This window comes from Longimicrobium terrae (assembly GCF_014202995.1).
GTDB lineage: Bacteria > Gemmatimonadota > Gemmatimonadetes > Longimicrobiales > Longimicrobiaceae > Longimicrobium > Longimicrobium terrae.
The window spans coordinates 99118-156788 of record NZ_JACHIA010000012.1 but is presented as its reverse complement, the minus strand read 5'-3'; the positions used below and the strand labels follow the sequence as shown (position 1 = coordinate 156788).

Genomic DNA, 57671 nt, shown 5'->3' with positions numbered 1-57671 from the left:
TGGCCGACAGCGGGTTCGGCGTTCCCGCGCCCGTGATGGGCGAGCAGTTGGCGTTCACCGGGCGGCCCTGGTACGAACCGCCCGTCTGGCTGGCGGCCAAAAAGAAGTACGCGCCCGGCTGCAGCACCGGCGCCGCGCGGATCGCGTTCACCACGCCGATGAGCATGGCGCCCTGCGGGTTGGCGAAGACGATGGAGTCCACCAGCGTGTTCAGCTGCGACTGGAACTTGGAAAGCGGCGTCAGCGCGCTGTCCGCGCCCGCCGACAGCGGGCCCAGAATGCCGCCCACGCTGGCTTCCAGCGCGTCGTTGTTGCCGATCCACACCGACACGAAGGTGGGGTGCGCGTCGATCATGTGGCGAACCTGCGTGCGCTCGCCCAGCAGCAGCGTGTGCAGGCGGGGCACGTCGCCGGCCACCGGAAAGCGCAGCAGGTCAAGCAGGCGCTCGCCCGGAACCGCCACGTTCTGAATCACCGCGGGCGCGTTGGAGCGCACGCACGTGTCGGCCGTGCCAATGCGGCCGGTGGCGCCCAGCGGCGCCGCGAACGGGCGCGGGCAGCCGGGAAAGCGCACCAGCGGCGAGGTGAACGTCGCGTTCGCCTTGTTGGCCAGCAGCACCGGGTAGGCCCGGAGCTGAATCGTGTCGTTCACGCCGCCGGACTGGTAGCCGGCGGTGATGGAGTTGCCCATCGACACGTAGCGCTGGAACAGGGCGCCGCCGGTCGCCGGCTCCACCGGGGCCAGCAGCTCGTCCGCGTCACCCACGCACGCGCCCAGCAGCACCGCGCCGGCGAGCGCCGCCGCGCGCAGCGCGGTCCGCGATCTCTTCTTCATGCGATCTCCTTGAAGCATTGCCGTTCAGTCGTGGATGCGTGTCAGGGCTGCCGCATGCCGCCGAAGCGGTACGCAAGCGTGAAGTTGAACACCATGCCGTCCGCCTCGTAGATCCCGGCGCGCGGGCCCTCGGGGATCACGGCGCCGGCACGGTCCGGCTGCTTGATGTACTGCCCGGACGCGTCAAAGCTCAGGGCGTTGCTCAGCTTGTAGCCCAGGCCCAGGCTCCAGTAGTTGCGCTCGCCCTCGGGCAGGAACGGCGTGGCGCGCGGCGAGGCGGCCTCGTTCCAGCGGAAGCCGGCGCGCACCATCAGCTCGTTGGTGGCCTGGTACTCGGCGCCGAAGCGCAGGGTGTTGGCGTCGCTGTAGCCCAGCGTAAGGGTGTCGGGCGTCGACGTTTCGAAGTTCACCGGGAACGCGTCGAAGCTGCTCCAGTAGGTGCGCTGGTAGTCCAGCGCCAGGCCCAGGCGCGACGTGGGGCGGTGGCTGACGCCCACCACCAGCATGGCCGGGAAGTCGATCTGCGTGCTCACGCCCTGGTCGGCCGGGAACTGCGCGCCGATGGCGCCGTCCACCAGCGGATTGTTGGTCAGCACCTGCGTGAAGTCGGCGTCGCCGTCCATCTCGATGTTGGCCTGGCCCAGGTAGCGGGCGGCCAGCCAGGTCTTGGGCTCCAGGCGCAGCATGGCGCCCACGTGGTACGTCCACCCGGTGCCGTCGCCGGCCAGGTTCACGTCCGCGATCTCGGTGTTGCCCAGGCCCAGCGCCGCCGGGCCGAACTGGCGGCGGTTCACCTCGATGCTCCCCATCACGTAGTCCACGCCCGCGCCCACCAGGAAGCGGTCGGGCACCACCTGGAAGGCCACGGTGGGCTGGATGTACAGGCCCTTGAACTGGTTGTCGTAGCCGGTGAAGCGGCCTTCGAAGTTGGGGCCGTCGCAGCGCGGCTCGTCGGCCGGGCACACGTCCCACTTGAGGCCCAGGCCGTACGGCGCCAGCGCCGCGATGCCCACGGCGGTGCGGTCGTTCAGGCGGTAGTTGAGGTACGCCTGCGGAACCAGCTTGATTTCCGGGTCGCGGTCAAACGACGTTTCGCCGCTGGCGGGGATCATCCCGGGGTCGTAGCGGAACGTGTTGCTGCTGCGCACCACCGCCAGGCCCACGTTCACCGCGGACGGGGACATCGCCATGGCGGCCGGGCTGAAGAACACCGCCGAGCCGTCGTCGCAGGGCAGCGCCACGCCGGCGCTCACGCGGCCGCTCATGCAGGCGCTCTGCTGGTCTACGCTGGAGCCCTGCGCGTGCAGGGGGGTGCCGACGGCCACGCACGCGGCGACGGCGGCGCTGGCGATGGCCAGACTTCGTCTCATACGAGTCTCCTGGGGGTGGTGGCAGCGAGTTCCGACGGGCCGCGCCCGGGCCGGTTGCGGTTCGCTTATTTGGGCTTGATACGCGGGAAGGTGTGCGCGACGGGGGACGATAGCCTGTATCCGGTGCGCTCGTCAAGCAAATATGTCCGCGCCGGTGACGAAATACACTGAGCGCGGCTCATCTTTCAGCCGCCGCGGGCGCCCAGCGCGACGGCCAGGGTGCCCAGCGCGTTGGCCACCGCCACGGCGTTGGCGGCAATGAAGATGCGGTTGCGCATCCGCACGCTGTACACCAGGAACAGGGTGCTGGCCAGCGACTGCAGCCCGAAGAACAGCGGGTCGATCCCCGCGGGCCCGCGGGTGAGCGCGCGGACAAAGGTGTAGGTGAGCGAGGCCGCCAGGATCAGGCAGGCCGCCCACCCCACGAACTTTACCCAGCCCTGGTCTGAAGCGCGTCGCTGCGGCATGAGTACGGGGTCGCCGGTCTGGTTGGGTGCACGGTCGGGGCGGGCACCCTTGCAGGGCGCGCGCCGCTGGAACCGTTCCTGCGATCCCCCGTTCCGCACTGTTTCAACTCCCGTATCCGACGATCGACGATGCAGCAGGTTACTCTGGGACGCACCGGGCGGCGCGTGGCGCGCGTGGGCCTGGGCGGAATGCCGCTTTCCATTTCCGGACGGCCGGAGCGCGCGCAGGGGCTGGAGGTCGTCCGCCGCGCGGTGGAACTGGGCGTCACGCTCATCGACACGGCGGACGTGTACTGCCTGGACGAGAGCGACGTGGGGCACAACGAGGCGCTGGTTGCCGAGGCGCTGGCCGCCGTTCCGCACCGCGACGACGTGGTGGTGGCCACCAAGGGCGGCCTGGTGCGCCCCGGCGGCCGGTGGGAGTCCGATGCCCGCCCCGGGCAGCTGCGCCGCGCCTGCGAGCACTCGCTGCGCATGCTGGGCACGGACCGCATCGACCTGTACCAGCTGCACCGTCCCGATCCCGCGGTGCCGTTTGCGGACAGCGTGGGGGAGATCGCGCGGCTTCGGGACGAGGGCAAGGTGCGGGCGGTTGGGCTCAGCAACGTGTCGCTCATGCAGTTGCGCACGGCGGAGGGAATTGTTCCCATCACCTCGGTGCAGAACCGCTACAACCCGTGGGACCGCTCATCGGAGCTGGAGGGGCTGATCCGGTACTGCGACCAGCACGCGGTCACCTTTCTGCCCTACAGCCCCGTGGGCGGCGGCCGGCGGGTGAAGCTGCTGCGCGAAAGCGAGGAGCTGCGGCGCATCGGCGGGGAGCACGGGGCCACGCCCGAAGAGCTGGTTCTGGCGTGGATCCTGGGCGTTTCGCCGTCCATCGTCATCATTCCCGGGGCGAGCCGCACGGCCAGCATCGAGAGCAGCGTCCGCGCGGAGGCGCTGCGGCTGGACGAGCGGACGCGGCGGGAACTGGAAGACGCCTTCCGCGCGCTGCCGGAGTAGGGGGACGTCGCCGCCGCGGCATTGCCAGCGCGGCGGCGCTCCCGCTACCATAGCCGTGATCTCCGTTCGGCCCGGCCGCGCCGGGCTCCCTCCTTTCGCGAGCCCTCCCATGAAGAGCTTTCTTGCCGCGGCCCTGGCCGCCGTCCTCGCCGCCGCGGCGCCCGCGAGCGCGCAGGACCCCACCGGCCGCGCCCTGGTGACGGCCAAGCTGGACACGGTCACCGCCGCGCTGGCCCCGTCGGGCTTCGCTCCCGCGGGCGCGCCCACCCTCATCAGCATCGCCGCCGACAACTCCACCGAGGTGCAGATGCAGGTGCAGGCCGGCAAGGGGTACGTGATCGTGGGGATCTGCGACGAGAACTGCGGCGATCTGGATCTGCTGGTGCTCAAGGCGGATGGCACCACGGTGGGCCAGGACGTGGCGGAAGACAACGCGCCGCTGGTGACGTACGTGGCCACCGAGAACACCACGCTGCGGGTGCGGGTGAGCATGGCGGGATGCACGGCCGCCTCCTGCCTCGCGGGCGCCGCGCTGTACACGGGCGATCCGGCAGCCCTCCAGTAGAGATTCCGGTCGATGGAAGAAGGGGCGCGGCTTCGGCCTCGCGTCTTTTCGGCTGTCTGGGACGAAAGGCCCCGCATCATGTCCCGATGCGGGGCCTTCGCGTGTGCCGCCGCCGCCCGGCGCTGATACCGGGAGCCGCTTTACATCATTCGATAATAGTCTTAAAATGAAATGCGTTCTGCGGGCCGGCTCCAACCCTGGGGCCGAATCAGTTCGCGGCCAAGGTGCCTGTCTTCAATCGTGAGGATTACAGGATGCGTGGAGCAATGAAGATCGCTGGAACGATGGCGTTCGCGCTGGTGCTGGGGGTTGCCGGCGGATGCTCGGATGGTCCGCTCACTCCGTCCTCGTCGGCGGAGGCCACGGGAGCCACGCCGCGGGCGACGGCGCTGAGCGCGTACATCACCGGTCCCACGTCGGTCGTGGCGGACGGCAATTACACGTGGTACGCCAATCCCTCCGGCGGCAACGGTGTGTACACGTACCAGTGGCAGTACCAGGTGGCGGGCAGCTTCGGGTGGACCAACGTGGGCACGGCAACGAGCTACACGCGTCGCGTAGGGCACAACGCGCCGACGTTCCATCTCCGCTTGGTGGCGACTTCCGAAGGCACGAGCGTCACGCCGACCATTCAGGTGGTGGTGACGGGCGGCTGTGACCCGGCCACCTGCTGAGACATCGGGAAGGCAGGGTCGGACGGCGGGACGGCGTCTGCTGTCTGGATGCGGACGCGAGGCGGATAATCATCCCCAGCGGAAACATCGCCCGCGCCGCGTCGCGGGAAATAAGAAAGGGGCCGCCGGATGACCGGCGGCCCCTTTTTCGTTTCTACGGATTGCCTCAGTCCGCGGCCACCGCGGCGGCGGATTCGCGCCAGGCACGCAGGCGCGGCGCCAGCGTAGTGCGCGCGGGTGAGGGCCGGTAGGCGGAGAGCGACACCAGCGACGGCGGAGTGAACGAGCGCCAGCGGCGCGTTCCCACCTGGTCGCCCAGGTCGCGGGCCAGCGTGTGCAGGCGGCTCTGAGCGTGGTCGCGCTGCGGCGCGTCGCCGCAGTCCAGCGCGATGAGAAGGGCCTCGCGCGCGGCGTCGGCGTCGCCCGCGGCCAGCGCGGTGCCGGCGAGTTCGTGGCAGGCGCGGGCGCGGTCCACCGCGTCGGTGTAGCGCGCGGCGGCCACGGCCAGGTCGCGCCCGGCGCCGCGGCGGTTTCCGCGGGCGCGGCGCAGCTTGGCGCGCTCTTCCAGCCCCACCGCGGCGGATTCCGCGTCGCCCGCCCGCAGCGCGAGGCGGATCGCGTTCCCCAGCTTCTCCTCCGCGTTCTCGGAAACGACCGCTTCGCCCACGGCGGCCAGGCGGGCGATCTGCCCGTCGCCGCCCTCCAGGTCGCGCGCGGCGCAGTACAGCGCCAGCGCACGCTCGCGCTCGCCCAGCTTGCGGGCCAGACGGGCCGCGTGCAGGGCGGTGGCGCCGCTGGCGTGGTCCATTGCAAAGGCGAGCGACACGGCGGCGTCCGCTTCGGGGAGGCGGCGGGTGCGCTCCAGTTCGCAGGCGTAGCTCACCAGCGCCGGCGCGGTGCGGCCCACCGGCGCGCCGTCCCGCAGCACGCGGATGATGCGCAGCAGAATCGTCTTTTCCGGGCTTTTCTGCAGCCCGGTGACGTCGGCTTCCGCGCGGCGCAGGGAGAACTCGTCGGCCGTGCCGCCCAGCGCCTGCTCCACCACGCGGAGTACGAGCGCGCCCGCCCCGGCGCGACGGGCGCGTTCGCCGCGTTCCGTCTCGCTGATGCGCTGAAGAGTGCCGGTGGCCGCGAGGGCCGTCTGCGAAACCTGGATCATCTCACTCCTGCGATTGAGAACCGTTCTCAATGTAGCTCAATCCGGAAGCGCTGTCCAGACAATGAACTGCCGTTTCACACGGAGGTCACGGAGGATGCACGGAGGGCACGGAGGAAGGGCAACAGAAGGGCCTCACACAGAGACACAGAGCCGCAGAGGAAGAACGGAGGGAAGGATGACAAGTTCTCATCTCGCTCCTGCTTCTGTCTCTCTGTGCCTCTGCGGCTCTGTGTGATGTTCTTTTCTGCTGTTTACTCGGTGACCTCCGTGCCTCCTCCGTGACCTCCGTGTGAAACGGCAGTTTGCCACACTCGGAGACGCAAAAACAGACGAGGCCCCCCGCGGGAGGCCTCGTCCATCATCCATCGAAAAAAGAAGCGATCAGGCGAACTGGGCCTGCTCGGTGCTCCCCTCGAGCGCGCCGGTGCTCGCCTCGCCGCCGGTGACGGTCATCAGCACCTTGTCGAAGTACCCGGCGCCCACCTCGCGCTGGTGCTTGGTGGCGGTGTAGCCCGCCGGCTCCAGCGCAAACTCGCGGTCCTGCAGGGCTACGTAGGCGGGCATGTGGTCCCGCGCATAGGCCTGCGCCAGTTCAAAGGTGTGCAGGTTGATCAGGTGCCAGCCGGCCAGCGTGATGAACTGGAACTTGTACCCCATCGCGTTCAGCTCCGTCTGGAACTTGGCGATGGTGTGCGCGTCCAGCCGCTTGCTCCAGTTGAACGAGGGCGAGCAGTTGTACGCCAGCATCTTGCCCGGGAAATCCGCGTGCACCGCCTCGGCAAAGCGGCGCGCCTCGTCCAGGTCCGGGGTGCTGGTTTCGCACCACAGCAGGTCTGCGTACGGCGCGTACGCCTTGCCGCGGGCGATGGCGGCGTCCAGCCCGGCGTTCACGCGATAGTAGCCCTCCACCGTGCGGTCGCCGGTGATGAACTCGTGGTCGCGCGGGTCCGCGTCGCTCGTCAGCAGGTTGGCGCTGTCCGCGTCCGTCCGCGCGATGATGACGGAGGGCACGTCCAGCACGTCCGCCGCCAGCCGCGCCGCCACCAGCGTACGGATGAACTGCGACGTGGGGATGAGCACCTTGCCGCCCAGGTGGCCGCACTTCTTTTCCGCCGCCAGCTGGTCTTCGAAGTGCACGCCCGCCGCACCCGCCTCGATCATGCTGCGCATCAGCTCGAAGCCGTGCAGCGGCCCGCCGAAGCCCGCCTCGGCATCCGCCACGATGGGCACGAACCAGTCGCGCTGCGCCTCGCCGTTCTCGCTCCACTCCACCTGGTCCGCGCGGGCCAGCGCGTTGTTCAGCCGGCGGACCACGGCGGGAACGCTGTTGGACGGGTACAGGCTCTGGTCGGGGTACGTCTGGCCGGAAAGGTTGGCGTCGCCCGCCACCTGCCAGCCGGAAAGGTAGATGGCCTGCAGCCCGCCCTTTACCATCTGCACCGCCTGCGCACCCGTCAGCGCGCCGAACGAGCGCACCGCCTCGGGCTGGTGCAGCTGCCGCCACAGGCGCTCCGCGCCGCGCCGGGCCAGCGTCTGCTCAATCACCACCGAGCCGCGCAGCCGCACCACTTCTTCGGCGGAATACGGGCGGGTGATCCCTTCCCAGCGCGCTTCCGTCTCCCACCTGATCTGCAACTCGGCCGCCTGCTGCCCCTGGTTCTGCGCCATCGGTCGTTCTCTCTGGTCTGTGTGTCGGTACCGCGTCCGGGATCAGTCCAGGAGCGCGTACGCGGGAAGGGTCAGGAAGGCGGTGAACTCGGCGTTCAGCACCAGGTCGTCCAGCAGCCTGCAGGCGGCTTCCAGGTGGCGCGCGTCCTCGCGGCCGGCGCGCAGGGCATCCACCTCGGCGTCGCGGATGCGCGTGTAGTCGTCGGGCGTAAAGAACCCGTCGCCGTCGCCGTCGTTCAGAATCGGCGTGCGGTGGCGGATCCACTGCCACAGCTGCGCGCGGCTGATCTCGGCCGTGGCGGCGTCTTCCATCAGGTTGTGAATGCCGACGGCGCCGTTGCCCTGCAGCCACGCCTCAATGTACTGCAAAGCCACGTTCACGTTCAGGCGCGCGCCCTCTTCCGTCACCTGTCCGCCCACGATCCCCGTTTCCAGCAGCGCCGAAGCGGCCACGTTCACCTCTTCGAGCGGCTTGTCCGTCTGGTTGGGCCGGTCGCCCAGCACCTTGTCGAACTCCGCCCTGGCCACGGCCACCAGGTCCGGGTGCGCCACCCAGGTGCCGTCGAAGCCCTGTCCGGCCTCGCGGCTCTTGTCCTCGCGCACCTTGGCCAGGGCGCGCTCGTTGACCTCCGCGTCGCGCCGGCTGGGAATGAAGGCCGCCATGCCGCCCATGGCGTGCGCGCCGCGGCGGTGGCAGGTGCGCACCAGCAGCTCGGCGTAGCACTTCATGAAGGGCACGGTCATCGTCACCTGCACCCGGTCCGGGAGGACGAAGTCGCCCCGGTTCCGGAACTTCTTGATGATGCTGAAGATGTAGTCCCACCGTCCGGCGTTGAGACCGGCGGAATGGTCGCGCAGTTCGTACAGGATCTCGTCCATCTCGAACGCGGCCAGGATCGTTTCGATGAGCACGGTGGCGCGGATCGTCCCCCGCGGAATGCCCAGCGCGTCCTGCGCGGCGTTGAAGACATCGTTCCACAGCCGCGCTTCCCGATGGCTTTCCAGCTTGGGCAGGTAGAAGTACGGCCCGGTGCCGCGGTCCACCAGCTCGCGCGCGTTGTGAAAGAAGTACAGACCGAAGTCAAAGAGCGACGCGCTGACGGGCGTTCCGTCCACCATCACGTGGCGCTCCGTCAGGTGCCATCCGCGCGGCCGCACCATGAGCACGGCCGTCTGTTCGTTGAGCCGGTACTGCTTGCCGCCGGCGTCCAGTGAAAGGGTGCGGCGCACGGCGTCCATCAGGTTGGCCTGGCCCTGAAGCACGTTGGTCCACGTGGGCGAAAGCGCGTCCTCGAAGTCGGCCATGAAGCAGCTGGCGCCCGAGTTCAGGGCGTTGATCACCATCTTGGCGTCCGTGGGACCCGTGATCTCCACCCGCCGGTCCTGCAGGTCCGGCGGGCACGGGGCGACCTTCCAGCCGCCCTCGCGGACGTGGGCCGTCTCTTCCAGGAAGCCGGGGTCGCCGTCCTCGTCCAGCCAGGCCTGCCGCCGGTCGCGCTCGGAAAGCAGCTCCATGCGCACGGGGTTGAAGCGCCGGTGAAGGTCCGCGACAAACTGCAGCGCCTGCGGGGTGAGCACGTGCGCACCGATGCCGTTTCCATCCGCCAGCACCTGTACGCCCTGGGCCTGCTCCTGCTCCTGCTCGCCTGCGAGTTCCGTCCCTGCCGCCATTGCGGATCCTCTGTCTGGGGGTGGTGCGTGTTCGTTCTGCAGCGCGCTGGATCGCCGCGAAGCGTGCGGCGACGCGGTTGGCAACACTGTCCGCAACAGTGGTTCCATGAGCACTGCTCATCCACGCTCGATCGTGACCCGGCCGCTTCTTGTACGGTAGCGTAACAAAGTCCGCCCGGTGTGCGCCACCTACCCGATCGGGGAGGGGCTGTAAGGAAAGTTCCTTTTGGCAGAATCTCCGCCGATTTCCGCCGGTCTCGTACGGCGCGCGGGGCCTCGGCCGGTGTCGCCTGAAACGGACACTCGGGACGGGTCTGGGCTGATGGGCGGTCTGGTGCGGTGCGTCCGTTTGTTGCACCCGCGGCGGCTTAGGAAAGCCCTGTTTCACGGATCCCCGCATTCCGCCTCGCACCAGAGAGTCTTGGAATCATTTCCCTTGCCTGTTTGCCGAATCTATGACAGCTTCTGGTCAGTCCTTACACTGCGCCGGCGCGGTGCCCTGACGGAATACTTGGACAGACAGGGTTCGGGAACCAGAGTGAAGGAGGGGATCATGATCAATGGAGGATCGGCAGGTGTGTCGCCGGAGGCCGTGCGGCGGTTCATCGCTTCGGTTGCCGAGGAAGGTGCATCGGCACCGGCTGGCGCTGGCGTACCGCTAGCAGGCGGCACGCGGCCGAGCGCGCGGGGCATAGGACGCGGGCTGCTCGGGCCGACTGAGGAGTTCCTGCGGGAGAAGCACGAGGAGATTGAGGAGGAAGAGCGCAGATGGCTGCTCTCCCATCCAGCATCGGTCGTTGCGGATGGACCATCATCCGGTAACGGCGAGGCCGACCGGGTGGGAGAACCTGTGAATACGGAGGTGATGATGATTCGCCGAGAAGCCGCGGTTCAGGCAACCGAAGCACCGCAGCCGGCGCAGAACGCGGCCGAGGCTGCCGAGCCACGGAAGCGGGGCGATGCGTTCGGGAAATTCCGTGGCATGCTCAGCTCCACGGAGGAGTTCCTGCGCCGCAAGCATGAAGAGATCGAGGAGGAAGAACGGAGGGGACTTTGATCTACGTTCTCGATTCTTCCGCGATGATCGCATACCTGAACAAAGAGAGTGGTGGTGAGATCGTAAGAGGTATCATTCAGGACCCCGGAGCCACATGCCTGGCCCACGCGCTCAACCTCTGTGAAGTCTACTACGATGCACACCGTCAGTCGGGTGAAGCCATGGCGGAGAGCATGTTGGCGGAACTGGCCGCGGACGGGGTGATCGAGCGCAGCGATCTGGATTCTGATTTCTGGCGGAACGTGGGGCAGATGAAGAGCCGCTTGCGGCGGATCTCTCTGGCTGATGCATGCGGGGTGGCACTCACGCAGCGCGCGGCGGGGCACTTCGTAACGTCGGATCACCACGAACTCGACCGGGTCGCGTCGGCGGGGGCGTGTTCGATCCTGTTCATCCGATGAAGGGAGACGCTGGCGCAGTGAAGCAGACGCGTGCTAGCGGCGCATCCAGTCTCCGGACGCGATCAGCTTCAGTCCGTCCACCGGGCGGGCGTACCAGTAGACCCATGATGCCGCGTCACCGCCATCGTCCAACCGGACGGTGACGGTGGAACGGACGTAGAGCGAGGCCGCCGGATCGGCGGGGCTGAAGCCTTCGTACGCGTCCAGCGCGGCGAGCAGGGGCGCGGCGGGCGGGTTCAGCGCGAGCAGTTCGCCGCGGATGCGGCCGGCGGCGGACGGGACGGCGGCGGGATAGGGGCCCACGTCGTACAGCGCACCAGCCGCCGTGGCCGGGCCGACGCGCCGGGCCGCGTAGGCCAGCAGGCGGTGCATGGGGCCGTCTGCGTCCGGGCGCAGCGTTCCGTACACGAACAGGTGCGCGGGTGATTCGCTTCCGTTCTCCGGGGGGAAGTGCACGCTGGTTCGCCGCGGTACGGGGTGTGCTTGAGGGGGGCGCGCCGGGCCGGCGCGGACGCGCCACGAGGCAGGGTTCAGACCGCTTTTCGGAGGCGACGATGAGCAACACGGATCGCAGCGCGCATACCACGACCGACCACGACTTCATCCGCCGCTGGGTGGAGGAGCGGGGCGGAACGCCCTCGCACGTCAAGCGCACGGGCGACAAGGAAGATCCCGGAATTCTCCGCATCGATTTTCCCGGATACTCCGGCAAGGACTCGCTGGAGGAGATCTCCTGGGAGGAGTTCTTTGAGAAGTTCGAGGAGAACGGCCTTGCCCTGCTGCATCGCGACATGAAGGGCGACGACGGCGAGCTTGACCGCTTCAACAAGCTGATCAGCCGCAAGGGCACCGAAGAAGCCCACGAAGGCGGCGAGTAAGCCGGTCCTTCTGCGGATCGAGCGCGGGGTGGACCGGTCCTGGTCCACCCCGCGCTTCACATCCACGCGCGTCAGAAGCCCGGATTCTCCCCTGTGGAAAAAGTCCACAGCGCATCGATCCGGCCGTTCCGCACCCGGTAGACTGCTACTCCGGTGAGGGACGCATATCCCGGAAAGCCCGTGATTCGCTCCGTGGTGACGACGATGGATCCCGACACCATCTCGTCCAGGATCTCGAACCGCGTGTCTGGCATGTCCTTGAAAACCTGCCCGTACCCGGACCGCAGTTCGTGGTGCAGCACCACGTTCACGCTGTCGCGGACGGGGCCGGTTTTCTGAATGTGGTACTCGACGGTATCCGCGAACGTCGCAAGAAAGCGGTCGAGATCGTGCGCACTCTGCGCCGCCACGTTCTCGCGCACGACGCTGAGCGGGTCGGTTGTGAGCGGTGCCGCCCCCGACTGGGCGTGTGCGGCAGTAGAGCAGAGGAGCACGAGCGCCAGGAGCGAGATACGCATCTTCGGCCGGTCGGAGTTGAGGTTCGCCGTCAGGTGTCGGGGGCGGAGACCGGGCGGTCCAGACCGACTTCCCGCCACTCGCGGCGCAGCAGGCCGAACAGCACGGTGTCCTGGATCTCGCCGTTCACGTGGTAGCGCTCGCGCTGGTAGCCCTCGCGCATGAAGCCGGCGCGCTCCAGCGCGCGGATGCTGGCCAGGTTGCGGGGATCCACGTCCGCCTCCAGCCGCCGCAGGTTCAGTTCATCAAAGGCGAACCGCACCAGCCGCGGCAGCGCCTCGCCCGCGTAGCCGCGGCCCCAGTGCGCGCGGGCCAGCGCGTAGCCCACGGACGCTCGATGGTGCGGTTCATCCAGCCCGGCCAGCGTGCACGTGCCGATCACCTCGTCGCTTTCCCGCAGTGCGATTCCCCACTGAAACAGCGAGCGCTGGGTGAAGAGCGAGACAATCTGGTCGCGGAGGCCGGCGGCCTCGGCCACGTCCAGCATCGCGGGGCGGCTCCAGTAGCGGCACACCTCCGGGTCTCCGAACACCGCGAAGAGGGCGGGTAGGTCGTCCGGGGTGAGCCAGCGCAGCCGCAGTCGTTCGCACTCCAGCGTGGGCAGGGTGATGGCGTCGGGGAGCATGCGGCCGTCAGTACAGGGCGAGGAGCCGCGCGGGACCGCCGGACCCGCCGCGGTGCGCCGGCCCGCCCACCACGAGCACCGCGCCGGAGGGCGGAACACGGTCCAGGCTGGCCACGTTCTCCAGCCCGTAGCGCCCGGCGCCCAGCAGAACGAGGTGCGCGTCGTACGTCTGCGACGGGCCGAAGTCCAGGCTGAGCGTGTCCGTGGCCGCGGCGGCCACGTCGCGCTCGTGCACCAGCCACTCCGCCGCTTCGCGGCTGAAGCCGGGCGCGTGCATCGTCCCGGACGCGTCGGCGTTCAGAAAGCGTCCGGGCTCCGCCAGCCGCGACTCCCATCCGCTGTGCAGGGCCACCACGGCGCGCGGCGGAATGCGGCCGTGGCGCCGCTCGTACGCCAGCAGGTCATCCACCGACAGCAGCGTGTCCTCGTCCCGCGCGGCGCGGTCGGCAATGGACACCACGGCCAGCGGGGCAATCAGGTCCGCGACGGAAACGCTGTCCGTGCCGCCGCCGTCCGCGTAGAAGTGCGCTGGAGCATCGAGGTGCGTTCCCGTGTGCTCCGCGAAGCAGAGTTCCTGCGCGTAGAAGCCGTCCCGCGCGACACCGAACAGCGGCGTGGCCCGGAACGGTTTGTACGCGGGGAAGACGGGAAAGTCCGGCGTAAGCGGATGCGTGAGGTCGCACACGCCGCGCAGCCGGGCCAGCGCGCCGGGCGCGATGGAGAGCGCACCCTGCGCGGGGCCGCGCGGGGGCGCCGGATCGGACGGGATGGAGCGGACCAGCTCGGGGCAGCACATGCGCGGTTCGTCGGCGTGGGGAACGAGGGCCGGGGAGCCCCGAATCTCGCCCCGGCGGGCCCGCGCTTCAAGCCCGGGCGCGGATCTCCTCCCAGACGCGCTCCGCCTGGTCCAGGTGCCGGTGCTGGTGCGCGGGCTGGATGGCGAACGCCGCAAAGGTGTTGTAGCGCACCCGGTCGCTGAACGGCGAGCCGACCTTGACGCGGTGCAGCGGCAGCCCGTCCGCCTCGCGCAGCAGGGCGATCTGCTCCGCCTGCAGCCGGTCGAAGCGCGACACGATCTCCTGCGCCAGCGCGTCCGCTGACGGCACAAAGGCGGCTGAGGTCTTGATCCGCGTCCTGGATCCCGGGCCCGCCATCCGGTGGATCAGCCACCCCATCAGGCCCAGCCGGAACGTTGCGGGCGCGCCGCCGCCCGTTCCGCGCGCCCGGTCCAGCGCGCCGCGCAGCAAGGGGAGGTACGCTTCCGCCGTCAGGTTCAGGTGCGCGATGCACTCCGCCACGCTCCACCCGCCGGCTGCGGGGCGCTCCGCCCACCGGTTCGGCGGAATTCCTTCGCGCAGCCGGTGCAGGCGTTCGGACGCGCTCTGAAAGTCATCGGCCAGGGATTGAAGCTGCGCGTGCATGGGCGGCCGGGGTGCGGGGAAGGGACGCAGGGGGATGATGCAGATTCGTCGCGCGACGCGGGTGGCGCCATGGGGATGACGAGGACGGCGCGCCGGAGATTTCCCGACATGGAACGACAACGGGCCGGCCGTGCGGCCGGCCCGTTGTCGCGGGATGATCAGCTGGGGAAGAGATTGGTTTCCGCGATCCGCAGCGCCACGTCGGGGTCCGGCTCGGACCTGGGCTTGGCGTTCTCGGCGGACTGCTGGTTGGCGAGCGCCGCGGCGGCCATGATCCCCGCGTGCCCCATGGAATCCACGATGGTGCTGGGCACCACCATCATCCCGCCCTTCTGCTTGAGCCCTTCGTACAGGATGTTCATCTGCCGAAGCTGCAGCGCCGTGGGGTTGCCCTGGTAGCTTTCGGCCGCCTTTTCAAAGAGCTTGGCGATTTCCACCTCGGCCTCGCCCAGGATGATGCGCGCCTGCTTTTCCCGCGCGGCCTGCGCCTGGCGGGACATGGCGTCCTGCAGCGAGGCGGGAATCACCACATCGCGCATCTCCACCGAATGGACGGAGACGCCCCACGGATTGGTGCGCCGGTCAATGAGCGCCTGCAGCTCCTGCTCGATCTTTTCGCGCCCGGCCAGCAGCTCCGAAAGCGAGGTGCGGCCGATGATGTCGCGGAGCGCGGTCTGCGCGGCCCAGCTTACGGCCTGCTGGTAGTCCTGCACCTCCAGCGCGGCTTTCTGCGCGTCGAACACCGTCCAGAAGAGCACGGCATCCACGTTCACCGGCACGGCGTCCATGGTGAGCGTCTGCTCCGCGGCGAACGAGGTGGCGACGGTGCGGTGGTCGATCCAGGCGGCAACCGTGTGCATTCCGGGGATCACCCAGAACACGCCGGGGCCGCGCACGCCGTCGTACCGCCCCCACTTGAGGACCACGGCGCGCTCCCACTGCGACGCGATCTTGGGCGAGAACATGGCGATGAGCCCCACCGCCGCGCCCGCCACCATCGCCAGCGGCTCGGCGACGGCCACAGCCATGGCGCCGCCGATGGCCGTGGGGATGATGAGCGACAGCGTGCCCAGGATGTTGCCGCGCGGCGGCCGGGCCTGCACGACGGGCGTGTTGTTGGAGGTGAACGGGGTTACGTCGGTGCCCGCCATCTTCGGCTCCTCACCGGGTTCGCCGGCTGTCCAGGTGAATGATCACGTCGTCGAGCGAAAAGCCCAGCGCCGCGGCCTCCCGAAGAAGGGTGTCTTCCAGCGCGCTCAGTTCCGCCACCAGGTCGGCGCGCTGCATGTCGTCGGGCGACGCCCGCACTACGATGCCCACCCCGGACCGGGTTTCGAGCACCTGCTGCCGTTCCAGTTCCGCGTAGCCGCGCGCCACGGCGTTCACCCCCACGCGCAGATCCACGGAAAGCTGCCGCGTGGTGGGCAGAACGTCGCCGGGTGAAAGCAGCCCGGCGCCGATGGCGCTGCGCACCGTGCGTACGAGCTGTGCCTCCACCGGGGTGGGATCGGTCGGGTCGATGTGGAACATGGATGGATCAGCGGGTCGCGGTGGCCGGTCCTCTGTATCATGCGGCGCCGTGGGGCGGAAGGCCAGTGCGGCGCGGGATTCGCGCCGAGGGCGAGGTGGATGGGTTGGGGGATGGATCGGGGATGGATCGGTGTGTTCGGCCGGATTGGGGGCGGCGGCGGGGTGTGGCCCTCACCCCGCGTGCTGCGCACGACGACCCTCTCCCACGAACGGATGTGGGAGAGGGAGCACACCCCAGTTTGGTGCCGATCGGATAGTTTGGCGCGGAGGTGGCTGTCCGGCACGAGATTCATCCGGGGAGCGATCTTCGACGCAGTTGAAGCCCCGAACCTGGACGCGTCAGCGGCCAGGTGTCGGGGGTTCCCGCTGTAGAGCGGCGGATTCATTCGCTCAGGAGAGTCGGGGATCGGCTGAGACTCGGGGATCGCGGCAGACTCGGGGATCGGCAGTGACTCGGGGATCGGGGCAGACTTGGCGATCCGCTGAGACTCGCGGATCGGCGCCGAAATCTGCCGTTGCTCCGCGGATCGTCATCATCACGAGCATTGTCTCCGAAACCTTGGAATCCCGAGTCTCGTCTGGATGCCTACCGCGCGTTCGCCTATCCAGCCGTAACTCCTTGATCGCGGCTGGATGCGTGCCGGTTCTGGCGCGGCGGCTCCTGCGTGGAATCGGAAGAAACAGAGTTGCTGGATGAGCGGCGTTCAGTCGGGAACTGGCGGAGCGGGGGCGGGGGCGACAGACTTAACGCATGTTGAATTCCAGATCATCGATGGGCAGTCCGGGTCCGGACCACGAGTGGGAACGCCTTCGCGCCGTGCAGCGCGGCGAACGCCCCGTTCCGCCGCGCGTTCCCGCGCCGCTGGACTGGAGCGCGGCGGGGCAGGAGCGGCGCCTCGCCTTTCTGCGCGGCCGCGGCGTGGACGTGCCTCACCTGGCCGGCCGCGGCGGGCCGGTGGACGCCGCGGCGTACCGCGGCAACATCGAGCACTTCATCGGGATGGCGCAGGTGCCGGTGGGGCTCATCGGGCCGCTGCGCATCAACGGAATGCACGTCCGCGACGACGTGTACGTGCCGCTCGCCACGTCCGAAGGCGCGCTGGTGGCCAGCTACGACCGCGGCGCGCGCCTCCTTTCCCGCGCGGGCGGCGTGTCGTGCGTGATGACGGACCAGCAGGTGCAGCGCGCGCCGGCCTTCGCGTTCGCCACGCTGGCGCAGGCCGCCGGATTCGCCGCGTGGGCGGCGGAGCAGGGCGATGCGTTCCGCGCGGTGGCGGCTCGCGGCTCCCGCTTCGCGCGGCTCACGGACATGCGCGCCTACGTGGAGGCCAACCGCGTCTACCTGCTGCTCGGCTTCACCACGGGCGACGCGGCGGGGCAGAACATGGTGACGTTCGCCGCCGCCGCCATCTGCGCCGACATCCTGGAGCGCACGCCGGTGGCGCCGGAGTACTGGTTCGTGGAATCCAACCTCAGCGGCGACAAGAAGGCCACCAGCGCCGGGTTCCTGCGCACCCGCGGCCGCCGCGTGACCGCGGAGGCGCTCCTGCCGCGCGCGCTGGTGATGCGCGGCCTGCGTACCACGCCCGAGCGCATGTGCGACTGCTGGCGGATGGGGATGATCGGCGGGGTGCAGGCGGGCGCCACGGGCGCCAGCAGCCATGTTGCCAACGCGCTCGCCGCGCTGTTCCTGGCCTGCGGGCAGGACGTGGCGTGCGTGGGTGAGGCCAGCGTGGGCGTACTGCGGATGGAAGTGCGTGACGGCGGATTGTACGTCGCGCTCACGCTGCCCAACCTGATCGTGGGCACGGTGGGCGGCGGCACGCGCCTGCCGACGGCGCGCGAGTGCCTGTCGATTCTGGACTGCGTGGGCGAGGGCCGCGCGGACCGGTTCGCCGAGATCTGCGCCGCCGTGGCACTCGCCGGTGAGATCAGCATCGTGGGCGCGCTGGCCGCGGGGGAGTTCGCCGCCGCGCACCTCCGCCTGGGCCGGGGACGGTAGACGCGGCAGAATGTACCGGACGAAGGGCCGGCACCCGTCGCGGGTGCCGGCCCTCTCTTCATCCGCGGGTTCATCATCGTAGACGCGCCCATTCTGCGTCCGGGATCAGGATGACCGGCCGGCAATCACCCGTCCGCGGGCCAGGTCATCTCGCGTTTGAAGCGGTTCCACTGCTGCACGGCGAAGGCACGGAACGATGGCGGAGCCGCGTTGAACGATGGATCGATCGTCATCCTGCTGGTGCCGAACTGCGCGCCGATCTCTGTCATCAGATCGCTGGATCCGCGGAGGGCGTACTTGGTGGCGCCCTCGTGCATGATCAGCTTCATCTCCAGTTGCGATACATCGCTGCGGCAGCCCCGCGCGTACATGAACGAGGTTTCCGCCGTGCCGTCCGCATCCAGGTCGGTGACGGCCACGGAGCGGGGATTGAACTTGAGTTCCAGGTCGAACTCGCAGCCGCGCACGAAGTCCGTCGCCGACCAGAGCAGTGCGTAGGTGTTTCCGCGCTGAACGTAGTGGTAGGCGTACAGTTCGCGGTCGATGCACCGGTCGGAGCCGTCGCAGCGCGCGCGGCTCGTCGCTTCCGGCGTGCGCGACAGCACGAGGAAATTCCGTCCTCCCCGATCCGTCCATTCGCGCGCCAGCACCAGGTTGCCGCGGATCGCGGCTTGGCGGGGAAGTGCGCCGCGCTGCACGGGACGGCTCTGGATCTGCCGCGCGTCCACCTCCGGCGCGGCGGCCAGCAGGCCCGCGACAAGCAGCAGGGCGAGTTTCGTCATGATCTTCTCTGTCTCGGTCTGGATTGCGCAGGAACGGCGTCGCGTGTGGGACTGCATCTCCGTGGCCCGCTCCGCACCAGCAGCGATCGGGGTCCTCGGGGTCCACTTTGCGCAAACCGTGCTAACTGCATCTCACGCGGAGGTCGCGGCGGTCGCGGAGGTCGCGGGGACAGCACGGGAACCAGAGGTTACGCAGGGAGGGGCGGGAGGGAGATCGGACAGGGGTATGTTCGATCGCGATTCATCGAATGTGATCTCCTGCTTCTGCCCTGCCGTTTGTTTCTGTTTCCTCCGCGACCCCCGTGCACCCCCGCGGCCTCCGCGTGAGATGCAGTTGCGGATCATGGAAAACGCAAAAGGCCGCCTCACTCGCGAGGCGGCCTTTTCGTCCATCAAGAAGCGGATCAGGGCTCGGTGGATGACTTGGCCTTGGACGCCACTTCCATCGGGGCCGCGGCTCCGGCGGGCTGAGCGTCCACGGCGGGAACCGTGTCGGCGGGCGCAGACTCGCGGCGGGCGTGGGCTTCGCGCATCTGCGGCGAGCGCGTCGCCAGGTCGCCCATCTCCCCGCCCCACACGCGCTGCGCGACGACGCTCGTCTGGCCCGCGCGCACGGTCACGGTGCCGACGTCGATCCACCGCGTCTCGCCGTCGTCGCCCATCACCTCGATGCGCACATCATGCTCGCCCGGGTGAAGCGAGATCCGCGCGACGGAGACGCGGTCCGGAAGCAGCGACCAGCTTCGCGTATCCGCCCGCTCCAGCCGGTTGCCCGCGAAGTTGGCCAGGCGCCCCGCCAGCCATCCCACCTCTTCGCCGCCCTCCTTTTCCGCCTTGCGTTCGATGGCGCGCGTGGCCAGGTACTTGGCCGTACCGCGCAGCATCATCCGCCCCAGCGCCGAGGCGCGCGTGCCCTCCCAGCGGGCGAGCACGGCGGAGGACAGGTCGCCCGCCACCGGCGCGTTCACCGTGTCACCGCCAATCACCACGCGGACGTCCTGCGCCGAGCACGACTCCAGCCGGTAGACGGGCCATGCCAGCTTCATGATGTAGGCGCCGTCCAGCGCATCCGCCACCTGCTGCACGGGATGCTCTTCCCACGATTCGCCCCACTGCGCCTGTTCCACCAGGTTTTCCGCCGTGTGCAGCAGCAGATCCACCAGCGCCGCGGGATCCCCGTTCGACAGGCCGTCCGCCTGCGCGGCAAAGATGGGAACGTGCAGGTCGGCGTTGGAGCGGTGCGCCACCCATCCATGCTGCACCATCACCACGACCTCGCCCGCGGCGGTGTCGGCCGGAGCGGCGGAAAGGCGGTACCGGCGCGCGGCGGAATCCGCCACGGCCGCTACGCCCGTCCGCCGCGCGGCCGCGTACAGCCGCGCGCCCAGGTCCGCCGGCGCGCCCGCGCCCGGGCAGTCGTCGAACGCGCGCTCCGCCTGGCGAAAGGAGACCAGCGCGTCCTGCGCCGCGCCCGCCTGCCCGAAGCTGATGCCGGCCAGGTACTCCACCAGCCCCTCGCCCACGCAGGGCTGGCGCCCGTCCGCGTCGCGAAGCTGCGTGAAGTACGCCCCCGCGCGGCGCCCCTCCACCGCGGCCGACTCCGCCTCGCCCAGCGCCAGGTCGTTCAGCATGCGGTAGTACGGCAGCATGGCGCGCTCGGCCGGCGGCGGCACGTAGGCGATGGAGGCGTCGTTCACCAGCAGCGCCCCCGCGCCCTGCGAAATGCTGCGCGTGTAGCGGCGTTCCGTTTCCGCCTCGGCCCAGTCCAGCGCCTCGTTGCTTTCCCGCCACCGCCCGGCCTCGTGCAGCACCACGGCAAGCTGCAGCCGCCGCACCAGTTCGTCGCGCGGCCCGGCGCCGCCCCGCAGCAGGATGACGGCGCTGTCCGCCTGGCCCGTCATCATGTAGTGCCGCAGCCACGCGTCCCACGGCGCCAGCGTCTGGCTGGCCAGCGGCGACCCGGGCGGCAGCGTTTCCGGCGCGGGCATGGAGGGCAGCCCGTGGCCGGGCGCGCACGCCCCCAGCGCCGCCGCGAGCGCGGCGGCGGCGAGCACGGGACGGGTGCGCCGCGCGATGTTCATCGACCGCGTTCCAGCACGATCAGCCGCTCGCGCGCCTCCACGATGGCGGCGCCCAGGTGGGCGTACGCTTCGCCCTGCGCGCGGATCGTTTCCAGGTTCATCTGGTGCAGGAACAGCTGATAGCGGATCTCGGCCTCGCGCGGGCGCAGCAGCTTGTCGAGCGCGCGGGCGATGCGGATGGTGGTTTCCGGGTTGTCGATGTCGACCACGTCCGCGCGGTCGTACCGGTCCAGCGCGGCGGTGAAGCGGCCGGCCAGCGCCAGTTCGTCGCCGTCGCGCAGCAGGGCGGCGGCGCGCGCCCGGGCCGTGCCCCGCGCGCCCGCATCCGCGGGCGAGGCGACCAGGCGCAGGCCCTGCGGCTCGCGGTAGGCGTAGCTGCGCACGCGGCCGTCTTCCAGCGTCACCATCGCCACGGGAGCCACGGCGTCGCCCACGCGCACGCCGTCCAGCGCGGACAGCGTCGTCATCCGCCCGCCCGCGCGCTCTTCCCACGCCGCCGGGGTGGTGCCGGTGGCGGCGAATACCTGGTCGCGGGTCATCCCCACCGCCAGTTCGCCGCGGGTGAGGGCGTCGCAGGTGGCGGCGGTGCACTGCGCCAGCGCGGCTTCGGCGCTGGCGTCCGCCTGGACCCGCGCGTCGCGGCGGCGGGCCTCGCCATCCAGCCGGGCGTCGTCCACCGTGGCGTCGCTGGTGCGCGGAACCACCTGGCCGTTGCGGTAGATGGGGCGCACGGGCTCCATGCGCGGTGCGCAGGCCGCGGCGGCCACCAGCAGGGCGGCCAGAGAGAGGGGCTTGATCATGATCGCTCCGTGCGGTTAGAAGCGGAGGCGGGGACGCTCCACCATCTTCTTGATGCGGTGCTGCCCGGTCCAGACCTTTTCGTTGGTCTCGATGTCCACCAGCGTGGCGTCCACCTGGTAGTAGAGCACGCGGCGGCCGGCTTCGCGGTCCTCGATGGACTGGATGTCGCCCTGCAGCATGAACTGCGCACCGCGCTCGCGGGCCAGCCGGGCGCGGGTGTCGGCGGTGGCGTTTTCCTGCTGGTCCTCACGCTCGGCGCGCACTTCGCCGCGCTCTTCGCTGCTGGCCACCACCTGCACCTGCCCGCTGTTCAGGTACGCGCGCTCGATCTCGCGCACGAAGGTGCCGACGGAAATGTGCTCCATGCTGCCGTTGCGGACGGAGCCCACGATGACGGTGGGACGGCGGCCGCCGTGCGCCTCCATGTAGCGCGCGGCCCAGTCGCCGCCGCTTTCCGCGTCGAAGCTTTCGCTGATGAGCGCATCGGCCACCAGGCGGCTGTCGGTGTCGTTCCACCGGCCGCTGAGGTCGATCTGCTGGTCGGGGTTCACGCGGGTGACCTGCGTGGCGCATCCCGCCGAAACCACCAGGGTTCCTGCGACGAGCAGCGCGGCGCGGCGGATGCTGCGGGCACGAGTAGTCATGTGGATCTCCGCTTCTTCTACTTGGATCGGGTACGGACGGACGGCGGGGAGGACTGCCGGGGCGGTGCAGGGCATTCGGCGTACCGGGCACAATCTAAACGCCAACTTGTTTTCGCGGAATGACTTGGTTGATGAGGGGCAGTCGGCTGCATCGTAATCGTGTCCACATTCTCGGACACGCTTCGCGGAACAGTGGACGATCTGCGGCGGATTCGGGAGCAGATCGAATGATCCTCGAGTCCTCTTGGGCTCCGGAAGAATGAGGGGCCGCCGATCTTCGCTTGACGCCGGGCTGGGAGGCCCCTCCCCCGGCCCCTCCCCGTGCAAACTGCCCGCACGGAGAGGGGGGAACGGCAACTTCATCTCGCCCCGGATCGTGCCGATGCGCGGAGAGGCCCCCTCTCCCCGGCCCTCTCCCCCGCTCCGCGGGAGAAAGGGAGACCTCAGCGCGGCGGCGGATTGCGGCTCCGGTCGCGCGGTTCGGAGCGGCGGAGTGGGTTCGTCACACGGACAGGCACGCTGCGGGGCGTCGATTACCAGCAGCGCTGGGGGGCACTTCATCGTTGCCAGATGTTTAAACACTGATTATGTTCATCTAACACCGTAGCAGGCTCCGTATCGCTGGGTCAGCATGCGCGCGTCCCCCGCGCCGTCGCCGATCGGCCGCTCGATCTCCGCAGGACCCGGCGCTCCACGTGCCGACTGCCACGCCCGCTCGGCCTTCTGTCCATCTCCGCACCACCACAACGCACAACCGCACTACCCTCCCATGAACATCGCCCGGATCACAGTCACGGCCGCCGCGGCCGTGCTCTTTGCCGCCGCCCCCGTGTTGGCGCAAAGGCAGACGTATGACTATCGCATGGCGGATTCCGTAGCGCTGGCCGCGCCGGCAAACGCGGCTTCGGTGGAGGAGATCGCCGCCAAGGTGACCCGCGGGCTGCATTCCGACCGCGACAAGGCACGCGCCATCTACCGCTGGATCACGCACAACATCGAGTACGACGCGTCCGCGTTCTTCGGCAGCCGGTTCATGGTGCCGGTGCAGACGCCGCCCGCGGTGCTGCGCCGCAAGCGCGCGGTGTGTGACGGATTTTCGCTGCTCTTCATGGCGATGTCGCACGCGGCCGGGCTGGAGGTGGGCGAGGTGTCCGGCTACGCCAAGGCGTACTCGGGCGATCCCCGCAATCCCGTTTCGCGCCAGCGGCATGCGTGGAACGTGGTGCGGGTCGATGGCGCATGGCAGCTGGTGGATGCCAGCTGGGGCGCCGGCGACATCATCGGGCGGGACTTCGTGCGGCGCTTTCGCGACTTCTACTTTTTTCCGGACCCGGAGAAGTTCATCTACTCGCACATGGCGGAAGACCCGGCGATGCAGCTGCTGGCCCACCCCGTGAGCGTGAGCCAGTTCGACCGCATGCCGGCGCTGCAGCGCGACTTCTGGGAACTGGGCTTCTCCCCCGCGGACGTACGGAACGCGTCAGCGGCGGGGCGGGAGTTCGTGGGCGTGTTTCCCGTCGCGCAGCACCCCATCCGGGTGACCGCGGCCCCGCTGGCGGCGCGGCTGGTTCCCGGCGCGATGCACCGGTTCCGCATTGAGGCTCCCGGCGCAACGGAGGTGTTCGCGGTCAGCGGAACGCAGTGGCAGCCACTGGCGCCCGCGGGCGAGACTGCGGCGGGCGGCGCGGCGCAGGCGTCCGCGCCGGGCACGGCGTTCACGGGGGATGCGGCGCTCACCGGGCCGGAACTGGTACTGCTGGTGCGCTACCCGGAGGCGCCCGCCGGCATCGTGGTTCTGCGCTACGGGAGCGCGGCCGCAACCGCGCGCCGCGGCCGCCGCGGGGAGTAGCGGCGCGGCGAACCCGACACGGGCGACTGAAGTCGCGGCAACAACGGCGCGAAGTCCGCCTTCGCGGACTGTGGCCGCGGTCCCCGTTGGTTTCGATCAGCCTCGGCGCGGCCGCCAGCCAGGAACGAATGGATTCGCCGCTGGAAAAGCACCAAGTCCGCCGTCGCGGACTGCATCCTCTGCATCAGCGTTCAGCGGTTCATCAACCCGGAACGCGAATCGGCCCCGCCCCAGAACTCCGGGGCGGGGCCGATCTGCAGGCAGTGGCGATGGTTAGAACCAGTCGCGGCCGCCATTGAAGCCGCGCACGTCGCGGTCGTAGCCGCCGCGGTTCATGCGGTTGGGCTCGTCGCGATCAAAGCGGTCGCGCACGTTGTTCCACCCCTGCCGCGCGCCGCTGGTCATGCGGTCCGCCGCGCCGTGCATGCGGTCGCGCATGTCCACGTCGCCGTCGTGGTCATAGTCGCGGCCCATGCCGCCGCCCATCATCCCGCCGCGCATGCCGCCCTGCATGGTGCGGCCGGTGTCGTAGCGGTCGTCGAAGCCGCCGTTGACCATGCGGATGGGCGTGTGCGCCTGCCGGTCTCCGAACGGGTCGCCCGCGTCCGTCTGCTGGCGGGTCTTGTACCCGTGCCCGCCGTCGCGGTGGTCGAAGTCGTTGTCATACGACATTCGGCCGCGCATGGGGGCGCCGCCGTAGCCGCCCGTCATTCCGCGGCCCTGCATGTCGCGGTCGTACCCGCCGCGGCCCTGCATGTCACGGTCGTACGAGCCGCGGCCCATGGGACGCGCGCCGTACGCGAGGGTGCGGTCGTCGTCCCCGTCAAAGCGGTCCTCTACCTGGTCCCACCCGCGGCGCACGGCGTTCTGCGCCCGCGAAAGGAAGCCGCCGCCCTGCTGGTTCTGCATGCCGCCCTGGCCCTGCATCCCGCCCGGGCCCTGCATGCCGCCGCGGTTGCCGCCGCCCCAGTTGTGGCCCCACTCGTCGGAGCCGGTGCCCAGGTTCCATCCGCGGCCGTTGCGGTCCAGGCCGTTGTTGTTCATCCCCGAGGCATAGCCGCCCTCGGAACCGCCCGCCCGGTACGACCCGTCGTGGAAGGGGCTGGTGTCGCGCCCGCGGTTGCCGCCAAGGTCGGTGTCGCGGTCCAGCCGGTCGGCGGCGTCGGCCGTGTAGGCGCCGTCCGCCCAGGAGTTGTTGCGCATCCCCTGGTTCATTCCGCCCTGGCCGCGGTAGCCGCTGTCGTAGCGGCTGCTCTCCACGTCGTGCGGAGTGTGGCCGCTGAACGGGCCCTGATCCGGGCGGACCGGACCGCCCATGCCTTCGCGGCCGCGTCCGAAGTTGTTGTCGTTTCGGTTCCAGATCGCCATGTGGATCTCCCTTGGTTTCAGGAATTCCGGCCCCTGGTGGGCCGCCGACAGGGCGTGCCGGGGGTGCAAAGGCCGTTCCATCCCACGGTTCCCGCCACGGGCCGTCCGCGCCCTTCCTCGCTTGTTTACGGGCGCGGGGCGCTGTACGTTCGCCGGCCTTCCGGGCGGACCCGGAAGGACCGTGATGGACGAAATCCACGCCGGCCCGGCCGGCTGCCGCGGGTAGGGGATGATGACCGATTCCGTGTACGACGTGCTGCGCGCCCACCCGGAGCTGCGCGCCCTGGACGACGACGAGATGCGGCTGCTGGCCGCCTCGGCCGAGACGCGCACCGTGCCCACCGGGGGCTACGTGTTCCGCGAAAGCCAGCCGCGCCGCGCCTTCGGCATTCTGCTGGACGGCCGGGTGCAGATCGTAAAGGGCGCGCGGGGCGTTCCCAGCGTGCTGCACGTGCTGGGCGCCGGCGAATCGTACGGCGAGGGAAGCCTGCTGGACGACTATCCGCACTCCACCAGCGGCGTGGTGACCGACGAGGCACGCGTGGTGGAGGTGCCCCGCTCCGCCATGGCCGGGCTGGCCGAGCGCGAGCCGCGGCTGTACGGAAAGCTGGTGTCCATTGCCGCGCGGGTGATTTCGTCGCGGCTGCGCTACGCCAACACGCTGCTGTCCGGCCGCGGCACCGGCTACCTGTCCGGCGAGATGCGCACCGAGCACGACCTGCTGGGCGAGCGCCAGCTTTCCGTCGATCTCTACTACGGCGTGCAGACGCTGCGCGCGACGGAGAACTTTCCCATTACGGGAATCCCCATCTCCCAGTACCGCTACCTGATCAACGCCCTTGCCGCCATCAAGGAAGCGGCGGCGCTGGCCAACCAGGAGCTGGGGATTCTGCCGGCGGAGGTGGCCGACGCCATCGTGCGGGCCTGCCGCGAAATCCGCGACGGCAAGCTGCACGAGCAGTTCGTGGTGGATGTGGTGCAGGGCGGGGCGGGAACCAGCACCAACATGAACGCCAACGAGGTCATCGCCAACCGCGCGCTGGAGCTGCTGGGCCGGCGCAAGGGCGAGTACGACGTGGTTCATCCCAACAACCACGTCAACCTGAGCCAGAGCACCAACGACGTGTATCCCACCGCGCTCAAGCTGGCGGGAAGCTGGGCGCTGGCGGATCTGGTGCACGCGCTGGGCGACCTGGCCGACGCGTTCCGCGGCAAGGGCGCGGAGTTCAGCCAGGTGCTCAAGATGGGCCGCACGCAGCTGCAGGACGCGGTGCCCATGACGCTGGGGCAGGAGTTCACCGCCTTTGCCGTCACCATCGGCGAGGACATGGACCGGCTTCGCGAGGCGGCGCAGCTGATCCGCGAAACCAACATGGGCGCCACGGCCATCGGCACGGGGATCAACACCGATCCGCGCTACGCCGCGCTGGTCTGCCAGAAGCTGTGCGAGGTCACGGGGCTGGAGCTGATCACCGCGCCGGACCTGATCGAGGCCACGGCCGATACCGGCGCCTTCGTGCAGGTGTCCGGCGTGCTGAAGCGCGTGGCGGTCAAGCTGAGCAAGATCTGCAACGACCTTCGCCTGCTCAGCTCCGGGCCGCGCGCGGGGCTGGGGGAGATCAACCTGCCGCCCATGCAGCCGGGTTCGTCCATCATGCCGGGAAAGGTGAATCCCGTCATCCCCGAAGTGGTGAACATGGTGTGCTACCAGGTGGTGGGCAACGACCTCACCATCACCATGGCGGCGGAGGCCGGGCAGCTGCAGCTGAACGTGTTCGAGCCGGTGATCGGCTTCAACCTGTTCCAGTCGGTGGACATGCTGATCCGCGGGGCGGTGGTGCTGCGCGAGCGGTGCGTGCTGGGGATCACCGCCAACGTGGAGCGCATGCGGTGGATGGTGGAAAACAGCATCGGCCTGGTGACGGCGCTGGTGCCGTACATCGGCTACGAGCGCAGCAGCGAACTGGCGCTGGAGGCGCTGGCGAGTGGCCGCGGCGTGTACGAGCTGGTACAGGAAAAGGCGTGGCTCTCGCAGGAGCGCCTGGACGAGATCCTGTCGCCCGAGGGGATGACGCACCCGCGGGCGATGCCGGCGCAGGTTGAGGAGTAGAGGGAATGGGGAATAGGGAATAGGGAATAGGACAGAGCGGGGCCGGATCTGGTGATCCGGCCCCGCTCTGTTGGGCGGCGTCCCGCGCCGGAGGCCCGCGCCGGTGAGGGTGCGCGGGAGCCGCCCTGTGCTATCCGCGCTTCAGCACGCGCAGGGCGACGACACGCAGAACGACCTGCCGCACTCCGTGTCGGCGCAGGTGTTGGGGAAGGAGACCATCACCTCGTTGCCCGGCACCGTCCCGCGCTGCTCCGGCACCGGCACTGCCTCGAACGTCTCTACCTTGAGCGATTCCATGCTCAGCTTCAGCTTGTTCACGGGCCCCTCTCTTTCAATGGCACGGCGTATAAGGCGCGGTACTCCGGGCGTGCGAAATTACAGGCTTGTGATTTGCGGCGGAGGCACGGTTCAGGACTGTAATCCCGTACCCGGCCGGCGCTCCGTCCCAATCGCAAGATGCGGCGCTTTAGGTGCGGCGTCCAGAGTCTTGTTGTCAGGGTGCGGTCTGGTTCCGGGCTGGAGGGCGGCGTGCCCGGGTATGTAGCAGCGGCGGGTGAAAACCTGCTGGTGTGCCCGGTGGCGCGTAGCTTGCAGTCCGCGTGCGCAGCGCAAACTCATGCACGAGGCACACTTAGAATGGCAGTACGGAATTTCGGCGCCCCGGATGGCTCCGAGTGGAATGTGTGGGAAGTGGTTCCCGAAGAGATGACGGACCCGCGCGGGTCCGGCTCGCACCTCCCCCAGGAGATGGTGGACGGCTGGCTGTGCTTTGCCACCGATGGCGAAAAAAGACGCCTGTATCCCCGCCCGCCCATGTGGCACGAGGAAACGGACGAGCAGCTGTGGCGTCTGTGCGAGACCGCGGTCCCCGTGGTGCCGCGCACGGAGAAGTCCGCCGCGGATGAGCTCCCGGATTCCACGGGCGTGTAGCGGGCGTTGCGCGGGCGCCCGCTCCGCGCTGATCTTGCCGCGTTCCCCACTACGGCGGCCGAGGCGGATTGCGCGAAGAGCGGGCGGGATTTGTGGATGACCTTCATGGCGCGGCGGCGGGCACGGAGCCCGTTTCCGCGCGATTCGACGCGCCCGGCGGCCCCGGCGCGGCACGCTCGTTCCGCTTTCGCGGGCTGCTGACCGTTCTTCGCGCGGACACGCTCGCGGACGTGGTGCCCGTGCTGGCCGCCGTGCAGCGCGCCGCGCGCGATGGCCTGCATGCGGCGGGATACGTGGCGTACGAGGCCGCGCCCGCCTTCGACCCCGCCCTCGCCACCCGCCCGCCCGACCCGCGCCTTCCCCTCGCATGGTTCGCCATCTTCCAGACGCGCGAGGAGGTTGCACCGTCGTTCGAGGACGGCGCGGCGGCGGAACTCGGCGCGTGGCGCATGCGCATCGGCGAGGCGGAGTATCGCGGCCGGATCGAGCAGATCCGCGCCCTGATCGCCGCGGGCGACAGCTACCAGGTGAACTTCACCACGCGGCTGGGTGCCACCTTCCGCGGCGACGCGGACGCACTGTACGCGCGGCTGTGCCTGGCGCAGTGCTCGGGCTACTGCGCGCACCTGCGGCTGGGCCCCGTCTCCATCCTGTCCGCGTCCCCCGAACTCTTTTTTCGCGCCAGCGGCGGTGAGCTGGAGCTTCGGCCCATGAAGGGCACGCGCCCCCGCGGCCGCTTTCCCGCGGAGGACGCCGCCCTGGCCGCGGAGCTGGCCGCATCCGCCAAGGACCGCGCCGAAAACCTGATGATCGTGGACCTGCTGCGGAACGATGCCGGCCGTGTCAGCGAGTTCGGCAGCGTGCGGGTGGAGCGGATGTTCGCGGCGGAGCGATACGAGACCGTCCATCAACTTACGTCGACGATCCGTTCGCGCCTGCGCCCGGATGTGGGGCTGGTGGAGATTTTTCGCGCGCTCTTTCCCTGCGGGTCGGTAACGGGCGCGCCCAAGGTGCGGACGATGGAGATCATCGCCGGGGCGGAGGACGAGCCGCGCGGCGTGTACTGCGGCGCCATCGGCTTCGTGTCGCCAAACGAGGCGGTGTTCAGCGTCGCCATCCGCACGCTGCTTCTGGATCATGGCGCGGGGACGGCGGAGCTGGGCGTGGGCAGCGGCGTCACCTACGACTCCGATGCGGGCGCGGAATACCAGGAGTGTCTGGACAAGGCGGAGTTTACGCGCCGCATGCCGGTGCGCTTCGACCTGCTGGAGACGCTGCTCTGGGAGCCGGACTGCGGATGGCTGCTTCTGGATGGCCATCTGGATCGGATCGCCGCTTCGGCCGCGTACTTCGGCTACGCGTTCGACCGTGCGGCGGTGGCGGGCGCGCTCCAGTCCGCTGCTGGCGGCTTTGGGGATGAACGGATGCGCGTCCGGCTGACCATCGACCGATCCGGCCATCCCTCCATCACCGCCACGCCGCTCGCCCCGCTGCCGGAACCGGTGCGCGTCGCGATCTCCGCCGATCCGGTGGACCATCGCGATCCCATGCTCTTTCACAAGACCACGCATCGCGCGGCGTACGAGTGCCGGGCCGCCGCCCGCCCGGACGCGGACGACGTGCTGCTGATCAACGAGCGCGGCGAAGTCACCGAATCCACCATCGCCAACCTGGTCGCGCGGATCGGCGGCGTGCTGTGGACGCCGCCGCTGGACTGCGGCGTGCTCCCCGGCGTGCTGCGCGCGGAACTGCTGCGCACGGGCGAGATCCGCGAGCGCGTCCTCCACCCCGCCGACCTGCGCGCAGCGGACGAACTGTGGCTGATCAACTCCGTCCGCCGCTGGCGCAAAGCGATCCTGATCGACTGATGGCGCGGGGCGTGCGGCGGCCCACCGCGACACCTCACCGGGAGGATGCAGATGAAGCGGGGAAGGCGCTGGATGTCGGCGGCCGTCGCGGCGGGGATGCTCGTTCCCCGGCCGGCGATGGCGCACGTGAAGTGGTTCACGGAATTCAGCTTCGGCGACGAGCCGCGCACGCTGGCGCAGGCCGTGGGGCCGCTCTTCATCGGGCTCGCCGTGCTGAGCATGGCGGTGATCGCGGCGCTCGTCTTTGTGGACCAGCGGCTGGAGAAGGTCCCCGCCTACCGCCGCGTGAACGACTGGCTGGCCGCGCGGCGCGGCGATTCCGTGCTGGTGATGCGCATCGGCGTGGGCGCGGCGCTGCTGCTGTCGTGGCAGGCGGATGCGCTGCTGGCGCCTGAACTCCGGGCAGCGGCGGGATGGATCGGCTGGTTCCAGTTCGCCTGCGCGTTCCTGCTGCTCTTCGCGCGGACGGTGCCGGCGGCGGGCGCGGGGCTCATCCTGCTGTACCTGATCGGCCTGGGGCGCTTCGGCGTCTTTCACATGCTGGATTACCTGCTGTACGCCGGGGCCGGGTGGTATCTGCTCACCAGCGGCGCCAAGGGTGAGCGGCTGCGCGGCACCGGCATCCCCGCGCTGTACGCGACCGTCGGCTTTTCCCTCTGCTGGGTCGCGCTGGAGAAGGTGATCTATCCGCAGTGGGCGCTCCACGTTCTGAACGAGCATCCGCAGCTCGCGCTGGGCTTTGACCTGCGCTTTTTTCTGCTGGGCGCCGCGTTCGTGGAGTTCAGCCTGGGCTACCTGCTGATCATCAACCTGCTGCAGCGGCCGCTGGCGCTGGTCATCACCCTCGTCTTTTTCACAACCACGCTGGTGTTCGGCAAGGTAGAGGTGATTGGCCACACGCCCATTCACGCCGCGCTCGTCGTGTTTCTGCTGGAAGGACCGGGCACCGCGTACCGCCCGCCGATCGCGTTCCACCGCAGGATGGGGCTGCGCACCGCGTTCGCGGCGGTCAACTTCGCGCTCCTGCTGGCCATCCTCATCGTTCCGTATGCCGCCATGGCCGGGTCGCTGCACCGGCAGGCGCCCGCGCGGCCGGAACCCGCACCGGCGGGGAGGTGAGCCGCGCTCAGTTTTTTCCAGCATTTGCGCGGGTTTTGGCGGCGCGTAGATTGAGCGCCGGCCACCCCCGGCACCCGTCATCAGGAGCGCGCATGCGAACCGTCCGCGAGCTGTTCGATCTGTCCGGAAGCGTGGCGCTGGTGACCGGGGGCGGGCGCGGGCTGGGCGAGCAGATGGCGCGCGGGCTGGCGCAGGCGGGAGCGTCCGTCGCGCTCGCCTCTCGCAAGCGGGACGCGTGCGCGGACGTCGCCCGCGAACTGGCGGAGGAGCACGGCGTGCGCACGCTGGCGCTGCGGCTGGACGTATCGGCGGAGGACGAGGTTCGCGCCGCGTTCGACGAGGTGGAGGCGGCGCTGGGGCCGGTGGATCTGCTGATCAACAACAGCGGAACGAGCTGGGGTGCGCCGGCGGAGCGGATGCCGCTGGACGCGTGGCGCAAGGTGATGGACGTGAACGCGACCGGCACCTTTCTGTGCTCGCGCGAAATCGCGTCGCGGCTGATTGCGCGGGGCGCGCCCGGCGCCATCCTGAACATCGCCTCCGTTTCCGGACTCAAGGGGAGCGCGCCGGAGATCCTGGACGCGGCCGGCTACAGCGCCAGCAAGGGCGCCGTCATCGCGCTCACCCGCGACCTCGCGGTGAAGTGGGCGCGCCACGGGATTCGCGTGAATGTGCTGGCGCCCGGCTTCTTTCGCACGGCGATGACGGACAAGGTGCTGGACGGCGCGGAGAAGGCGCTGGCCCGCATCGTTCCGCTGGGCCGCGTGGGCGGGGAGGATGAACTGCTGGGCGCGGCGCTGTTCCTGCTGTCCCCCGCGGCGGGATACGTGACGGGGCAGGTGCTGGCGGTGGATGGTGGGATGACGGCGTAACGTCCGAACGGGGAGCCAGCGCGGAGCGGGCGGGTGGGGAAGAACATCCGCCGGGATGAAGGGTTGGAGCGGCCGCCGGCTGGGGCCCTCACCCCGCGTGCTGCGCACGACGACCCTCTCCCACGAACGGATGTGGGAGAGGGAGCACACGGCAGATTCGTGCGGATCGGACGATGCGGTGCCCGGGCCGGCTTCGGGCCCCTCCTCCGGCCCCTCCCCGTGCAAACAGACGCACGGAGAGGGGAGAATTCACACCGGGGACTCTGGCGTGAGTGGGCGGTTAAAGCCCCGAACGGCGCGCGAATCGCGCCGTGTCGGGGGTTCCCGCTGTTTGAGCGGCGGATTCATTCGCTCAGGGATCGCGCGGCGGGGATGAACCGCGCGCCCGCACCGGGACCGCCGCCGCCCCCAACCCTCCCCCAGTCTTTTTTGGGGGAGGGTGGGCCGGTGGTGCCGGCCCGGGTGGGGGCCGCCCGCGAGCCTTGCATGACGGCTGGGGCACTTGGAACTGAGCACTTCCCCTCCCGCACTGACGCACTCAGCACTGACGCACTTTTTTTCTCGCACTTCAGGAGCGCGCGATGGCAACGATGCTGGAAGAGCCCGCCACCCGGGCGGCGGTCCACATGGAGATCGAGGACGGCCTCGCCGTCATCCGGATGAACGATCCCGCCCGGCCCGTGAACGTCATCTCCGCCGGACTCATCGAGGAGATGGGCGAGATCATCGACCGGCTGGACGCGGGCGAAGACGGCGTACGCGCGGCGGTGCTCATCTCCGACAAGCGCGGCAGCTGGATCGCCGGCGCCGACATCGAAGAGTTCAAGAACTTCAACACCCCCGCCGACGCCGAAGCCGCCAGCCGCGCCGGCCAGACGCTGCTCACCCGGCTGGAGCGGCTGCGCATCCCCGTCGTGGCGGCCATCGACGGCGCCGCGCTGGGCGGCGGGCTGGAGACGGCGCTCGCCTGCACCTACCGCATCGCCACGGACTCGCCCAAGACCAAGCTGGGCCTGCCCGAAGTGAACCTGGGCATCGTTCCCGGCGCGGGCGGCACGCAGCGCCTGCCGCGCCTCGTGGGGCTGCGCACGGCGCTGGACCTGATGCTCACCGGCAAGCAGCTGGACGGCCGCCGCGCCATGAAGGCCGGCATCATCGACGAAGTCGTTCCCGCGCCGGTCCTGCTCGCCGTCGCCAGCCGCGTGGCCATGGAGCTGGCGGACCGCAAGAAGACGCCGAAGTCCGGCCGCAGCACCGGCTCGCCCGACCGGCTGGAGCGTCTGGCCCCCATGCGCCGGCTGATCTTCAGCAAGGCGCGGCAGGGGGTGATGGAAAAGACGCACGGCCTCTACCCCGCGCCGCTGCGGCTGCTGCAGGTAGTGGAGCGCGGGCTGGACAAGCACATCGACCAGGGCTTCGAGCTGGAGGCCAAGGCGTTCGGCGAGCTGGCCGTGACGCCCGAGGCGCGCTCGCTGGTGCACGTCTTTTTCACCAGCACCGCGGCCAAGAACGATCCGGGGCTCACCAGCGGCGCCAAGGCGCGCGACATCGACCAGGTGGCCGTCGTGGGCGCGGGCTTCATGGGCGCGGGGATCGCCGCCACCTCGGCCGAGGCGGGAATCCGCGTGCGCCTGAAAGACGTGAAGCCCGAGGCCGCCGCCAAGGGGCTGCGCACCGCGCGCGAAAGCCTCAGCAAGCGCGCCAAGCGCAAGCGGCTGCGCAAGTTCGAGGTCACCAAGCTGCTGGACCGCGTGCAGCCCACCACGGAGTACACGGGCTTTCACGCCAGCCAGATGATCGTGGAGGCCGTGTTCGAGGAAGTTTCCCTCAAGCACCGCGTCATCCAGGAGATCGAGGCGGCGGTGGGCGAGGGCACCGTGCTGGGATCCAACACGTCCACGATCCCCATCGCCAAGCTGGCGGAGGCGTCCGCGCGTCCGGATCACGTCATCGGCGTGCACTTCTTTTCCCCGGTGGAGAAGATGCCGCTCGTGGAGATCATCACCCACGCGGGGACGGCGGACTGGGTGACGGCCACGACGCACGGCTACGCCAAGAAGATCGGCAAGACGCCCATCATCGTGAACGACTCGCCGGGCTTCTACGTCAACCGCATCCTGGCGCCCTACATGGCCGAGGCCGCGCTGCTGCTGCAGGAGGGCGTGCGGATGGAGGCCATCGACGAGGCGATGACGGAGTGGGGCTTTCCCGTGGGCCCCATCACGCTGTACGACGAGGTGGGGCTGGACGTGGCGCAGAAGGCGGGCAAGATCATGTCGGAGGCGTTCGCCGACCGCATGAAGCCCAGCGACATCGTGGACCGCCTGGTGGCGGACGGGCGCCTGGGCCGCAAGAACGGCAAGGGCTTCTACCGCTTTGGCGATGACGGCAAGAAGACGGGGCCGGACGAGAGCGTGTACGGCGTGATCGGCAACCCCGCCGCCCGCGAGCTGGGCGATGAGGAACTGCAGGAGCGGCTGGCGCTGATCATGGTGAACGAGGCGGTCCGCACGCTGGAAGAAGGCGTGCTGCGCAGCGCGCGCGACGGCGACGTGGGCGCCATCTTCGGCATCGGCTTTCCGCCGTTCCGCGGCGGGCCGTTCTGGTTCGTGGACCGCACCGGTCCCGCCAGGGTGCTGGAGCGTCTGCGGGCGCTGGAGCAGCGCTTCGGGGCGCGCTTTGCCCCGGCGCCGCTGCTGGAAAAGATGGCGCGCGACAAGACGCTCTTCTTTCCCGAGGACGCCTGAGCGCGGCCGACGCCCCGGCGCGCGAGATCGCGCCGGGGCTCCACCGCCTGTCCATTCCCCTTCCTTTTCCGCCGCGCGAGGTGGCGGCCTGGGTGCTGGAGGGGGATGACGGGCACGTGCTGGTGGATACGGGGATCGACACGCGACCGGCTCGCGAAGCGCTGCGGCAGGGCGCGGCGGACATCGGGGTCACGCCGGAGTCGCTGCGGCACGTCGTTCTGACGCACGCGCACATCGACCACTACGGCCTGGCGGGCCCGGTGCGCGAATGGAGCGGGGCGCGGCTCTCCATCCACGAGCGGGAAGAAGAGCTGGCGCAGCGCTGGGTAAAGGGATGGGCAGACGACAAGTTTCTTGTCGGCGAAAGCTTTCGCGCGGGCGGGATTCCGGCGCCGCTGGCGGATGCGCTGCTCGCCGCGTCGGACCGCATTCACCAGCGGTACGAGTATTATCCGCCGGATGAACTGCTGCGCGGGGACCGCGGGGCGCTGCCCGGCGGCGGCGGGTGGGAGTGGATTCTGACGCCCGGGCACTCGCCGGGGCACGTAACGGTCTATCATCCGGAGCGCCGGCTGCTGATCGCGGGCGATCACGTGCTGCCGCGCATTTCGCCCAACATCGGCGCGGATCTGTACGCCGAGAACCCGCTGGCGGACTACCTGGCCTCGCTGCGCCGCCTGCGCGAGCTGCCGGTGGACCTCGTTCTGCCGTCCCACGGCGAGCCGTTCACCGGCCTGGCGGAGCGGATTGACGTCCTGCTGGCGCACCATGACGAGCGCAACGAGCAGACGCTGGATCTGCTCGATGAACCGAAGACGGCGTACGATGTTGCGCTCGGCCTCTTTCCCGAACTGCCGCCGGACAACTTCCTGCACGCGCTGCGGGAGGCCCGCGCCCACCTGGCCTACCTCGCCGGCATCGGCGCGGCGGAGCGCGATCCGGATGGCGTCGTGGAGCGCTGGCGGCGGGCGCGGTAGGAAGGGAGGAGCCGCGCTCGGGTGCCGGGAGCTGGGGCGACTGAAGTCGCGGCAACAACGGCGCGAAGTCCGCCTTCGCGGACTGTGGGCGACAACCCGGTTTGTGCTCCCGGACGACTGTTCTGCCGATGGCGCGAATGGGCTTCCGCCGGTCAGGGGATGTCTGCCAAGGCAATCGGATCGCGATCAAGCATGTCATGCCGGGGAAGCGGCGCGCCGGACGGGTCCGACGCGCCGCTTTCTGCGTGATCAATGAGTCGGCACCGAATTCCCGACCGAACTGCTGCCTGGGACGGTGCGCCCGACCGTCCGACGCAGGCGCCCGCGGAGCGCGACGGCACGCGATCCGCAGGTTGGGGCAGGATGCAGGCGGGATGACGGAAGAGGGGATGTATCGACCTCGCGTGAGGGATTCGCGCCCGGAGGGCCGAGAACCCGGTTCGCGCGTGGATGAAGCCCGCTCGGCAAGCTCAACCGTGGCGCGAACCGGGGCTCGGCGCCGTTGGCAACAGCTGTATCGTTGCCTACGGCGCGCGAAGCCCGACCCGGAGCGCAGCGGAGGGGCACGCCCAGGGGAAGTGCGTGAGTGCTGGGTGCTGAGTGCGTGAGTGCGAGGACGGAAGTGCTCAGTGCTCAGTGCCCGGGCGGAAACGCGAAACCTCATCCTCCCACCCGCCGATCAGAAAACCCCGTACCGGAGAACGACCGTGGAAGACTGGCAGAAGAACCTGGTGACCACCAGCGACGGCATCGCCGAACTGCTGCGCGAAACCAAGCGTGTGGCGGTGCTGGGGATCAAGACCGAGGCGCAGTCCGGACAGGCCGCGTTCTACGTCCCCGAGTACCTGCATACCGCCGGGCTGGACGTGGTGCCCGTTCCCGTCTACTACCCGGACGTCACCGAGATCCTGGGCAAGAAGGTGTACCGCACGGTGGCGGGAATTCCCGAACCGGTAGACATGGTGAACGTGTTCCGCCGCCCGCAGGATGTGACGGCGCACGTGGACGACATCCTGGCCGCCAAGCCCAAATCGGTCTGGATGCAGAGCGGCATCCGCAACGACGAAGCCGCCCGCAGGTTTGCCGAAGCCGGCATCCGCGTGGTTCAGGACCGGTGCCTGATGGTGGAGCACCGCCGCTCCCGGTAAACATCTGGTTCTTTGATTGAGAACCGTTATCAACCACTCTGGCCAGAAATCCCGGCCGGCGCTCCCGCCCCCGCTTCTCGCAAGTCATTGCCAGAAGCGGGTTTGCGGATTGTAGGGAAAACGACTACAAAAGGTGGGGCCGCGCCTGATATTGCAGGCGGGTTGCCACCGTGTTATATGGGGTGCTCCGAACAGCCACCCGGCCCAGGAGAGCCGGCGGGGGCTGGGGGGACGCCGCGCGCGGTCGAGCGAAAAAGGGGCGCTCGGGTGCGCGCGGCCCATGGTATTCTCCGTTCAGGCAGACGATGACAAAGCTCCTTCGCATGGCGGCGCTCGCGCTGCTCCCGGTGGTCGTCGCGGCTTCGTGCCGCCCGTACAGGGCGGATGAAGGCGACGGCCCCGACCAGCCGATCGCGTTCTACCACAGCGTGCACGCGGGCGACAACAAGATGCCCTGCATGTACTGCCACTACACGGCCGACCGGTCGCCGGACGCGGGAATCCCCAGCGTGCAGCTCTGCGTGGGTTGCCACGTGCCCGCCAGCAGCGCGCCCACGTCGCTGCGCGGCCAGGCGGCGCTCGCCTTTCCCCGCGTCAAGGGCACGGCCGAAAAGCCGGACAGCGCCTGGCACCAGGAAGGCCTGAAGCTGGTGGACTACTGGAAGCGCGGCGAGGGGATTCCCTGGGTGCGCATCCACAAGATCCCCGAGCACGCCAAGTTCCCGCACAACTCGCACGTGAACGCCGGCCTGCAGTGCCAGACGTGCCACGGCCCCGTGCAGGAAATGAAGAAGGTGTACCAGTTCTCGTCCCTGCGGATGGGGTGGTGCATCGACTGTCACCGCGGCGAGATGCCGCTGTCGGCCCCGGAAGAGGCCGCGGTGCGCAGCCGGTCGTCGTTTGTTCGCAAGCTGCGCGCGCTCCGCTCCGAGGGCGGAGACATTCGCGGCCAGCAGGCCACTTATCCCAACCAGCGCGCGTCAACCGACTGCGTGGTCTGCCACTACTGACGGCCGGCACTGAGAAGGATTGCTGAGGAGACGGCATGTCTGACGGAATGAAGAGGCGCACCTTTCTGAAGGTGCTTGGCGCGTCGGGCGCTGCGACGGCCACGGTGGGATGCTCCACCGGGCAGGTCGAAAAGCTGATCCCGTACGTGGTGCCCCCCGAGGAAGTGGTTCCCGGGGTGCCGACCTACTACACCACCACCTGCCGGGAATGCCCGGCCGGGTGCGGGATGCACGTGGAGACGCACGAAGGACGCGTCACCAAGGCCGAGGGCAACCCCGACCACCCCATCTCGCACGGCAACCTGTGCCCGCGCGGGCAGGCCGCCCCCCAGGGGCTCTACCACCCGGACCGCTACACGGGCCCGTCGGTGATGGAGTTCGGGGTCGACCAGCCGCGCAGCACCACTTGGCAGCAGGCCGAAACCGCCGTGGCCGAGGCGATCCGCACCGCTCCGCGCGGCAGCGTGGTCTACCTCACCGGCGGCTACGCTGGCAGCATGGACCGCCTGGCCACCGACTTCGCCACGGCGATCGGCGCGCGCCGCGTGGACTGGGCCCCGCTTGAGGACACGCCGCGCGACCTGCGCTTCGCCGACGCGGACCTGCTGGTGAGCTTCGGCGCCGACTTCCTGGAAACCTGGGGGTCGCCCGTCGACTACGCGTACCAGTTCTCGCAGCAGCACGCGTACAACAACGGGCGCCGCGGCAAGTTCGTGTGGGTGGGGCCGCACCGCCCGCTCACCGGCATCAACGCCGACCTGTGGATCCCCACGCGCCCCGGCACCGAGGCGCTGCTGGCCCAGGCGCTGGCCGCGGGCGGGGACCTGTCGGCCGTCGGCGCGCAGATCGCCCCGGAGAATCCGACCCCGGCGGACACGCAGCGCATCACCACCGGCCTGCGTACGCTGGGCGAGTGGTGGGGCGCGTCGGCCCGCAAGGTGGCGTTCGGCCCCGGCTACGCGGTGCGTGGCACCAACGGCGAGGCGCTGCGCCAAGCCGTGGACCGGCTCAACGGCCGCACCACGGCCCCGGCGACGGACGCCCGCCCCATGCTGCAGCTCATTGAGCAGATGCGCGCGGGGCAGGTGAAGGTGATCCTGATGGATTCGCCCAACCCGGCCTACACGCTTCCCGGCGGCCTCAAGTTCGCCGAGGCGCTGCAGAAGGTGCCCACGCGCGTCACGTTCAGCAGCTTTCCGGACGAGACCTCGGCGATGGCCACGCACGTGCTGCCGCAGAGCCACTTCCTGGAGCGGTGGGACGACTACATCCCGCAGCCCGGCGTGTTCGAGCTGGTGCAGCCGGCGATGAAGCCGGTGTTCAACACCCGCGCGGTGGGCGAGATCCTGCTGGGCATCAGCCGCGCGCTGCGCGTGGTGCCCACGGCGGGCTTCACGGGAACGACGTGGCTGGATTACCTGCGCGCCTCCTGGGCCGCGCGGGCCGGCAGCCCCGAGGCGTGGGACGGCGCGCTGCGCCGCGGCGGCGTGTTCGCCGAAAACGGCCGCGGCACGCAGGCGCTGGGCTTTACCGCGCTGGACCGCCAGGCCCAGCCGGCCGCCGCGGCCCCCGCCGCCGCTCCGGCGGTGACGGCTCCGGCCGCCGCCGCCGCCGCGGGTGCCGTGGCCGCGACCACCGCGCAGCCGGCCCCGGCCGCCGCGCCGGTCGTCGTTCCGCCCGCGCAGGTGCAGGCGCCGCCGCGCGCGGTGGCCGCCGCCACCTACCAGGCGCCGCGGTACGAGGGCGAGGCCAACGGCCTGCACCTGGTCGTCTACCCGTCCATCCGCTTCTACGACGGCCGCACCGCCAACCGCCCCTGGCTGCTGGAGCTGCCGGACCAGGTGGCCAAGGTGAGCTGGGATTCGTGGGCCGAGGTGCATCCGGACACCGCCAAGGCGATGGATCTGGAGCAGGGCGACGAAGTGGAGATCCGCTCGCCGCACGGCATGGTCAAGACGCGCATCTACGTCTACCCGGGCATCATGCGCGGCGCCATCGCCATGCAGATGGGACTGGGGCACGAGGCGTTCGGCCGCTTCACGGCGGGCGTGGGCGCCAACCCCATGAAGCTGCTGGGCGGCTCGGTGGATCCGGCTTCCGGCGGGCTGACCACGGCGGGCGTGCGCGTTTCGCTCACCAAGACGGGCCGCGGCAACGTGACGCGCGCCTTTCCGCAGGGCCTGGTGGAGCAGGGCGTGCGCGTGCAGCACGACCGCGCCATCTCGCAGGCGGTGGGCATTACCGAACTGATGCGGCTGGACCAGAAGGGCCCGGGCTTCGTTCCCGGCGAGGAAAAGCCGATTCACCAGCTCAAGGGCTCCGGCGGCTTCGTGCCGGTGGAGACCACCACCGATCCGGCGGCCTACCCGCCGGCCGGGACGGAGTACGGCGAGTACATCGACAACGAGACGCGCTGGGCCATGGTCGTGGACCTGGCGCGGTGCATCGGCTGCGCGGCGTGCGTGGTGGCCTGCTACGCGGAGAATAACATCCCGGTCGTCGGGCCGACCGAAATCCGCAAGGGACGCGAGCTTTCGTGGCTGCGCATCGAGCGGTACTTCGGGGTCAGCCGCCACGAGGAAGAGGCGATGCGGGACGACGCCACGGACGACGTGCGCTTCCTTCCCATGCTGTGCCAGCACTGCGGCCAGGCGCCCTGCGAGCCGGTGTGCCCCGTGTACGCGGCGTACCACACGCCGGACGGCCTGAACGGCCAGGTGTACAACCGCTGCGTGGGCACGCGCTACTGCGCCAACAACTGCCCGTGGAAGGTGCGCGTCTTCAACTGGTTCACCTACCAGTTCGCCGAGCCGCTGAACTGGCAGCTGAACCCGGACGTGACGGTGCGCGAAAAGGGCGTCATGGAAAAGTGCACGTTCTGCGTGCAGCGCATCCATGAAGCCGAGCGCAACGCGACTTCCGAGGCCCGCGCCCTGCGCGACGGCGAAGTGGTGCCGGCGTGCGTGCAGACGTGCCCCACCGAAGTGTTCGTCTTCGGCAACATCGCCGACCCCACCACCGCCGTGGCGCAGGCGGCCCGCAGCAACCGCGGCTTCCGCGCGCTGGGCGAGCTGAACACGCAGCCGGCCATCGTCTACCTGAAGAAGGTGACGCTGCACCAGCCCAGGAACGGCGGGCGTGAGGCGCCTCCGCCGGCCATGGGCGGCACCACCGAGCACCAGCCGCAGGAAGGCCACGAACCGGCCATGCAGGGAGGACACTGATCATGTCGACGACGGTAACGACGGTAACCCGGTCCGAGTTCCATCCGGACGTCGAGTCGTACCAGCAGGTAAACCGCGACGCCCTGTCGCTGCTCACCAACCCGGGCAAGGGCTACATCGCCCTGCTGGGGATGGCGGTGTGCCTGGTGGGGCTGCTGGTGGTGGCCGAGCTGCACAACATCATCTACGGCCTGGGCATGGTGGGTGAGAACTGGACGGTTCTCATCACGACCTTCGTGTTCTGGGTGGGCATCGGCCACGCGGGCACGCTGATCTCCGCGATTCTGTACCTGTTCCGCGCGCCCTGGCGGCAGGCCATCTACCGCTTCGCCGAGGCGATGACGGTGTTCGCGGTGCTGACGGCGGCGCTGTTCCCGCTGATCCACATCGGCCGTCCCTGGTTCTTCTACTGGCTGCTTCCGCTTCCCAGCCAGCGGCACATCTGGCCCAACTTCCGGTCGCCGCTGCTGTGGGACGTGTTCGCGGTGACGACGTACCTTACGGTCAGCTCGGTGTTCTTCTTCATCGGCCTGATCCCCGACATCGCGGCGGCGCGCGACGCGGCCACCACGCCGGTGCGCAAGCGCATCTACACGGCGCTGGCGCTGGGGTGGCGGGGCACGGACCGCGAGTGGCGCCACTTTACCCGCGCGTACATGTTCCTGGCCGCGCTGGCCACGCCGCTGGTGCTTTCGGTGCACTCGGTGGTGTCGTGGGACTTCGCGGTGTCCATCGTGCCGGGGTGGCACACCACCATCTTCGCCCCGTACTTCGTGGCGGGCGCCATTCTGTCCGGCGTGGCCATGGTGGTGACGCTGATGGTGCCGGTGCACCGCATCTTCCGCCTGGGGGCGTACTTCACCCCGGTGCACTACGACCGGCTGGCCAAGCTGCTGCTGCTTACGTCCACCATCGTGGGCTACGCCTACGCCATGGAGTACTTCATGGCGTACTACTCGGGCGAACTGTACGAGCGCGACGTGTTCTGGGACCGCGTCACGGGCGACTACTGGTGGGCGGGGTGGTCCATGATCACCTTCAACGCCATCATCCCGCAGCTTCTGTGGATCAAGAAGGTGCGGCAGAACCTGAACGCGTTCTTTTTGATCACGATCTTCGTGAACATCGGGATGTGGTACGAGCGCTTCGTGATCATCGCGCCGTCGCTGGCCCACAGCTACGAGCCGTGGAAGTTCTGGAACTACCACATGACCTGGGTGGACGCGTCGCTGCTGCTGGGCAGCTTCGGCTGGTTCTTCATGTGGTTCCTGCTCTTCCTGCGCTTCCTGCCGGGTCTGTCGATGGCGGAAATCAAGGAAGTGCTGCCGCCGCCCATGAAGCGCACCGGCGCGGCGCACCACGCCGAAGATTCGCACGCCACCTCGGTGGAACTGCTGCCCACCGGCTACAACGAGTGGGAGGCCCGATGAGCAAGCTGCAGACGGGGGTGCTGGGCGTATTCCCGCACCTGGACACCGCGACCGACGCGATCCGCTCGCTGCGCGCGCAGGGGTACGAGCTGACGGTGTATTCGCCCACGCCGCGCCACGAGGTGGAAGAGGCGCTGGGCACCAAGGAAAGCCCGGTGCGCATCTTTACCCTGATCGGCGCCTTTACGGGCACCGCGGCGGGAACGGCGCTGGCCACCTGGGCGTCGCTGGACTGGCCGCTGGTGGTGGGCGGCAAGGAGATCATCGCGCTCCCCGGGTTCAGCGTCATCATGTTCGAGCTGACCATTCTGCTCGGCGCGCTGAGCACGGTGGCCGGCCTGTTCATCCTGGGGCGCATGCCCCACGTGGGGCCGCCGGAAGCGCCCATGTACCACCCGTCCTTCACGGCGGGCAACTTCGGCGTGTTCGCCCACGCTCCCCGCGACCGCTACGGCGACGTGCAGCGGATCATGAACGAGAGTGGTTCCGAGGAGGTGCTCGTTGACCAGCGCTGAGCTTCGCCGCGGCGCGCGCGCCCTGGCGCTGCTGGGCGTCGCCGCGGCCCTTCCCGCCTGCACCGACTGGGCGGGATACGACATCGACGAGGCTTCGGGCAAGGTGCCCGCGTTTTCGACGATGCGCGAGGACGTGATGCCCGACCCGTACGAGATGGTGCGCGAGCCGGTGCCCGGAACGGTGCCCACGCGCAACCCCATGGGCGACGTGCCGCGCCGCTTTTCGCAGACGCAGCTGGATTCGGTGGCGGCGACGCTGCAGAACCCGCTGCGGCCGGACGCGCGCACCCTGGCGCGCGGCAAGCTGATGTACGAGCAGCACTGCTCCTCGTGCCACGGCGACCTGGGCGACGGCAAGGGGCCGGTGATCGGCCCCGACAAGTTTCCCTACGCGCCGGCGCTCAACGCCGGGCCCACGCAGGCCCGTTCGGACGGCTACATCTACGCGGTCATCGACGTGGGCCGCGGCCTGATGCCTCCGTACGGCGCCCGGGTGACGCACCTGGACCGCTGGGCGGTGGTGGAGTACGTGCGCCAGCTTCAGGGCGGCCTGGAAACCCGCAACCCGCCGCCGAACGTGTCGGCCGTGGGCGCGCAGGTGCCCAACGCCGCGCCGGTGGAGCCGGCCCCGGCCGCCAGCCGTACGCCCCCGTCGGTGGAGACCGCGCCGCCGAGCACGCAAGAAAACCCCTGACGAGCGTTTCTGATGGCTGGGCATAGCGATTATCCGACCCACATTCCGCTTCGCATGGCGGCCGGCAACTCGGCGGCCACCCTGGGCGGTCTGCTGCTGGCGGTCGCCGGCGCGGCGGCGGCATTCCTGTTCGCGCCTTCGAGCCAGCGGGCGTGGAACGCCTTCCACTTCAACTGGATGTTCTGGTCGTCGGTGTCCATCGGCATGGTGATGTTCGCCGTGGCGCTGCACCTGACCAACGCGCGGTGGGCGTGGTCCATCAAGCGGTTTCCGCTGGGCGGGGTGGCGTTCCTTCCGTTCGCGTTCCTCCTGTTCATTCCGCTTCTGCTGGGCGGCAAGAACATCTTCTTCCATCACTGGATCCCCCATCTGGTCGACGGGGTGATGCACGACCCCATTCACGGGGACGCGGTGCTGGAGGCCAAGTCGGGGTGGCTGAACTTCACCTTCCTGTTCGTTCGCGACCTGGTGGGGATGGCGGTTCTGTTCGGCCTGGCCATGCGGTTCGCCTACCACCAGCTGCGGGCCGACGTCCACGGGCTGGACCGGGCCGGGCGCCGCAGCTTTGCGCACAACTGGCTGCGCGGCGACGGGCGGGGCGACGTGCGGCAGATGGCGGCCGTGTCGCAGCAGGCCGCGCTCAAGATCGGCGTGTTTCTGGGGATCGCCTACGCGGTCGTGTGGGGGTTCGTGGGGATGGACGTGGCGATGCTCACGCTTCCGCACTTCTTCAGCACGATGTTCCCGGTGGCGTTCTTCATCAGCGCGTTCCACTCGGGGCTGGCGATGACGGCGCTGATGGTGGTGCTGTACCGCGGCTCGCTGCGGCTGGAGTCGTACATCACCGAAAAGCAGTTTCACGACCTGGGCAAGCTGGTGTTCGCCTTTGCCGTGTTCTGGATGTACATCAACTGGTCGCAGTACGTGGTGATCTGGTATGGCCTGCTGCCCAACGAGCAGGAATACTTCGTTCTGAAGTTCCTGAAGTTCGGGCCGCTGGTGATCGCGACGGTGCTGCTGATCTTTGTGCTGCCGTTCTTCGGGCTGCTGCCGCGGTCGGTCAAGAAGGTGCCGCAGATTCTGGCCGGCTTCGCCGTGCTGATCCTGGTGGGCCACTGGATCGAGCGCTTCCTGCTGGCCACGCCGAACTTCTGGCTGGAGGAATGGGGAGCCATCGGGATCGGCTTCCCGGAGATCGCGATGTCGCTGGCGTTCCTGGGGCTTTTCGTGGCGTGCTACTCGTGGTACATGGCCACCTTCCCGATCCTGCCGTCGCCGGTTACGCTGGCCGCCATGCCCAGCGGGCTGGTGGAGGTGGAGGTTCCCGCGACGCACGTGGCCGGGCCGCACGGCGCGGGCCCGCACATCGCCGGGGCGTGACGTTTCTGGATGGATGAGATCGCCCGGTTCGGGTGGTCGGCTGAGATAAAAAAGAGGTCCCGCGGCTCACCCGAGTCGCGGGACCTTTTTTCGTGCGTGCAGGCGTTGCAGGGGCGACTGAAGTCGCGGCAACAACGGCGCGAAGTCCGCCTGCGCGGACTGTGGCGGAACGTGCCGTTTGGTACGACGGGATTCGGCGCGTCCGCCCACCCAAGAGCGAATGAATTCGCCGCTGGAAAGGCACGAAGTCCGCCTTCGCGGACTGTGGCGGCGGCTTGGGTGTGTAGGCGCGGAGATCGATCGGGCGCTACTCTGGGAGGCAGGGGAGTACGGGTTATCGCGCCTGAACGAGCAGATCTTGGATGATCCGTGCGCCGCGTTCGGCGGCGCCGAGGTGAGAGGCCACGTAGGCGCGCGCGGCGGCTCCGGCATGCGTTCTACGCTCGTCATCCGACAGAATGGGGCGGAGGACGGTCTCGAGCGGGGCGGCGTCGCTAGCCTCGAACGCGCCGCCCGCGCGGATCAGGTCGGCGGCCTCGCGCGCGTTGGCGTGGCGTGGCCCGAAGAGCACAGGAACGCCGAATGCGGCGGGTTCCAGCACGGAATGCAGCCCCGCCGTTCCCCATCCACCCCCCACGTACGCAACGTCCGCCACCGCATACAGGTCGCCGAGCACGCCCACGCGGTCCACCAGCACGGTGTCGCCGGGCCCGGTCCCCGCGTCCACGGCGGAAAGGCGAACGGGGGCGCGGCCGGTGGCACGGAGCGCGGCGTCGGAGCGGGCCAGGTAGTCCGGCGTGGGCTCGTGCGGAACCAGGATCAGGCGCGGGCGCAGTCCATCCGCGGCCAGGCGGGCGAGCGCGGGGATCAGACGATCCTCATCCGCGGGCCAGGTGGAGCCGGCGACGAGCGTCATCCCATCGGAACCACCGAACGGGCGGAGCAGGGGCGAGGCAAGGTCCGCCGCCGCGGTGCGCGCCCACACCTGGTCGAACCGCGCGTCGCCCATCACCTGACGCCGCCGCGAGGGGACGTTGAGCCCGGCGAAGCGGTCCGCGTCCTCCGCCGAGATCGCCGCGACGACGTCCAGCCGCGCGTACGCAGGGCCCAGGAGGGCGCGCGCCGGTCCGCGCAGGCGGCTGGATCCGGCGGGGAGCGTGGCGCTCAGGAGGGCGAGGCGGACGCCGCGGGCGGCGGCTTCGCGGGTGAGGACGGGCCACACGTCCGTCTTGGAGAACGCGATGACGTCGGGGCGGAGCGCGTCCAGCGCGCGGCGGATGTCGCCGGCGAGGTCGATGGGGAGGTAGTCCGCGTGGTCCGCGCCTACGCCGGCGGCGAACCGCTCGGCTGAGGCGGAAAAGAAGGTGTAGACGACCTGCGCCTCCGGCCGCCGCGCGCGGAACGCCTGCAGAACGGCGCGCGCCTGCAGCCCTTCGCCCACGCTGGGCGCGTGGAACCACACGAGGGGACGCGCGGGATCGCGGTGCGCGGCCGCCCACGCCTCCATCCGCGCCAGCACACCGGACCGCCCGCGAACGCTGCGGGCGAGCTTTCCGTCGCCCCGCGCGGCGAGCGGAAGGAGCGGGCGGGCGGCGCGGAGCGCGAGGGTGTACAGCGTCTCGGGTAGCGGCATGCGGCCCAAGGTAGCACGCGCCGCGCCGCCCGGAAACGAGCGCGGGGGCGGCCCTGTCGGCCGCCCCCGCGCTGTTCATCCACCCCGTCCGGAATCAGACGGAGGGCGGTCGGTACGTGGTGCCCGCGCCGCGGTTGAGGTCGCCCTCGTCCGTTCCCGCGGTGCCCGTCGGCCCGTTGAAGTCCGGAGGCGAGACGTAGCCCGCGCCCGTGCCGCCCACGTCCTGCGCGCCCGCGACCGAGCCCGGGGTGGCTTCGTAACCCGTGCCGGTTCCGCCGAGGTTGGTGGGGCCCCCGGCCGGGCTGGGCGCGGGGCTGTAGCCCGTCCCGCCCAGGTCCGCCGTGCCGCCCGCCGCTCCGTAGCCGGTGCCCGTGGAGCCCGCCGCGCCGGTGTAGCCGGTGCCGGCCGTGCCCGCGTAGCCGGTGGATTCGGTGTATCCGGTTCCGGTGCCGGCCGAATACTCGGTGCCTGAGTGGTACGGCATCCCGCCCGCGTACGCGCCCTCGCTCTCGTACTCGTCGGGCGGATAGGCGTCCTCGATGATGACGACCTCCGGCTCCAGGTCCACCACCTCCACGTACTCCAGCGGCTGCTCCTCACGCGCAAGCTGGTTGCGCACCAGGTACGCGATCCCCGCCGCGGCCAGCCCGCCCAGCAGCATGCGGCCGATGGGGAGCCCGCCTTCCTTCGTGTGCTCCGCTTCGTTCGGGCGCGGCGTGATGCGCACGTGCTCGGCGAACAGGTTCAGCATGGCGTGCGTGAAGTCGTCGATGTCCTGCGGGCCGCGGCTGGACACCCAGTTGCGGTCACGCACGACCGGCTCGTCGCTCCACACGCCGCCGGCGTTGCGCACGTCGTCGCGGATGCCGGGCCACGAGGTCAGGCTGCGGCGCACGATGAGCCCGCCGGAAATCAGCAGCCACGGCGCGTGGCAGATGACCGCGATGGGCTTGCCGGCGTGGTCCATGGCCCGCACGAAGTCCAGCGCGCGGTCGTTCTGGCGCAGCGTGTCGGGGTTGATGAGCCCGCCGGGGAGCAGCAGCGCGTCGTACTCGCCCGCGTCGGCGGTGTAGACGGTTCGGTCGACGCGCACCTTCTTGCCCGGATACATGTGGTTCACGCCACGGATGCGCCCGGGGCGCAGCGAGACGATGTCCACCTCGGCGCCGTGCTCCTCCAGCGCTTCCACCGGGTGCGTAAGCTCGATCTGCTCGAAGCCGTCCGTCGCGAGCACCGCGACGCGAAGCCCCTTGAGATTTACATCATGCATGGCGGTCTCCTCCCGAGTGATGCCGTTCAGGGAGGCGGCGCGGGTGCAAGAGGCGGACCGGCGGGGAGGGGGAAGTGCGGGAGTGCTGGGTGCGTGAGTGCGTGAGTGCGACGGGCGGGACGTGACTGCGATCCCGCGGAGTGTGGCGCGGCGGCGGGGTGGGGCCCTCACCCCGCGTGCTGCGCACGACGACCCTCTCCCACGAACAGATGTGGGAGAGGGAGCACACACCAGATCGGCGCCTCGAGCGAGGCTTCTGGCGCGTGGCGGCCTTGGTCGGCGGTTGAAACCGCACCTCGAAGAACACGAAGTCCGCCTGCGCGGACTGTGCCCCCGGGCAGTGTCTGTTGCTCCCGAACGCAGTTGAAGCCCCGAACCGGACGCGCCAGCGGCTGGTGTCGGGGGTTACCGCTGTTTGAGCGGCGGATTCATTCGCTCAGGAGAGGTGCGGCACGCGCCAAACCTGGTGCTCGCCACGCGGACTGCGGCCCTCACCATTCGCGGCATCGCCGTAGCGGCTCCTCCGCGAACAGAGCGGTCGGGCTTACTGCTTGTGCGGCGGATTCATCCGCTCACGTGCGGGGCGGCACGCGCCGAACTCTCGCTCGTCCGCAGAGTGTGACCCTCACCCCGGGTGCTTCCGGCGGGCGTGGAGCGATTGAGTGGCCGATCGTGATCAGGATGCGTCGGCGACGGGGAGCGTGAGGTGGCCGGTGGTGACGGGAACGGCGCCACCGCCCACACGCACGGCGGCGATTTCGCCACCGCGGATGTCGGCTTCCAGATGCAGCAGGCTGGGGCGGCCCATCTCCACGCCCTGCGCGACGGACCAGCGCAGCACGCGTTCCGGCGCGCCGTCCAGCCGCCGCGCGAGATACCCGGCAAAGGCGCTGGCCGCGGCCCCGGTGGCCGGATCTTCGTCGATGCCCATCGCGGGCGCGAACATGCGGGCGCGCAGATCCGCGCTCTCGCCGTCGGGCGTAAAGACGTACACATGCGGCGCCCAGCCCGGCCCCACGTGCTCGTTCCACGTGGCACGGTTCAGGCGCGCGCGGCTGAGCACATCCGTGTCGCGAACGGGGATGATCTGGAAGGGGACGCCGCAGGAGACGGTTTCAGCCTCGAAACCATCGGCACCGATCTCGTCCGGGTCGAGCGAGAGGAGTTGGGCGAGGATGGACGCAGTCGGGGCGGGAGGCCCCCACTCCGGGAGCACGGCGGCGGTGAGCCGCGCGAAGTCCGCGCGGCCGCCCTGGCCGCTCAGCGCCACGCGCACGGGGCCGACGCCCTCTTCCAGAACGGCCTCCGCGGCGTCGCCGGCGAGCGGAACGCGGCCCAGCCAGGAGAGCAGCAGCGCGGTCCCGACGGTGGGGTGGCCGGCGAACGGCAGCTCCATCCCCGGCGTAAAGATGCGCAGCCGCGCCGTGTGCGCCGCGTTCTCCGGCGGAAACACGAACACGGTTTCCGACAGGTTGAACTCGCGCGCGATCTGCCGCATGTCCTCGCCGGACAGGCCGGCCGCGTCGGGAAACACGGCCAGGGGATTGCCTCCGAACACGCGGTCGGTGAACACGTCGAGCGTGTGGAATTGAAAGGTGCGGGGTTCGGACATGCTGGTTGCGAGCTGAGGACGATGCGGAAGCGGAGGCCGGACGCGCGGCGGCGGGAATAGTAGCGCGGTGTACAAGGTCTGCGACATGCGTCGGCTTACCCGGTCGCGCGCCGCGGCGGATGAGGAATCCGGCCATCCGCGTGAGAAAGTGGCGTGCGTCACGCGACGTTGGCTTGGCGGAGAGTAGATCCTTCGGTCGCGCATGACTCGGCTCTGCCGGAGTCGCGGCGCACGCTCTCTCAGGATGACGCCTTCGGGCGGAGTTTGGCGGGGGCAGATGGGTTGCGGGCCGTTTCTCGACCCGCTCTCAGGAGGGCGCCATGGGGCGCGCTTCGGGGCAGGATACAGAGGAGGCCGAAGGCGGGGCCTCGACATCGTCCCGGGAGACGGGCGCGAGATGCGCGGAGCTTGCCGCCACAGGCGCGCAGGGTCACGGCGGGACGGGGGCTGGGGGAGGCTGTCTGTTGCGTGAGGGATGCGGGCCCGGAGGGGCGAGACGCCGGTGCGCCGCGCACGTCATTGCGGGGTAACACGATGGCCGGTGGCGCACCGGTGGCTCGACGCCGTTGGGCACAGCAGTACCGTGCCCTACGGCGCCCGCAGCCCGGCCCCGCGCAGCGGGGACACGCCCGGAGCAGCCGGTCCGTAAAGCCGTTCATCCCAAGTAGATCAGGAACGATTCACCGCTCGCGCCGCGTACACTTTCGCGCGGCTGGACAGTTCGGTATGTTTTCGGTATGAAGGACAGAATCGTCATTCGAGGGGCGCGGCAGCACAACCTCAAGAACCTGGACCTGGACATCCCGCGGCGCGCCGTGGTGGTGATTACCGGGCCGTCCGGGTCGGGAAAGAGCTCGCTCGCCTTCGACACCGTATATGCCGAGGGGCAGCGGCGCTACGTGGAAAGCATGTCCACGTACGCCAAGCAGTTCCTTGACCGCATGGAAAAGCCCGACGTGGACCGCGTGGACGGCATCAGCCCCGCGGTCGCGATCGAACAGCGCAACCCCACCAAGACCAGCCGCAGCACCGTCGGCACGGCGACCGAGGTGTTCGACTACCTGCGCCTGCTGTGGGCGCGCGTGGGCCGCACCTACTGCCCGGGGCCGCACCCGGACCAGCCGTGCGGCCGCGAGGTCAAGCCCGACACGGTGCAGAGCGCCACGGACGCCATCCTTGCCCTTCCCGCCGGGACGCGGATGATGGTGTGCTTTCCGCTGCCGCTCAGCACGCGGGTCACGCACGCCGTCGTGGTGGAGAACCTGCGCGCGCTGGGCTTCATGCGGCTGCTGGTGGACGGCGGCGAGCTTCACCTGGATGAGCTTCCCGAGGGGCTCGATCTGGTGGCCGCGCGCGAGCTTCTGGTGGTGGTCGACCGTCTGCGCGCGGATCCGGAAGACGTGGCGCGCGTGGCCGATTCGCTGCAGATGGCGTTCAACGAGGGCGAGGGCGAGGCGGTCGTCGTTCCCCTGGGCCTGCCGCGGCTGCGTTTTACGGAGCGCTTCCGCTGTCCGGACCATCCGGAGATCGAGTTCGCCACGCCGTCGCCGCAGCTGTTTTCGTTCAACAATCCGTACGGTTCCTGCCCGGAATGCACCGGGTTCGGCGCCGTGCTGCAGTACGACGAAACGCTCATCGTCCCCAACGCGTCGCGCGCGCTGGCCGAGGGCGCAGTCGATCCCTGGGCCAAGCCGCGCTACGAGGACAAGCGCCGCAAGCTGGCCGAGTTCGCCGCCAAGCAGAATGTGTCGTCCGACACGCCGTGGGCGGAGCTGCCGGCGGAGTTTCGCAAAGCCGTGCTGCGCGGCGTGCGCGGATTTCAGGGCGTCTTTCAGTTCCTGGAGGCGCTGGAGGAGAAGCGCTACAAGCAGTACATCCGCGTCTTTCTGCGCCAGTACCAGAGCAGCCAGGAGTGTCCGTCCTGCGGCGGTGCCAAGCTGCGGCCCGAGGCGCTGCGCGTGCGCGTGGGCGGGCGCAACATCAGCGAAGTCAGCGCGTTGCCGCTGGGCCGGCTGCGTCCCTGGCTGGCGGCCATGCTGGCCGGACGGACGGACGATCCCGAGTGCCCGCAGCCGCCGCTGACGGGCCAGGAGCGTGGCATCGCCGAATCCATCCTGCTGGAACTGGATTCGCGCGTCGGCTTCCTCGTCGATGTCGGCCTGTCGTACCTGACGCTGGAGCGGCAGACGCGCACCCTGTCCGGCGGCGAGGCGCAGCGCATCTCCCTGGCCAACGCGCTCGGCAGCCGCCTGGTCGATACGCTGTACGTGCTGGATGAGCCGACGATCGGCCTGCATCCCGCAGACAACGACCGCCTGCTGCGCCTCCTCGTCCGCCTGCGCGAGCAGGGGAACACGGTGATCGTGGTGGAGCACGATCCCGAGGCGATGCGGCTGGCCGACTTCCTGGTGGAGATCGGCCCGGGGAGCGGCGAACTGGGCGGACAACTGATGTTTGCCGGGACGCTGGATGAGATGCTGGTCTCCGACACGCTCACCGGCCGATACCTTTCCGGCCGCGAGCGGATCGAGATCCCGGAGCGGCGGCGGCCGGTGGACGGCCCCCGGCTGCGGCTGGAGGGCGCGCGCGAGCACAACCTCAAGGGCGACGACGCCGTCTTTCCCCTGGGCGCCATCACCGTGGTGACGGGCGTGTCGGGAAGCGGAAAGAGCACGCTGGTGCACGATGTCCTGTACCGCGCCGTGGAGCGCGAGCTTTCCGGCGGAGAAACGACGGCCAAGCGCCACCTGGGCGAAACCGTCGGCGCGTTCAAGCGGCTGCACGGTGTGTCCGCGCTGCGCGAAGTGGTGCTCGTGGACCAGTCGCCGATCGGGCGCACGCCGCGCAGCAATCCCGTGACGTACATCAAGGCGTACGACGAGGTGCGGCGCATCTTCTCGTCCCTTCCCGAAGCGAAGCGGCTGGGGTTCGGGCCCGGGCACTTTTCCTTCAACGTGGCGGGCGGGCGCTGCGAGGCGTGCAAGGGCGAGGGGCAGGTGCAGGTGGAGATGGTCTTCATGGCCGACGTCTTTGTCCCGTGCGAGGTGTGCGCGGGCGCACGGTTCCGGCCAGAGGTGCTGCAGGTGAAGTATCGTGGCAACTCCATCCGCGACGTGCTGGAGATGACGGTGGATGAGTCCATCCGCTTCTTTCTGCACGAGGACCGGCTGGGCGAGGTGCTGTGGCACCTGCAGCAGGTGGGGCTGGGGTACCTGCGGCTGGGCCAGCCCGCGCCCACGCTGTCCGGCGGCGAGGCGCAGCGCATCAAGGTGGCGCGCGAGCTGGCGATGGGCGCGCGGCGCGGCGGCCGCAAGCTGTACATCCTGGACGAGCCCACCACGGGGCTGCACATGGATGATATCAAGAAGCTGCTGCGCGTGCTGGGCGATCTGGCGGACGCCGGCCACACGGTGATCCTGATCGAGCACAATCTGGACGTGATGAAGACTGCGGACTGGATCGTGGACCTGGGCCCCGGCGCCGGGCCGGACGGCGGGCACATCGTGGCCATGGGCCGGCCGGAGGACATCGTCGGCGTGCCGGGGAGCCTTACCGGCGAGTGGCTTGCGGGGATGCTGGAGCCGGTGGGAAGTGCGTGAGTGCGGGGTGCTGGGTTCGTGAGTGCGAGGGACACGGGGAGGAGAACGGGGCGGGGGCGGCGAAGGATCGTGTGGCCGCCGGCTGGGGCCTCACCCCGCGTGCTGCGCACGACGACCCTCTCCCACGAACAGATGTGGGAGAGGGAGCACACACCAGCCCGGCGCGTGTCCCGAATGCAGTTGAAGGCCCGATCGTGGACGCGTCAGCGGCCATGAGTCGGGGCTTTCCGCTTTTGGAGCGGCGGATTTATTCGCTCAACCCCACTCCGCTCACGCGACAAACTCCGGTTCCCGCACCGAACCCATCCGCCCCGACAACCCTCCCCCAGTCTTTTTTGGGGGAGGGTGGGCCGGTGGTGCCGGCCCGGGTGGGGGCCGCCCTGGAGCCCGCGTTCCGCGCCGGAGCCTCCCCCGCGCGGACCTCCATCCCACCGTTTCCGCCCTGAATCTTCGCCCGGACGTTTACGTACGGCGGGCGCGGTGTCAGATTGGTGCACTTCCCGTCCGTCACGCCGCGCGGTTCGCGGCGGCACGGGCCCGCAGCCGGAACCTCGCGGGCCCGCAGTTGTTCTCATCAAACCCCCTCAGTTGGAGGCTGCATGAACAAACGCCTGGTGCGGAGCGGCATCGCCGTTCTTGCCCTGCTGGGCGCCGCGTCGGCACCGCTGGCCGCCCAGACCGGGCAGGCGGGCCGCGTGGACCTTGAAACGTACCGGCTGCCCAACGGCCTGCGGGTCATTCTGGCCCCGGACCCCGCCGTGGGCGCCGTGGCCGTGAACGTGTGGTACGACGTCGGCTCGCGCGACGAGCCCAAGGGGCGCACCGGCTTTGCGCACCTCTTTGAACACATGATGTTCCAGGGCTCCGCCAACGTCCCCCGCGGCGACCACTTCGTCCTGGTGGAGCGCGCCGGCGGCGACATGCAGAACGGCACCACCGAGTGGAACCGCACCAACTACTACCAGACGCTGCCCAGCAACCGGCTCAACCTGGGCCTGTGGCTGGAAGCGGACCGCATGCGCTCGCTGGCCGTCACGCAGGAAAACCTGGACAACCAGCGCGCCGTGGTGCAGGAAGAAAAGCGCCAGCGCATCGACAACCAGGCGTACGTCGGCGCGATGTACGAAACGATCATGGGCGTGTTCAACCAGGAAACCTGCTTTCCGTACGCCCACAGCATCATCGGCTCGTTCGACGACCTGAACGCGGCGTCGCTGGATGACGTAAAGAGCTTCTTCCGCACCTACTACGCGCCTAACAACGCCACGCTCACCCTGGCCGGCGGATTCGACCCGGCGCAGGCGAAGCAGATGATCACGCAGTACTTCGGCGACATTCCGTCGGCCCCCGAAGCGCCGCGCACCACCTGCACGCAGCCCTTCACCCACCTGCCGCAGGCGCGCACCATCCAGGACACGCGCGCCCCGCTCCCGGCGGTGATGATCGCCTACGGCATTCCGGCGCCCACGGAACCGGACTACGCGGCGGTTTCGCTGCTCAACTCCATCCTCAGCAGCGGCGAGAACGCGCGGCTGGACGACCGGCTGGTGGACCAGGAAAAGGCCGCCATCGGCATCACGCCGCTGTTCCTCACCAACCGCGGACCCAGCGCGGCCATGTACTGGCTGAACGCGGCGCAGGGCGTGGAGCCCGCGCGCCTGCAGACGCTGTTCGATGAGGAAATCGCGCGCATCCGCCGCGACGGCGTGACGCAGGAAGAGCTGGTCAAGGCGCGAAACGGAATGCGCGCCCAGCAGATCTTTGAGCGCCAGGTTCCGCACGGCACCGCCGAGGCGCTGCAGTACGCCACGCACTACTACGGCGACCCGGCCTACATCAACCGCAGTCTGGAGCCGTTCATGGCCGTCACCCGCGACGACATCCGCCGCGTGGCCGAGCGCTACCTGTCTCCGCAGAACCGCATCGTGGTGACGGTGGTTCCCGCCGCCGCCGCCCAGGAGTAATCGCCATGCACAAGATCAGGACCGCGCGGCCGCTTGCCGCGCTCGCCCTCGCGGGCACGCTGGCCGCCAGCCCGGCGCTCGCCCAGCGCCAGCCGCCCCCGGCGCCGCTGCCGGCCCGCCCGCTGGAGTTTCCCGCCTTCCGCGAGACGACGCTCCCCAACGGGCTGCGCCTCATCGTGGTGGAAAACCACGCGCACCCGGTGGCCAGTGTAAGCCTGCTGGTGGGCGCGGGAAGCGCGCACGTCCCCGCCTCGCAGGCCGGCCTGTCCAACATCCTGGGCGACGTGCTGACGCGCGGCACCACGACGCGCACGGCCACGCAGCTGGCGGAGGCCATCGAAAGCACCGGCGGCCGCCTTTCCGCCGGCAGCGCCACGGACTACACCGGCATCTACGCCAGCGTGCTGAGCGAGAACCTGCCGATCGCCATGGAGCTGGTGGCCGACGTGGCGCAGAATGCGTCGCTGCCGGACAGCGAAGTGGTCGCCATCCGCGACCGCTCCGCCTCGCAGCTGCGGCAGCGCCTGGCCGATCCGGGAACCCTGGCCAACCGCCGGCTGGCCGAGGAGCTGTACGGCAACCATCCGTACGGCCGGCTGCGGACGGTGGAGTCGCTGGGCACCATCACCCGTCCCATGCTGGCGCAGTTCTACCGCACCTACTTCCGCCCGGGCAACGCGCTCATGGTGGTGGCGGGCGACGTGCGCGCCGCCGACGTGGAGGCGCAGGCGCGCCGCTGGTTCGGCGGCTGGGCGCGCGGTGAGACGCCGCGGCTGGCGTTCAGCGGGCTGCCCGCTTCGTCGCCCACGCGCATCACGCTGGTGAACCGGCCGGGCGCGGTGCAGTCCAGCATCCGCATCGGGCGGCTGGGCGTGCTGCCGTCGTCGGCGGACTACCCCGCGCTCACGGTGATGAACCGCGTGCTGGGCGGCGGCTCCGATGCGCGTCTGTTCGCCATTCTGCGCGAGCAGCACGGCTGGACGTACGGCGCCTATGCCGACGTGGACCGCCCCGTGAACCAGGGCCGTCTGGTGGTGCTGGCGGATACGCGCACCGCGGTCACCGACAGCGCCGTGGCCGAGATGCTCGTCCAGATCCGCCGGCTGACGACGGAGCCGGTGTCGGATACGGAGATGACGGCGGCCAAGGGGTACATGATCGGCTCGTTCCCCATCCAGATCCTTACGGCGGAGCAGGTGGCGGGCGAGGTGGCCATCACGCGCCTGCTCGGCCTGCCCATCAGCGACCTGCTGCAGCGCCGCGAGCGCATCGCGGCGGTCACGGCGGCGGATGTGCGGCGGGTGGCCGCGCGCTACCTGCGGCCGGACAGCCTGCAGATCGTGGTCGTGGGTGACGCGGCGCAGCTGCTGGACAAGCTCAAGGCCATCGCCCCGGTGGACCTGGTGGATGCCGACGGGCGCGCGATGGATCCGTCCGCGCTCACGGTCCGCGCCTCCACCGAGCGCTTCGACGCCACGAAGCTGGCGGCGGGCGTGCAGGAGTACCGCGTGATGGTGCAGGGCAACCCGGCCGGCACGGCGTCGTACACGCTGGCGCGCGAGGGCGCGGGGTGGAAGCGCTCCGCGGTGATCGGCTTCGGGCCGCTGCGGCAGACGATTGACGCCACGTTCGGCGCCGCGTTCGAGCCGCTCGTCTACGCGGAAACGTACGCCGGGCCGTTCGAGGGCAAGGTGGATGCGCGCGTAGCCAACGGCCGCATCACCGGCACCGGGGCGCTTCCGGCGCAGATGGGCGGCGCCAAGACGTACGACGCGTCCGCGGCCGGCGCGGTCTTCGGCGGGATGGATGAACTGATGCTTTCCACCGCCGATCTGTCCACGGGCAAGACCATTGTCATTCCCGTGTTCAACAGCAGCAGCGGCAGCGTGGCGCCGGTGACGTACAAGATCGGCGCGGCCGAGAGCGTCACGGTACCCGCGGGGACGTTCCAGGCGTACCGCGTGGACGTGACGGGCGGTTCGGCGCCCATGACCGTGTGGCTCAAGGTGGATGCGCCGCACGTGCTGGTGAAGCAGGAGATCGTCGGCCAGCCCGTCGTTGTCGAACTGACGGCGGCGCGCTGACCCTGTCCATCCGCCCGGCTTCGGCTGGTCTGGGTTACGGTTGATGAAAAGCGGGGCGGCTCCCATTCGGAGCCGCCCCTCTCGTCATTTGTCGTTGCGCAAAGCGCAGCGTTCGA

The 57671-nt window shown here is 69.8% G+C and carries 47 protein-coding genes (1 of these 47 running past the window's edge); 25 read left to right on the top strand and 22 right to left on the bottom strand.

What is annotated here, in order from left to right; genetic code table 11:
* From HNQ61_RS18495 to HNQ61_RS18485, 3 genes are all read right to left on the bottom strand, one after another.
* Positions 1-835, bottom strand: partial view of an SGNH/GDSL hydrolase family protein gene (locus tag HNQ61_RS18495; protein ID WP_170034729.1) — the 5' portion only. Its footprint begins 485 nt before the window's first position; the window shows 835 of its 1320 coding nt (coding positions 1-835); it begins with the start codon at positions 833-835; its stop codon lies off the left edge, out of view.
* Positions 836-876: 41 nt separating this feature from the next.
* Positions 877-2205, bottom strand: a complete 1329-nt coding sequence (locus HNQ61_RS18490; RefSeq protein WP_170034730.1) for an OmpP1/FadL family transporter — start codon at positions 2203-2205, stop codon at positions 877-879.
* A 185-nt stretch (positions 2206-2390) separates the two neighbouring features.
* Complete coding sequence (locus HNQ61_RS18485) at positions 2391-2672, bottom strand: hypothetical protein (protein ID WP_170034731.1); 282 nt, start codon at positions 2670-2672, stop codon at positions 2391-2393.
* A 129-nt stretch (positions 2673-2801) separates the two neighbouring features.
* On the opposite strand from HNQ61_RS18485, the gene HNQ61_RS18480 reads away from it, so the two are divergent.
* From HNQ61_RS18480 to HNQ61_RS18470, 3 genes are all read left to right on the top strand, one after another.
* On the top strand, positions 2802-3677 hold the full coding sequence (locus HNQ61_RS18480) for an aldo/keto reductase (RefSeq protein WP_170034732.1): 876 nt from the start codon (positions 2802-2804) through the stop codon (positions 3675-3677).
* A 109-nt stretch (positions 3678-3786) separates the two neighbouring features.
* The gene (locus tag HNQ61_RS18475) at positions 3787-4242 is read left to right on the top strand and encodes a hypothetical protein (protein ID WP_170034733.1); all 456 of its coding nucleotides are present in this window, start codon (positions 3787-3789) and stop codon (positions 4240-4242) included.
* A 266-nt stretch (positions 4243-4508) separates the two neighbouring features.
* The gene (locus HNQ61_RS18470) at positions 4509-4916 is read left to right on the top strand and encodes a hypothetical protein (RefSeq protein ID WP_170034734.1); all 408 of its coding nucleotides are present in this window, start codon (positions 4509-4511) and stop codon (positions 4914-4916) included.
* 166 nt (positions 4917-5082) lie between these two features.
* Here the strand turns inward: HNQ61_RS18470 and HNQ61_RS18465 are convergent, their stop codons facing one another.
* The 3 genes from HNQ61_RS18465 to aceB all read right to left on the bottom strand — a co-directional run bounded on the left by HNQ61_RS18465 (position 5083) and on the right by aceB (position 9414).
* Positions 5083-6075 carry a hypothetical protein gene (locus HNQ61_RS18465; RefSeq protein WP_170034735.1) on the bottom strand — a complete coding sequence of 331 codons (993 nt, stop codon included), beginning with the start codon at positions 6073-6075 and terminating at the stop codon, positions 5083-5085.
* Positions 6076-6456: 381 nt separating this feature from the next.
* Positions 6457-7743: an isocitrate lyase gene (gene aceA, locus HNQ61_RS18460; protein ID WP_170034736.1), complete on the bottom strand. Its 1287-nt coding sequence runs from the start codon at positions 7741-7743 to the stop codon at positions 6457-6459.
* A gap of 42 nt (positions 7744-7785) precedes the next feature.
* Positions 7786-9414, bottom strand: a complete 1629-nt coding sequence (gene aceB / locus HNQ61_RS18455; RefSeq protein WP_170034737.1) for a malate synthase A — start codon at positions 9412-9414, stop codon at positions 7786-7788.
* 553 nt (positions 9415-9967) lie between these two features.
* On the opposite strand from aceB, the gene HNQ61_RS18450 reads away from it, so the two are divergent.
* Positions 9968-10471 carry a hypothetical protein gene (locus tag HNQ61_RS18450; protein WP_170034738.1) on the top strand — a complete coding sequence of 168 codons (504 nt, stop codon included), beginning with the start codon at positions 9968-9970 and terminating at the stop codon, positions 10469-10471.
* A complete protein-coding gene (locus tag HNQ61_RS18445) occupies positions 10468-10872 on the top strand; it encodes a PIN domain-containing protein (RefSeq protein ID WP_170034739.1) in 405 nt (134 codons plus the stop codon). Before HNQ61_RS18450 ends, HNQ61_RS18445 begins: the two co-directional genes overlap by 4 nt.
* Positions 10873-10905: 33 nt before the next feature.
* Here the strand turns inward: HNQ61_RS18445 and HNQ61_RS18440 are convergent, their stop codons facing one another.
* Positions 10906-11328, bottom strand: a complete 423-nt coding sequence (locus HNQ61_RS18440) for a gamma-glutamylcyclotransferase (RefSeq protein WP_205761494.1) — start codon at positions 11326-11328, stop codon at positions 10906-10908.
* A gap of 98 nt (positions 11329-11426) precedes the next feature.
* Here HNQ61_RS18440 and HNQ61_RS18435 point away from each other — a divergent pair, with 98 nt between their 5' ends.
* Entirely contained in the window at positions 11427-11750 is a 324-nt protein-coding gene (locus HNQ61_RS18435; protein ID WP_170034740.1) for a hypothetical protein, read from the top strand.
* Positions 11751-11821: 71 nt separating this feature from the next.
* On the opposite strand, the gene HNQ61_RS18430 is transcribed toward HNQ61_RS18435, so the two are convergent.
* The 6 genes from HNQ61_RS18430 to HNQ61_RS18405 form a co-directional block, all read right to left on the bottom strand.
* Positions 11822-12268 (bottom strand): nuclear transport factor 2 family protein, encoded by a 447-nt coding sequence (locus tag HNQ61_RS18430; protein WP_170034741.1) that lies wholly within the window; start codon positions 12266-12268, stop codon positions 11822-11824.
* 29 nt (positions 12269-12297) lie between these two features.
* A complete protein-coding gene (locus HNQ61_RS18425; RefSeq protein ID WP_170034742.1) occupies positions 12298-12891 on the bottom strand; it encodes a GNAT family N-acetyltransferase in 594 nt (197 codons plus the stop codon).
* A 7-nt stretch (positions 12892-12898) separates the two neighbouring features.
* Complete coding sequence (locus HNQ61_RS18420; protein ID WP_170034743.1) at positions 12899-13687, bottom strand: cyclase family protein; 789 nt, start codon at positions 13685-13687, stop codon at positions 12899-12901.
* A 67-nt stretch (positions 13688-13754) separates the two neighbouring features.
* On the bottom strand, positions 13755-14312 hold the full coding sequence (locus HNQ61_RS18415) for a DinB family protein (RefSeq protein ID WP_170034744.1): 558 nt from the start codon (positions 14310-14312) through the stop codon (positions 13755-13757).
* Positions 14313-14470: 158 nt separating this feature from the next.
* The gene (locus HNQ61_RS18410; RefSeq protein ID WP_205761496.1) at positions 14471-15463 is read right to left on the bottom strand and encodes a slipin family protein; all 993 of its coding nucleotides are present in this window, start codon (positions 15461-15463) and stop codon (positions 14471-14473) included.
* Positions 15464-15473: 10 nt separating this feature from the next.
* A complete protein-coding gene (locus HNQ61_RS18405) occupies positions 15474-15842 on the bottom strand; it encodes a GntR family transcriptional regulator (protein WP_170034745.1) in 369 nt (122 codons plus the stop codon).
* Positions 15843-16614: 772 nt separating this feature from the next.
* On the opposite strand from HNQ61_RS18405, the gene HNQ61_RS18400 reads away from it, so the two are divergent.
* Positions 16615-17844 (top strand): 3-hydroxy-3-methylglutaryl-CoA reductase, encoded by a 1230-nt coding sequence (locus HNQ61_RS18400; RefSeq protein WP_170034746.1) that lies wholly within the window; start codon positions 16615-16617, stop codon positions 17842-17844.
* A gap of 125 nt (positions 17845-17969) precedes the next feature.
* Here the strand turns inward: HNQ61_RS18400 and HNQ61_RS18395 are convergent, their stop codons facing one another.
* The 4 genes from HNQ61_RS18395 to HNQ61_RS18380 all read right to left on the bottom strand — a co-directional run bounded on the left by HNQ61_RS18395 (position 17970) and on the right by HNQ61_RS18380 (position 22152).
* Complete coding sequence (locus HNQ61_RS18395) at positions 17970-18626, bottom strand: M949_RS01915 family surface polysaccharide biosynthesis protein (RefSeq protein WP_170034747.1); 657 nt, start codon at positions 18624-18626, stop codon at positions 17970-17972.
* A 404-nt stretch (positions 18627-19030) separates the two neighbouring features.
* Positions 19031-20707, bottom strand: coding sequence for a COG3014 family protein (locus tag HNQ61_RS18390; protein WP_170034748.1), 1677 nt, complete (start codon positions 20705-20707; stop codon positions 19031-19033).
* Positions 20704-21507 carry a hypothetical protein gene (locus tag HNQ61_RS18385; RefSeq protein WP_170034749.1) on the bottom strand — a complete coding sequence of 268 codons (804 nt, stop codon included), beginning with the start codon at positions 21505-21507 and terminating at the stop codon, positions 20704-20706. Before HNQ61_RS18385 ends, HNQ61_RS18390 begins: the two co-directional genes overlap by 4 nt.
* A 15-nt stretch (positions 21508-21522) precedes the next feature.
* Positions 21523-22152, bottom strand: coding sequence for a penicillin-binding protein activator LpoB (locus HNQ61_RS18380; RefSeq protein ID WP_170034750.1), 630 nt, complete (start codon positions 22150-22152; stop codon positions 21523-21525).
* A gap of 769 nt (positions 22153-22921) precedes the next feature.
* Between HNQ61_RS18380 and HNQ61_RS18375 the strand changes: the two genes are divergently transcribed.
* Positions 22922-24001, top strand: coding sequence for a transglutaminase domain-containing protein (locus tag HNQ61_RS18375; RefSeq protein WP_170034751.1), 1080 nt, complete (start codon positions 22922-22924; stop codon positions 23999-24001).
* Positions 24002-24274: 273 nt separating this feature from the next.
* On the opposite strand, the gene HNQ61_RS18370 is transcribed toward HNQ61_RS18375, so the two are convergent.
* Entirely contained in the window at positions 24275-25369 is a 1095-nt protein-coding gene (locus HNQ61_RS18370; protein ID WP_170034752.1) for a hypothetical protein, read from the bottom strand.
* A 232-nt stretch (positions 25370-25601) separates the two neighbouring features.
* On the opposite strand from HNQ61_RS18370, the gene aspA reads away from it, so the two are divergent.
* A complete protein-coding gene (aspA, locus tag HNQ61_RS18365) occupies positions 25602-27479 on the top strand; it encodes an aspartate ammonia-lyase (RefSeq protein ID WP_221239701.1) in 1878 nt (625 codons plus the stop codon).
* Between the two features lie 141 nt (positions 27480-27620).
* On the opposite strand, the gene HNQ61_RS18360 is transcribed toward aspA, so the two are convergent.
* Positions 27621-27797 (bottom strand): hypothetical protein, encoded by a 177-nt coding sequence (locus HNQ61_RS18360; RefSeq protein ID WP_170034753.1) that lies wholly within the window; start codon positions 27795-27797, stop codon positions 27621-27623.
* 318 nt (positions 27798-28115) lie between these two features.
* On the opposite strand from HNQ61_RS18360, the gene HNQ61_RS18355 reads away from it, so the two are divergent.
* From HNQ61_RS18355 to HNQ61_RS18295, 13 genes are all read left to right on the top strand, one after another.
* Positions 28116-28409, top strand: coding sequence for a hypothetical protein (locus HNQ61_RS18355; protein WP_170034754.1), 294 nt, complete (start codon positions 28116-28118; stop codon positions 28407-28409).
* A 92-nt stretch (positions 28410-28501) separates the two neighbouring features.
* Complete coding sequence (gene pabB, locus HNQ61_RS18350; RefSeq protein ID WP_170034755.1) at positions 28502-30277, top strand: aminodeoxychorismate synthase component I; 1776 nt, start codon at positions 28502-28504, stop codon at positions 30275-30277.
* Positions 30278-30328: 51 nt separating this feature from the next.
* Entirely contained in the window at positions 30329-31396 is a 1068-nt protein-coding gene (locus HNQ61_RS18345) for a hypothetical protein (RefSeq protein WP_170034756.1), read from the top strand.
* Positions 31397-31488: 92 nt separating this feature from the next.
* Entirely contained in the window at positions 31489-32268 is a 780-nt protein-coding gene (locus HNQ61_RS18340; RefSeq protein ID WP_170034757.1) for an SDR family oxidoreductase, read from the top strand.
* A 581-nt stretch (positions 32269-32849) separates the two neighbouring features.
* A complete protein-coding gene (gene fadJ, locus HNQ61_RS18335; RefSeq protein WP_170034758.1) occupies positions 32850-35015 on the top strand; it encodes a fatty acid oxidation complex subunit alpha FadJ in 2166 nt (721 codons plus the stop codon).
* Between the two features lie 80 nt (positions 35016-35095).
* Positions 35096-35992, top strand: a complete 897-nt coding sequence (locus HNQ61_RS18330; protein ID WP_170034759.1) for an MBL fold metallo-hydrolase — start codon at positions 35096-35098, stop codon at positions 35990-35992.
* Between the two features lie 707 nt (positions 35993-36699).
* The gene (locus tag HNQ61_RS18325) at positions 36700-37140 is read left to right on the top strand and encodes a CoA-binding protein (RefSeq protein ID WP_170034760.1); all 441 of its coding nucleotides are present in this window, start codon (positions 36700-36702) and stop codon (positions 37138-37140) included.
* A gap of 305 nt (positions 37141-37445) precedes the next feature.
* Positions 37446-38150, top strand: a complete 705-nt coding sequence (locus HNQ61_RS18320; RefSeq protein WP_170034761.1) for a cytochrome c3 family protein — start codon at positions 37446-37448, stop codon at positions 38148-38150.
* 35 nt (positions 38151-38185) lie between these two features.
* Complete coding sequence (locus tag HNQ61_RS18315; protein ID WP_170034762.1) at positions 38186-41374, top strand: molybdopterin dinucleotide binding domain-containing protein; 3189 nt, start codon at positions 38186-38188, stop codon at positions 41372-41374.
* Positions 41375-41376: 2 nt separating this feature from the next.
* A complete protein-coding gene (nrfD, locus tag HNQ61_RS18310; protein WP_170034763.1) occupies positions 41377-42804 on the top strand; it encodes an NrfD/PsrC family molybdoenzyme membrane anchor subunit in 1428 nt (475 codons plus the stop codon).
* A complete protein-coding gene (locus HNQ61_RS18305; protein WP_170034764.1) occupies positions 42801-43319 on the top strand; it encodes a DUF3341 domain-containing protein in 519 nt (172 codons plus the stop codon). Before nrfD ends, HNQ61_RS18305 begins: the two co-directional genes overlap by 4 nt.
* Positions 43306-44013: a c-type cytochrome gene (locus HNQ61_RS18300; RefSeq protein WP_170034765.1), complete on the top strand. Its 708-nt coding sequence runs from the start codon at positions 43306-43308 to the stop codon at positions 44011-44013. Before HNQ61_RS18305 ends, HNQ61_RS18300 begins: the two co-directional genes overlap by 14 nt.
* A 12-nt stretch (positions 44014-44025) precedes the next feature.
* The gene (locus HNQ61_RS18295) at positions 44026-45393 is read left to right on the top strand and encodes a hypothetical protein (protein WP_170034766.1); all 1368 of its coding nucleotides are present in this window, start codon (positions 44026-44028) and stop codon (positions 45391-45393) included.
* Positions 45394-45727: 334 nt separating this feature from the next.
* Here HNQ61_RS18295 and HNQ61_RS18290 read toward each other — a convergent pair whose 3' ends face one another.
* From HNQ61_RS18290 to HNQ61_RS18280, 3 genes are all read right to left on the bottom strand, one after another.
* Complete coding sequence (locus tag HNQ61_RS18290) at positions 45728-47026, bottom strand: 3-deoxy-D-manno-octulosonic acid transferase (protein WP_170034767.1); 1299 nt, start codon at positions 47024-47026, stop codon at positions 45728-45730.
* A 94-nt stretch (positions 47027-47120) separates the two neighbouring features.
* Positions 47121-48296 carry a type 1 glutamine amidotransferase domain-containing protein gene (locus HNQ61_RS28330; RefSeq protein WP_205761500.1) on the bottom strand — a complete coding sequence of 392 codons (1176 nt, stop codon included), beginning with the start codon at positions 48294-48296 and terminating at the stop codon, positions 47121-47123.
* Between the two features lie 676 nt (positions 48297-48972).
* Positions 48973-49908: a PhzF family phenazine biosynthesis protein gene (locus HNQ61_RS18280; protein ID WP_170034768.1), complete on the bottom strand. Its 936-nt coding sequence runs from the start codon at positions 49906-49908 to the stop codon at positions 48973-48975.
* Between the two features lie 737 nt (positions 49909-50645).
* Here HNQ61_RS18280 and uvrA point away from each other — a divergent pair.
* The 3 genes from uvrA to HNQ61_RS18265 all read left to right on the top strand — a co-directional run bounded on the left by uvrA (position 50646) and on the right by HNQ61_RS18265 (position 57555).
* Positions 50646-53507: an excinuclease ABC subunit UvrA gene (uvrA, locus tag HNQ61_RS18275; RefSeq protein ID WP_170034769.1), complete on the top strand. Its 2862-nt coding sequence runs from the start codon at positions 50646-50648 to the stop codon at positions 53505-53507.
* A gap of 599 nt (positions 53508-54106) precedes the next feature.
* Positions 54107-55471 (top strand): M16 family metallopeptidase, encoded by a 1365-nt coding sequence (locus tag HNQ61_RS18270; RefSeq protein ID WP_170034770.1) that lies wholly within the window; start codon positions 54107-54109, stop codon positions 55469-55471.
* Between the two features lie 5 nt (positions 55472-55476).
* Positions 55477-57555, top strand: a complete 2079-nt coding sequence (locus HNQ61_RS18265) for an insulinase family protein (protein WP_170034771.1) — start codon at positions 55477-55479, stop codon at positions 57553-57555.
* Positions 57556-57671: the final 116 nt, after the last annotated feature.

What these genes read in the sequence shown, in the direction of transcription:
- uvrA (WP_170034769.1), top strand. Translation starts at nt 50,646, where the DNA reads ATGAAGGACAGAATCGTCATTCGAGGGGCGCGGCAGCACAACCTCAAG.
- HNQ61_RS18415 (WP_170034744.1), bottom strand. Translation starts at nt 14,312, where the DNA reads ATGCACGCGCAGCTTCAATCCCTGGCCGATGACTTTCAGAGCGCGTCC.
- HNQ61_RS18425 (WP_170034742.1), bottom strand. Translation starts at nt 12,891, where the DNA reads ATGCTCCCCGACGCCATCACCCTGCCCACGCTGGAGTGCGAACGACTG.
- HNQ61_RS18435 (WP_170034740.1), top strand. Translation starts at nt 11,427, where the DNA reads ATGAGCAACACGGATCGCAGCGCGCATACCACGACCGACCACGACTTC.
- HNQ61_RS18345 (WP_170034756.1), top strand. Translation starts at nt 30,329, where the DNA reads ATGAAGCGGGGAAGGCGCTGGATGTCGGCGGCCGTCGCGGCGGGGATG.
- HNQ61_RS18430 (WP_170034741.1), bottom strand. Translation starts at nt 12,268, where the DNA reads ATGCGTATCTCGCTCCTGGCGCTCGTGCTCCTCTGCTCTACTGCCGCA.
- aceB (WP_170034737.1), bottom strand. Translation starts at nt 9,414, where the DNA reads ATGGCGGCAGGGACGGAACTCGCAGGCGAGCAGGAGCAGGAGCAGGCC.
- HNQ61_RS28330 (WP_205761500.1), bottom strand. Translation starts at nt 48,296, where the DNA reads ATGCATGATGTAAATCTCAAGGGGCTTCGCGTCGCGGTGCTCGCGACG.
- HNQ61_RS18420 (WP_170034743.1), bottom strand. Translation starts at nt 13,687, where the DNA reads ATGTGCTGCCCCGAGCTGGTCCGCTCCATCCCGTCCGATCCGGCGCCC.
- HNQ61_RS18265 (WP_170034771.1), top strand. Translation starts at nt 55,477, where the DNA reads ATGCACAAGATCAGGACCGCGCGGCCGCTTGCCGCGCTCGCCCTCGCG.
- HNQ61_RS18395 (WP_170034747.1), bottom strand. Translation starts at nt 18,626, where the DNA reads ATGACGAAACTCGCCCTGCTGCTTGTCGCGGGCCTGCTGGCCGCCGCG.
- HNQ61_RS18450 (WP_170034738.1), top strand. Translation starts at nt 9,968, where the DNA reads ATGATCAATGGAGGATCGGCAGGTGTGTCGCCGGAGGCCGTGCGGCGG.
- HNQ61_RS18485 (WP_170034731.1), bottom strand. Translation starts at nt 2,672, where the DNA reads ATGCCGCAGCGACGCGCTTCAGACCAGGGCTGGGTAAAGTTCGTGGGG.
- HNQ61_RS18470 (WP_170034734.1), top strand. Translation starts at nt 4,509, where the DNA reads ATGAAGATCGCTGGAACGATGGCGTTCGCGCTGGTGCTGGGGGTTGCC.
- HNQ61_RS18320 (WP_170034761.1), top strand. Translation starts at nt 37,446, where the DNA reads ATGACAAAGCTCCTTCGCATGGCGGCGCTCGCGCTGCTCCCGGTGGTC.
- aspA (WP_221239701.1), top strand. Translation starts at nt 25,602, where the DNA reads ATGACCGATTCCGTGTACGACGTGCTGCGCGCCCACCCGGAGCTGCGC.
- HNQ61_RS18315 (WP_170034762.1), top strand. Translation starts at nt 38,186, where the DNA reads ATGTCTGACGGAATGAAGAGGCGCACCTTTCTGAAGGTGCTTGGCGCG.
- HNQ61_RS18390 (WP_170034748.1), bottom strand. Translation starts at nt 20,707, where the DNA reads ATGAACATCGCGCGGCGCACCCGTCCCGTGCTCGCCGCCGCCGCGCTC.
- HNQ61_RS18480 (WP_170034732.1), top strand. Translation starts at nt 2,802, where the DNA reads ATGCAGCAGGTTACTCTGGGACGCACCGGGCGGCGCGTGGCGCGCGTG.
- HNQ61_RS18280 (WP_170034768.1), bottom strand. Translation starts at nt 49,908, where the DNA reads ATGTCCGAACCCCGCACCTTTCAATTCCACACGCTCGACGTGTTCACC.
- HNQ61_RS18340 (WP_170034757.1), top strand. Translation starts at nt 31,489, where the DNA reads ATGCGAACCGTCCGCGAGCTGTTCGATCTGTCCGGAAGCGTGGCGCTG.
- HNQ61_RS18380 (WP_170034750.1), bottom strand. Translation starts at nt 22,152, where the DNA reads ATGACTACTCGTGCCCGCAGCATCCGCCGCGCCGCGCTGCTCGTCGCA.
- HNQ61_RS18290 (WP_170034767.1), bottom strand. Translation starts at nt 47,026, where the DNA reads ATGCCGCTACCCGAGACGCTGTACACCCTCGCGCTCCGCGCCGCCCGC.
- HNQ61_RS18305 (WP_170034764.1), top strand. Translation starts at nt 42,801, where the DNA reads ATGAGCAAGCTGCAGACGGGGGTGCTGGGCGTATTCCCGCACCTGGAC.
- HNQ61_RS18465 (WP_170034735.1), bottom strand. Translation starts at nt 6,075, where the DNA reads ATGATCCAGGTTTCGCAGACGGCCCTCGCGGCCACCGGCACTCTTCAG.
- HNQ61_RS18410 (WP_205761496.1), bottom strand. Translation starts at nt 15,463, where the DNA reads ATGGCGGGCACCGACGTAACCCCGTTCACCTCCAACAACACGCCCGTC.
- HNQ61_RS18370 (WP_170034752.1), bottom strand. Translation starts at nt 25,369, where the DNA reads ATGGCGATCTGGAACCGAAACGACAACAACTTCGGACGCGGCCGCGAA.
- HNQ61_RS18270 (WP_170034770.1), top strand. Translation starts at nt 54,107, where the DNA reads ATGAACAAACGCCTGGTGCGGAGCGGCATCGCCGTTCTTGCCCTGCTG.
- HNQ61_RS18405 (WP_170034745.1), bottom strand. Translation starts at nt 15,842, where the DNA reads ATGTTCCACATCGACCCGACCGATCCCACCCCGGTGGAGGCACAGCTC.
- nrfD (WP_170034763.1), top strand. Translation starts at nt 41,377, where the DNA reads ATGTCGACGACGGTAACGACGGTAACCCGGTCCGAGTTCCATCCGGAC.
- HNQ61_RS18400 (WP_170034746.1), top strand. Translation starts at nt 16,615, where the DNA reads ATGGGCAGTCCGGGTCCGGACCACGAGTGGGAACGCCTTCGCGCCGTG.
- HNQ61_RS18375 (WP_170034751.1), top strand. Translation starts at nt 22,922, where the DNA reads ATGAACATCGCCCGGATCACAGTCACGGCCGCCGCGGCCGTGCTCTTT.
- HNQ61_RS18295 (WP_170034766.1), top strand. Translation starts at nt 44,026, where the DNA reads ATGGCTGGGCATAGCGATTATCCGACCCACATTCCGCTTCGCATGGCG.
- HNQ61_RS18355 (WP_170034754.1), top strand. Translation starts at nt 28,116, where the DNA reads ATGGCAGTACGGAATTTCGGCGCCCCGGATGGCTCCGAGTGGAATGTG.
- fadJ (WP_170034758.1), top strand. Translation starts at nt 32,850, where the DNA reads ATGGCAACGATGCTGGAAGAGCCCGCCACCCGGGCGGCGGTCCACATG.
- HNQ61_RS18490 (WP_170034730.1), bottom strand. Translation starts at nt 2,205, where the DNA reads ATGAGACGAAGTCTGGCCATCGCCAGCGCCGCCGTCGCCGCGTGCGTG.
- aceA (WP_170034736.1), bottom strand. Translation starts at nt 7,743, where the DNA reads ATGGCGCAGAACCAGGGGCAGCAGGCGGCCGAGTTGCAGATCAGGTGG.
- HNQ61_RS18475 (WP_170034733.1), top strand. Translation starts at nt 3,787, where the DNA reads ATGAAGAGCTTTCTTGCCGCGGCCCTGGCCGCCGTCCTCGCCGCCGCG.
- HNQ61_RS18385 (WP_170034749.1), bottom strand. Translation starts at nt 21,507, where the DNA reads ATGATCAAGCCCCTCTCTCTGGCCGCCCTGCTGGTGGCCGCCGCGGCC.